We start from the raw sequence: 56,130 nt of genomic DNA, 5'->3' as shown, positions 1-56,130 counted from the left end.
TAAATTGTTAAAGAGCTTTACTTGTTGAGCCTTCCTTTTAGTAAGGAGCCTCTCGAAGTGGACGGCCATTCTAGCGGATTAGATTCCAGTGTCAAACACTTTTTCCAGCTAATTTTTCAAAGCATCTTAAATGCTTATCACCGTCTTGTTACTCAGTTCAAACCGCTTGGTTATCCTTGGCAACGGAGGCGCATTATAGAGAGAATAATCCTTTGTACAAGGCTAAAAACGAAAAAAAGCCGCCACCGGCGACCGTTCGAACACTATTCACACAAAGCGTTTAAAATAGGTACGATTAAGCCTTAATTTCGGCCAATCGTACCTACCGTTCTTACTTCAACTATTGGTGAGCAATAATGCGGTCGTTGTTTACTAATAGCTGCACTTTCTTATCTGGATTAATTTTTCCTGCCAGTATCGCTTTCGCTAACGGGTTCTCGACACTTTGTTGAATCGCTCTTTTCAAAGGTCGTGCACCATATACTGGATCAAAACCAACTTGAGAAATTAACTTGAGTGCTTTATCCGAAACTTCAAGCTCATAACCATTGTCTTCCATTCTCTTCTTAAGGTGCTCAAGCTGAATAGCGGCTATCGACTGAATGTGCTCTTGACCCAATGGATGGAACACCACGCTTTCATCAACTCGGTTCAAAAACTCAGGACGGAAATGTTTACCTACCACTTCCATCACTTCATTCTTTATTCCTTGGTAGTCGAGCGTATTGAAGTTCTCTTGAATTCTCGAAGAGCCAAGGTTGGATGTCATGATCACTACCGTGTTTCTAAAATCGACTGTACGACCTTGTCCATCAGTTAAGCGTCCATCATCAAGCACCTGCAATAAGATATTGAATACATCAGGATGCGCTTTCTCTACTTCATCTAGCAAAATCACTGAATAAGGCTTGCGACGCACTGCTTCTGTTAAGTAACCACCTTCTTCATATCCAACGTAACCCGGAGGAGCACCAACCAAACGAGCAACAGAGTGTTTCTCCATAAACTCAGACATGTCGATACGCACCATTGCATCGTCACTATCAAACATGAAGTTCGCGAGTGTTTTACACAACTCCGTTTTACCAACGCCAGTTGGACCAAGGAATAAGAAAGATCCAATCGGCTTGTTTGGATCAGATAAACCTGCACGGCTACGACGAATCGCATTCGATACCACTTCGACTGCTTCCGCTTGGCCAATAACTCGCTTATGTAGAACACCTTCCATGTTAAGAAGCTTCTCTTTCTCGGCTTCTAGCATTTTAGAAACAGGTATGCCTGTTTGCTTCGATAGCACGTCTGCAATTTCTGCATCAGTGACCTTATTACGCAGCAGCGTCATTTCTTGCATTTCAGCTTGAGTCGCAAGATCTAACTGCTTCTCTAATTCTGGGATTCGACCGTATTGCAATTCAGACATTCGGTTAAGATCACCAGCACGTCTCGCAAAATCCATATCCATACGAGCTTGTTCTAGCTCTGACTTGATGTGTTGCGTGCCAGAAAGCGCGGCTTTCTCTGCATTCCACACTTCTTCAAGCTCTGCGAAATCTCGTTCTTTGTCAGAAAGCTCTTCTTGTAATGTTCGAAGGCGTTTTTCACTGGCTTCATCATTTTCATTGGTAAGAGCTTGCTGCTCGATCTTCAATTGAATGATTTTACGCTCGAGCTTATCTAGCGACTCAGGTTTTGAGTCGATCTGCATACGGATACTCGAAGCCGCTTCATCAATCAGATCAATCGCTTTATCCGGCAGTTGACGATCAGAAACGTATCGATGAGATAGTGTTGCTGCAGCCACGATTGCTGGGTCGGTAATTTCTACATGATGATGAAGTTCATAGCGCTCTTTCAAACCACGAAGAATCGCCACCGTGTCTTCAACCGTTGGTTCATCGACAAGCACTTTTTGGAAGCGGCGCTCTAACGCTGGATCTTTCTCTATGTATTGACGGTATTCATCAAGAGTCGTTGCGCCAACACAGTGGAGTTCACCACGAGCCAACGCTGGTTTTAGCATGTTACCGGCATCCATAGAGCCTTCACCTTTACCAGCGCCGACCATAGTATGAATTTCATCGATGAAGAGAATGATATTGCCCTCTTCTTTAGACAATTCATTGAGGACTGACTTCAAACGCTCTTCAAACTCACCACGATATTTAGCGCCGGCAATTAAAGAGCCCATATCTAACGAAAGTACACGTCGGCCTCTCAAACCTTCAGGTACTTCATTGTTAATAATACGCTGAGCCAAACCTTCGACTATCGCTGTTTTACCGACACCTGGTTCACCGATAATGACAGGGTTGTTCTTGGTGCGGCGTTGAAGTACTTGGATAGTGCGACGGATTTCGTCGTCTCGGCCAATAACAGGATCTAGCTTGCCTTGCTCTGCTCTTTCGGTCAGATCAATGGTGAACTTCTCGAGTGCTTGGCGTCTATCTTCCGCATTCGGGTCATCGACCTTCTGGCCACCGCGGACTTGTTCAATAGCTTGAGATAATTTTTGCTCGGTAAGACCTAGCTCTTTAAGTAGGTTTCCTAAAGGACCTTTGTCTTCAATAGCAGCCAGTAGGAATACTTCTGAAGATATATAACTGTCTTGACGCTTTTGCGCGACCTTATCACACAGGTTAAACAGCGTTCCCATCGCATTCGATAGCTGAACGTCACCACCGATGCCACTTACTTTAGGCACTCGGTCTAATATTTCGCTCAATTTAGAACGCAATTGAACCACATCAATATTCAGCATGGTGAGCAATGGACGAATTGCACTACCATCTTGATTAAGCAAAGACACCATTAGGTGCACAGGCTCTATATATTGGTGATCACGACCTAATGCGAGCGACTGAGCATCAGATATCGCAATTTGGAATTTACTAGTGAATCGATCGAGACGCATGCCAACCTTCCTACTCTTAGATATGTTTATCTTATGGTTAGAAGATGGATACGGTAACGCGGATTTTCAAGGGATAAGAATGAAGAATAGAGCTGTTATAAAAATATAAATGAGCTGGATGACTGGTTGCACTAGTTAAAGGTTACTCTAACCAAATAAAAGTAGCTTGGCGTCCAGTAATACCATCACGACGATAAGAATAGAACGCATCGGCATCAGCGAAGGTACATAGATTAGAGTCTGTCACAGAAGTTACACCAACTTTGTTCAGTCGTTGCGTTGCAAGCTGAGACATATTCGCTAGCCATTTGCCTGGTTCAGCTTTGGCTTCAAATGCGAGCTTAGCTTGAGAGTCAAAACTAACGAAAGCTTCCAACACATCATCGCCTACTTCAAAAGCTTGTTTGCCTATTGCAGGACCAAGCCAAGCAATGATCTTATTCTCTGAACCTAAGTTTGAAAACTTTGCGACGGCATTTTCAAGAATGCCACCAGCAAGACCACGCCAACCAGCATGAACAGCAGCAACTTGAGTGCCTTTGGTATCAGTAAGGATTACAGGTAAGCAATCGGCTGTCATCGCAGAACAAACAACATCTTTAGCTGTGGTAAATGCACCGTCAGCATCAAGAATATCTGCCGTAGGGTGTAAAACCGTAACGACATCTGTTGAGTGAGTTTGATGTAGCCATACCGGAGCGGCAGGCATATTAGCGTGTTGCTTGAGCCAGGCTCTGTTGTTTTCAACAAGCGAAGCATCATCCCCAACATGCGTACCTAGGTTTAATCCTTGATACGCACCAGTAGAAAAACCATCAAAACGTGTCGAAGCAAATGCTTTCACGTTTTTTGGTGCATTCCAGTTAGGGATGATCATCGACATGATTAAATGTCGTCTTCCAAGTTTTCGCGCGCATCAACACGTAACGCTTCAGCCATCACGACCATGTCATTTGGCACAGGAGCGTGGAACTCAACTTCTTCACCTGTAATTGGGTGAACAAATTTAAGCATAACGGCGTGCAGTGCTTGGCGATCAAAAGAACGAATCATTGTTGTTAGTTCTTCAGATGCACCTTTTGGAATACGAGCACGACCACCGTATGCAACGTCACCTAGCAGCGGATGCTGAAGGTATGACATGTGAACACGAATTTGGTGAGTACGACCCGTTTCTAGGCGTAGACGAATACGAGTATGCTCGCGGAAGTGCTCAGCAACACGGTAGTGAGTTACCGCTGGCTTTCCTAATTCATTTACATCCATCAAGGTACGCTTAGTTGCATGACGGCTAATGCCTTTCTCTACCACACCACCAGCGGTCATTTTGCCAATTGCAATTGCTTCATATTCACGAGTAATACGACGCTTAGCAAGAGCACGCACAAGACGAGTTTGAGCTGGAACCGTTTTAGCCACAACCATAAGACCTGTTGTGTCTTTATCAAGACGGTGCACAATACCTGCACGAGGCACTTCTGCAATCTGTGGGTAATGGAAAAGCAATGCGTTTAGTATGGTTCCATCCGGTGTGCCTGCGCCTGGGTGTACAACCAGATCGCGAGGCTTATTGATAACCAATAAGTCATCATCTTCGTAGACAATGTTTAGAGGAATATCTTGTGCTTCCCAGCGCTCTTCATCTGCAAGTTCAGCTTGCAAGATGATCTCTTCACCGCCCAAAACCTTAACGCGCGGCTTTGTAATAACTTCGCCATCCACTTGGATTTTGCCGTCAAGAAGCCACTCTTTAATGCGAGAGCGAGAAAAATCGGTAAATAGTTCAGCGACAGCTTGGTCTAAACGTTGACCTAACTGGCTGCTTTTTACTGTGTCTGTTAATGTGATCTGCTGAGCCATATCGAACTTTTTTAAAAACCGTGAGACTAATACCCATTAGTATGGATAAAATAGAATAATTGCATCATTGTATCTGTTACTGGTTAGAAAGTAACGGAAGCTTACGAAATATTTAATTCAAGGAATCGACGCCTGACATGAAACACCTTACTTTATCGGGTCTATTAGCCGTATCACTCTTGGTTGGTTGTTCAAGTAGTGAAGAGATAGTGCCAGATGTACCACCATCGGTTCTCTACTCTGACGCTCAAGAATCACTGCAGAGCGGTAGCTGGCTTTCAGCAATAGAAAAGCTAGAAGCCCTAGACTCACGTTACCCATTCGGCGCCTATTCTGAGCAAGTACAGCTCGATCTGATTTACGCTTACTACAAAAATGATGACTTGGCACTTGGCCTCGCTACCATTTCACGTTTCCTACGTTTGAACCCAACGCATGAGAAACAAGACTGGGTTCTTTACATGCGCGGCTTAACGCACATGGCGCAAGACCGAAACTTCATGCACGATATTTTTAATATCGACCGTAGTGACCGAGATCCTGAACCAGTGAAACTTGCGTTTGCTGACTTCAAGCGACTACTCGAACGTTTCCCTAGTAGCCCTTATGCTGAAGATGCACAAAAACGCATGTTCGCACTTAAGAACCGCCTAGCAGAGTATGACTTAGCAACCGCTGATTTCTACCTACGCCGCGAAGCTTGGATTGCTGCGATCAACAGAACGCAAGAGCTGCAAAAAACTTACCCAGACACCATTGCTGCGCGTAAGTCTTTAGATATCCAGCTAAAAGCTTATCAACAACTCGGCCTAGATGATGCTGTGTTAAGAACAGAAAAGTTGATTGAGTTAAACCCACTACCTTAATCAAACCTCTTACATCTCAATCCTAAAAGCGCGCTAATTTACTAGCGCGCTTTTTTTCATCTACATATCGCAAACTTGATGGATCGCATAATACACGGTATCTTCAAAAGATAACTTTTAACAAAACATCAACATGGAGTGTGGATGTGAGTAGGTTGTTATTATTTATCTGGATATCGCTATTTAGCCACTTATCCTACGCATTAGAACTGTCTCCATTAAGCAATAAGCCTTACATGGGTGACTTGGATGTGCTCAAAACCAAAGGAACGGTTAGAGTGCTAGTGTCTGCCGATCTTGGTTTCTATTACATCGAGGATGGCAAGCCAAAAGGCATCGTGGCAGAAATGCTCTACCACTTTGAGAAAAGCCTTCGTAAGAAACATCCCTATCTCAATGTTCAAATCATCCCCGTGCAACGAGATGATCTACTTCCCTCTTTAGAGTCTGGCTATGGTGATGTCGCTGTCGCTAACCTAACGATCACCGATAAACGATTACGAACCATCGATTTTTCGGATCCGATGATTAAAGATGGTAAAGAACTCATTATCACAGGGAAAAAGGCCGAACCTATCACCGAAATCAAGCAATTGAGTGGCAAAGAGGTGTGGATACGAGCAAGCTCGAGTTACTTCGAGAGTGTACAAAGAGTTAATAAGGAGCTTAACGAGCTAGGTTTACCACCACTGCATGTCCACTTTATCGAGGAGTCATTACAAGACTACGAGCTGATAGAACTGGTTAACCAAGGTTATATACAAGGCACAATTCTGGATAACCATAAAGCCAAGCTCTGGATCGATGTAATGGAAAACATTCAAGTCCATAACGACTTACCTTTACGAGAAAATGGTCGTATTGCTTGGGCTTTAAGAAAAGACAGCCCTCAACTGAAGAAAGAGATAAACAAATACGTCAAGACCGCACGAACAGGCACCCTGCTTGGGAATGTCATCTACCAGAAATACATCGACAATACTCGCTGGTTAGGCCGAGCACTCAACCCCAATAAAGTAGACCGAGTAGCTAAACTCTCAGATGTCTTTGAAAAGTATTCGAGCAAGTATGAATTTGATCCTTTGATGATGTCAGCTCAAGGTTTCCAAGAATCAGGACTGGATCAGAGCCGGATTTCTCATCGCGGGGCTATTGGTGTGATGCAGGTATTACCGAGTACCGCCAAAGATAAAAACGTCAACATCAAGAACATCCATAAGGTGGATAACAACATCCATGCGGGTGTGAAGTATATGCGCTTTATCAAAGACCGATATTTTGACGACCCGGCAATATCACCCGACAATCAAATCTACTTTACCTTGGCTTCTTACAACGCTGGTCCTGCTAAGATCAGAAAGATGAGGAGCATTGCCAAGCAGAAAGGTTACAACCCAAACATCTGGTTTAAAAACGTAGAAATCATCACTCGCAAATACGTGAGTAAAGAACCCGTAACCTATGTTGCCAACATCAATCGTTACTTCGTAATCTATAAACAATTACAAGCTATCAATGCTATCCGAGAGGACGGCACAGCGAGATTACTGAACACTAACGACTAGGATCGCCTCCATCCCAGAGCTGGGGAGCCAAAGGTATTAGGTAAAGCTAAAAAACACAAAAGCCGCATAAGAATACTTATGCGGCTTTTGTTTATCTAATTCTGAAGAAGCTTATGTAGCGACCTATATTACAAGACCTATATCACAAAACACTATTGAGTAAATTTCAATCAAGTACTTTCCATAGGCTGTAGGACACCCCTAAAAACTGATTTAATTTTTAGCGAAGCCTTGCCTCCAAGTTATCGTTTTTCATAAGGATAACAAGCATTTTTCGCCAAAAAGATACTAAGACTTGCGTAAGATCACATTTGATTTTAATGCTTATCCCACCCAACCAAAACAAGATCTAGATCACATTCTTTATTCCTAAAAGTCGTAATCTGAAGTTAACCCATGAGGGATACAACAGAGGAAAACTTCTATGAAAATGAACATCACTGGTAAAAACATCGACATTACCTCTGCAATCCGTGATCACATAGAAAGCAAATTTAAAAAGCTAGATAAATGGCAAGTAGACATCATTGGCTGCCAAGCGAGCTTTAGCGAAGAACCAAACAAGAAGAAGAAATTTGAAGCGGTACTAACCGTACCAAAAGGCCAACTTGTTGCTTCATCAATCCATGACGACCTCTACGTAGCGATCAACGAAGTAGAACAAAAACTAGAGCGTCAACTCAACAAGCTACGCCATAAACCAGAAGCGCGCCGCGCTGAAAAGCCTGAAATCGAAGAGCTAGAAGCTGAAGTAGAATAAGGAAAGAGAACAGATTAAAAAATAGCGCCTCAGGGCGCTATTTTTTTGCTTGACGCTCGTAGCTCGCTTGCTTATTGTGTTTAAACATTCATAAAACAATCACTTTTTATGCACACTCAATCTTTGTTTATTTTTGACTTCTTTTTTCTTCCGTAAATCGGAGGCTAAGTCGTTTTAGAAAAACAAGTCAAAAACGAACAAGAAGCCTCCCACACTAGGGAGGCTTTTTTATAAGGACACATTTATGACTGACCGCTCAATTTCACTGGATGATATCCGCCTTCGTCTTAATGATTTAGACGACGAACTCCTGAAGTTACTTTCGGAGCGTCGCAAGCTAAGTATCGAAGTCGCTAAAAGCAAAGTAGAGACATCAAAACCAGTTCGTGATGCAGTACGAGAGCAACAACTATTAGTTAAGCTGATCAACAACGGCAAAGATAAATACGAACTTGATGCGCAGTACATTACCAAGCTGTTTCACACCATCATCGAAGATTCCGTTTTACTACAACAGTCATACTTACAAAACCTAGCGAACCCGCAAAGCCGTAAACCATTGGCTCGCGTTGCATTCTTAGGTTCTAAGGGATCGTATTCTCACCTTGCGAGCCGCGAATACTTCAGCCGCAAGAATATGGAATTGATTGAGCTGAACTGTAATCACTTCAAAGAAGTCGCATCAACAGTAGAGTCTGGCCATGCCGACTACGGTGTCCTGCCGATTGAGAACACCAGTTCAGGGTCAATTAACGAGGTCTACGACCTGCTACAACATACGACTCTGTACATTGTTGGCGAACTTTCTCAACCGATTGAGCACTGCCTTGTTGCTAAAAGTGATATCCGTTTAGAAGACATCAAAACACTCTACTCGCACCCACAACCTCATCAACAATGCAGTGAGTTCTTGAGCCGCCTTAAGGGTGTCAGCCTTGAGTCTTGCGCAAGCACCGCTGATGCAATGAAAAAAGTTAAAGAATTAGGTGGTAATGACGTAGCTGCTATTGGTAATGCATCGAGCGGCAAACTTTATGGGCTTCAGCCAATTCAGGGCAACATTGCTAACCAAACAGAGAACCACACTCGTTTCATCGTAGTGGCGCGTAAGCCTGTTGAAGTATCGACTCAAATACCAGCGAAAACGACGCTCATCATGTCGACATCTCAAGAGGCGGGTTCTTTGGTAGAAACACTACTGATCCTGCAACGCTTAGGCATCAACATGACCAAGCTGGAATCTCGTCCTATCATGGGTAACCCTTGGGAAGAGATGTTCTATGTCGATTTAGAGGCGCATCTGGATTCAGATAATATGCAGCAGGCGATAACGGAACTAACAGCCATTACTCGCCACCTTAAGGTGTTGGGTTGCTACCCAAGTGAGAACATCAAAGCGACTCAAGTTAAGTTGTCATAGCTGAAAGTGAGTATCAGCTTTTAGCTAACATAAGTATTTGGCCTACAGCAGGCCAAATACTTAAATCACCCTCTAGTCGAGTACTATTCTCGCTAAGAAAACTCACCCTAGCATGCCTGAAACACAATTCACTTGTTTCGCACATTCGGCACGCTTACTCTCTCCACTACTTGAGCCTTTCTAACAAAAACTCATTAGTGGCTTTTTTTATCAATAAAGACAAAACCTTACCCCCTTCACAGGAAATCATCGAACTACGTATAATTAATAGCGAGTAAGCATTAAGTAACATAAACTTATGCGCTTAATTTATAAATAGTGTTGTCATTAACTATGAAGCTAAGTACTAAAATCTTACTACTAATAGCCCCTGTGATACTGATCAGTACCGCGGCTTCTAGCTATATTATTTATTCGACGCAAAAAAGCAGTTTCATCAAACGCGAAGACAACGCACTTCAACTGAACATGGAAAAACTAGCCGGATACTTTCGCCAATCTCGTTCGTTCCTCAATAGCTACTCTTACACCTTGACCCAGAGTGATATGGTGAAGCGTTATTTTCTCACTGATCAAAATCTATCTCGCGATCTTGAACTGGTCAGTAATCTTCGAGAAGCCATTCATTTCCTGCAAGATGACGATGAAAGCTATACAGGTTTAGCGCTTCTTAATGGTGATCGAAAACTGCGTTATTACGCGGATAATAGCAATGACTCACGCACTCAGATTGACAGTAAGATATTGGAGTATGTTGACCTGCACTATCAAGACACCTTAGCAACATCGAGTACCAACTATATTCAAAACTCCCAAGGCGAAGGGATGTTGGTTCACTATAACAAGGTAGATAGAAAAGCGATTTTCCCAACCGTTAACAATCAACCCGACGATGTGTTCTTTGTTGTTGTCTCTGTCTCTCTCGACAAATTTAATGCGCTGAGAAAACAGATAGAGTTCGACTACCAAACCAGTTTATTCTTCACATCCATAGCGGTTTCTTTGGAAAATGATGTCACCCACTCAGTCAAGCTTGCTCCAGAACTGTACGCCACGGTCGATCCTGCGCAATTCCTATTAGAAAACAAGCTCGATTCAATTTGGAACAAGCTGAGTTTGTCGTTTGCCCTGTCTGCGTTTGTGACTGTCGCTCTTCTACTCATGCTTCTGTCTCGCACTGTGATTACTCCAATAACGCGGCTCGATCGACAGCTACAGCAAGTCGAAAAAAAACAACGTAAGAACATCGAACGCTTGGGCACTCGTGATGAGCTTGGCCGCCTATCACAGCGTTTTTATGACATGTACCAAGAGTTAGATAACACCTACCAACAGACCAAGCTCTTGGCCGAAAATGATCAGTTAACCCAAATAGCCAATAGGCATCAGTTTCAAACCTTCGTTCAGCAATCGTTGCCAAAACCGAGTTCGAATACCGAAACCTGGGTTCTCTATTTTGACTTGGACAACTTCAAGTTTGTGAACGACAAATACGGACATCAAATCGGCGACTCGATTCTGGTCTCTTTTGCTCAGCGTATTTCAGATATTTGTCGTCACTATAAAGAGGAGTTCGACGCTCATTGTATGCCTGCCCGACTTTCTGGAGACGAGTTCGTTGTCTACATTAACGCTCCTAGTCACCGAGGAAATGTCGCGCATCGATTCTCGAATGATTTACTGACTCCACTGCAAAAAGGTTTTGTCACCGAATCAGGCAGCTTTCCGATCACGGTCAGTATTGGTATTGCGACCTACCCTAATGATGGCAACTCAATCGAGAAGCTACTGTCCAACGCGGATACTGCGATGTACCAAGCCAAGCGTGCCGGTAAAAACCAATTTGCTGACTATTCACGGGATTTAGACAAAGCCATTCAGCGCCAAGCAGACATTGAACGTGCGCTTAGAGGTAAGAATTTTGATGATGAATTCAGGCTCGTTTACATGCCCTACATGGATTCTACCGGGACTGATGTTATTGGCGTTGAGGTGTTATTACGTTGGAATTCAAAGCAACTTGGTTTGGTTCCACCGGATGAGTTCATTCCAATAGCCGAACAAACCGGGCTGTTCGAACATGTTGACCGCTGGGTAATACAGAATGCGTTTGCTTCATTCCATCGACTTCAGACTCAATTTGATCACTCGATTCAATTGTCGATCAACTTATCTTCTGCTGGCATTGAAACCACTCACCTTGCGGGTTTCATTAAAGAACACGCGGAGTTAAATCGAATTCCACCAAGCCTAATCGATTTTGAAATCACTGAAACCTTTTACTCAAACTCAGAAGGCTTCCCATTGCTGAATGAGCTGTCATGCATGGGTTATCGACTGGCGATTGATGACTTTGGTTCCGGTTACACCTCTATCACTCAACTGGTGCAGTATCCAACTCAGAAAATTAAATTGGATAAAGCGTTTTTGGATACCTTAATTGAAACCGATAACCAGAACATCGTAAAACCAGTTATCGGGTTGTGTCATGCTCAGGGGAAAAAGGTCACCGCCGAAGGGATTGAAACTCAAGACATGCACCAGTGGTTACAGGATGCACAGTGCGATATGCTGCAAGGCTATTACTTTGGTAAACCCATGCCACTAGAAGAGTTGAGTGACTGGTACCGACAACATCAACTCAATCTAATCGACAACAAAAAGAATCCGACACATGAAATCTGTAATCATCGCATCGCTGAACCCAGCTAAAATAAACGCCGTTAAAAGTGCGTTCTTATCTGCTTTTCCTGATACTGAATTTGATTTCAAAGGCATCAGCGTCCCTAGTGGTGTCGCCGATCAACCGATGAGCAATGATGAAACCTATCAAGGTGCCGTGAATCGAGTTCACAACGCAACTCAAGCTCAGCCTGATGCAGACTTCTATGTTGGTCTAGAAGCGGGAATAGAAACAAACGTCACCTTTGCCTGGATGGTGATCGAAACGAATGGCCAACGTGGCGAGTCTCGTTCAGCAAGTCTGATGCTGCCACCAGCCGTGCTTGAGAAACTAGAGCATGCAAACGAGTTAGGGGATGTGATGGATGAAGTGTTTGGTACCGACAATATCAAACAGAAAGGTGGTGCCATTGGCCTACTGACACATAACCAATTGTCACGCAGTTCGGTCTATCATCAAGCTTTAATTTTGGCTCTGATCCCATTTGTGAATCCTGAACACTTTCCTATTTAGTATTTGAGGCTTCCTTAAACTTCAAAAGATTCCAAGAACAATCTTCAGAAACAAAAAACGCTAACATCCAGTTAGCGTTTTTGATCGAATTCGTATTCATACTATCGCGTGATAGCTTAATTCCATTATTACTTTAGCAATAGGTCGGCGATCACGACTTTCTCTTGCTCAGATTTGGCCTTTAGCTCATTTGAGCCTCTGGTTATCGTCGCGACGCCTACGCCCAGCATTTGACTCACCTGTCGTTGAGACATATCGCCTTTCATCAGCTCACAGAAGATATTAATTCGAGCAACCAGAGCATCTCGCTCGTCTGGTGTCATCATCATAGTCAACAACAGCTCGTGCTGATCTTTTTCGACAGCCGTCTTTACCAAGTCCATCAGTTGTTGCCAATTATCATATTCAGGTTGTGATGCCATATCTCTACACTTACTTTTAAATTCTGACTTTAAAGAGTCGCTTAACGATTGAAAGCGTTTAACACTTTATACCGAAACACTTGATGCGATCCAATGTAAAAAGGCAGTAAGTGGAAATGGTTAGCACTCACTGCCTTTATTCTTACTCAGTTTCGGGCCAAATGCCGAAGGCTTAGTATTTCGTTTTTGCCTCATGGGGCGCTAAAAACGTCCCTTTCTCACCCAAGATATCTCGATAGTAGGTCTCAAACATCAAGATATTCTGAACGTAGCCACGTGTCTCTTTGAATGGGATCATTTCGATAAATGCAAAGGCATCGAGCTTTTCATCGCTGCGTGAACGCCACTGTTTCACACGGCTAGGTCCAGCATTATAAGCCGCAAACGCAAAGATACGGTTGTCATCATATTGAGCGAGTAAACCATCTAAGTAGTGACTGCCAATCTCAATGTTTTTGCCGACATCATAAAGATCATCGCTGCCCTGATACTTAATCTTATGTTTGTTCGCTGTGTATTGCGCCGTCTTGGGCATAATTTGCATAATGCCACGCGCGCCAACTGGAGAGCGAGCTTCTGAATCCATCGCACTCTCTTGTCTTGCTAAAGACATCAAAGTGATTGGATCGAGATCGTGCTTTTCAGCGTAGAAGTTAAACCACCACTTATGAGCAACAGGGAAGCGCAGCGCAATGTTATCCCACATCTTCGCAGAGATACTCGCTGTTACGGTAAAGTGATTCCAACGCTGTGTCGCAGCGTAAGCGGCAAGCATCTCTTTTTGCTCTTTATCTGCATTGGTCAGTAACCAGCGCCATTCACTTTTCGCTGCCGCAATTTTGTCTCGGTCAATCAGTTCACCAATACGCACCAAAGAGGTGTCGAATGGCTTCACTGTTTCAGCATTGTATTTAAGTGTCGATGTTGGATATTGAACTGGCTTACCTAACTGCTTAGCCGCAGCCACACTGTAGAAATTACGCTGACCCAAGATATCTGACAGTCGCTTATTGCCTTTGTCAGTATCGCCCGTCGCGATTTCAGATCTGCCCTGCCAATATTGCCAACGAAGCGAAGCCTGATGTTTATCATCCAAGCGCGCTATCCACTCTTTCAAACCCGTCCAATCGGCATGTTGAATTGCTAAGCGAGCACGTCGTTCCAGCAGAACTTGCTTTGATGAACTCGCGAGCATTTTGTCGCGCCACACCATTAACTCTTCAGAGTCGGTGTTGATCAGACGAAACGTTAGGTAATCAGCGAGCTCTTGAGATTTCTCTTTCGAAAACTTCTGATCCTTGATGACATCATCAAACACCTTTTGAGCACTGCTTGATGATTTCCTTGCTAGCTTCTCGAAAGCAAACTCGGTTTGAGCTTGGTAGAATTCATTCGCTGGATGTTTTTTAGCAAACGCGAGTACATTTTCAGGCTTGTTGTACAACGCCTTCATCTGCTTCGCTTGAGCAATTGACTCATCATGATCCAATTGCTTAATCAGATAGCTCATTAACTTACCGTTACGGCCCTCGAACGCTAGCAGCATTCTATCCAGAATCAGCTCATCAGTTCTTAGCCCAGCTTGATCCCAGCTTTTAAATAAAGGGTCACAAGCGTCATCAACACCACTACCACTCAACCAAAGTTGTTTAGCTCCTTTAAAGGCAAGCTCTTGGTTACCTTGCTCGTAATGCGCTCGATAATAAATACATTGGTATTTTTCACCGACAGGCTCTTTGGTTTGAAACTCAAGGATCGTCTTCCACTGTTTTTGAGAAGCCAATGAGTCCAAATAAGGTGCGCGCATTCGATTGGAGAAAGGCAATGCCTTGTTCTCTTCAATGAAAGCATCGACCTCAGCAGGTGTGCGATCACCTAAGCCAATCAGAAAGGCCCGATAATCGGTGTAAGGTGTTAAAGGGTATGTTTGAATTTTGTTACGCAGCGCGGAGTAAGCTTTTAGATCACGGCTGTCTAAAACCTCTTGCGCTTTGTCATAAACGTCACGCTGCATTTCAAGCTCGGATGCATTGCTAGCCATAGCGACCGGAGCCAGTGAAACCGAAGACAAAATTGCCGATGCAGCCACAGCAATTTTCGTATTACCAATGCGGAAAAACATTCGCTCTTTCCTTAGTGCGTGTATGAATACGTGAAGTCTATTTACGCCCGACATCACATCAAATGTAAAGGATTTGAGTGTAAATATTATTAATATTTAACACTTCGCCTCAGAAGCCCATTAAATATAGTTTTAATGACCAATGTGACAATAATAGGTAAGGATTAGTTCAAGAGTGGCTTTTCTGCCCTAGGAGTAACATCTTTGAGGATATTGGTATAAAATAGCAGACAATTTTGAACAATAATTAGGATCGATCGGCAATGGCTGAATACGTATATACCATGTCTCGGGTGAGCAAAACTGTTCCACCTAAGCGTCAAATTCTTAAAGACATTTCTCTTAGCTTTTTTCCTGGCGCTAAAATCGGTGTTTTGGGTCTAAATGGTTCAGGTAAATCTACCCTACTACGTATCATGGCTGGTATTGATACTGATATTGATGGTGAAGCACGTGCACAACAAGGTCTTAAAGTAGGTTACCTACCGCAAGAACCTGTACTAGACGAATCAAAAACGGTTCGTGAAATCGTAGAAGAAGCGGTTTCTGACGTTGCTGACGCACTTAAGCGTATCGATGCAGTTTACGCAGCTTACGCAGAACCAGATGCAGATTTCGATGCACTTGCTAAAGAGCAAGGCGAACTAGAAGCACTGATTCAAGCAAAAGACGGTCACAACTTAGAGACTGCTCTAGAGCGTGCTGCTGATGCACTTCGTCTTCCTGAGTGGGATGCGAAAATTGAATTCCTATCAGGTGGTGAGCGTCGTCGTGTTGCTATCTGTCGTCTACTTCTTGAAAAGCCAGACATGCTGCTTCTTGATGAACCAACCAACCACTTGGATGCAGAATCAGTAGCATGGCTTGAGCACTTCCTTGTTGATTACAGTGGTACTGTTGTGGCGATTACCCACGACCGTTACTTCCTAGACAACGCAGCTGGCTGGATTCTAGAACTTGACCGTGGTGAAGGTATCCCATGGGAAGGTAACTACACGTCTTGGCTAGAGCAAAAAGACGAGCGTCTTAAGCAAGAAAAAGCGGGCGAAAGCGCACGTCAAAAGACAATCGAGAAAGAACTTGAATGGGTTCGTCAAAACCCTAAAGGCCGTCAAGCTAAGTCTAAAGCTCGTATGGCTCGTTTTGAAGAATTGACAACTGGCCAATACCAGAAGCGTAACGAAACCAACGAACTGTTCATCCCGCCAGGTGAGCGTCTAGGTGATAAAGTTCTTGAAGTGAACAACCTGACTAAATCGTTTGGTGATCGCGTTCTTATCGACGACCTATCGTTCAGCATGCCTAAGGGCGCAATCGTCGGTATCGTTGGTGCCAACGGTGCAGGTAAATCAACACTATTCAAGATGCTAAGCGGTGCAGAACAGCCAGATTCAGGTACAGTTGAACTAGGCGAAACCGTTAAGCTTGCTTCTGTTGATCAGTTCCGTGACAGCATGGACGACACTAAGACAGTATTCCAAGAGATCTCTGAAGGCGCTGATATCATTAAGATCAACAACTTCGAAATCCCTGCGCGTGCTTACTGTTCTCGTTTCAACTTTAAAGGCAACGACCAACAGAAGATCATCGGTGAGCTTTCTGGTGGTGAGCGTAACCGTGTTCACTTAGCGAAACTGCTAAAAGCGGGCGGTAACGTACTGCTACTCGATGAGCCTACCAACGACCTTGACGTTGAAACGCTACGTGCTCTTGAAGAAGCACTGCTTGAATTCCCTGGCTGTGCAATGGTTATCTCGCATGACCGTTGGTTCCTTGACCGTATTGCGACCCATATCTTAGACTACCGTGATGAAGGTCAAGTTAACTTCTACGAAGGTAACTATACTGAGTACACTGAGTGGCTTAAGCAGACTCTAGGCGCACAAGCGGCAGAACCGCACCGTATCAAGTACAAGCGTATAGCTAAGTAAATAAGCTTGTATTTTGAACAAAGGCCGCGATAATAGCGGCCTTTGATATATCTGGCTTACGTGTAATGCATCGATATAGAGAGATTACTTATGGTTGAAAGACGTCAATTTTCACGAGTTATTTATCAAGTCCCTACTGAGATCTCACAAGGACAAGTAAATATATCAGGCTCAGTGCAAGACTTATCACTCCATGGTTTACTCATTCAATGCAATGAATCAAAACAACTTAGCCATGATGTCCCTGTTCAAGTGAGCTTTAAGCTCGAAAACAGTGATATCAATATTCAGTTAGAAGCAACGATAGTCTCTACCATCAATACCTCAATGCGTTTACGCATAGAGCATTTAGATATTGATAGTATCAGCCACCTTAAGCGACTTGTGGAGCTTAATGTTGGCGACGATGAACTGCTTTATAGAGAGATTGAACACCTTACCGACTTAGGTAGTAAGTGACATCTCCATTACCCTTTTTCTATTAGAAGCATTTAGTTAATACAGAACCATGTCTAAAAAACTATCCATTACTATTCCCTCCAGTCAGGGGGAACAGACGTTTTACTTCGGCCGTAAAGCCGTGCTCATTTGCACTACTGCCATTTTTTCAGTACCGCTATTGATTGGCGGAGCGGCGTACATGCACTTCGAGAGTAAACAAGAACTCGCACTGCAAGCGGGTGATGCCCAACAGTTGATTGAAACACTGATTGTTGAAAAAGAACAAACAGAATTTCTTTATGCTGAGCAAGTAGAAACCAACCATTCGCTATCGCAAACACTGACCGAGAAAGAAGGCACGATTCAGCTACTTGGTAAGCGTGTATTCGATGTGGAATCAGTACTGGGTCTTGCTGATGAAGATCTGCTTACCGATGATATTTCTTTAGAAGATCGCATTGATGCGGCTGCAGTCGATTCAGCAGTAAGAGCCACAATGTTCCGCTTGATTCCAAACGACAGTCCGATGGCTTATCAACGTATATCTTCTTCTTATGGTAGCCGCACTAACCCTATTTCAGGGAAACGCCATGTACATACTGGTATCGATCTAACGTGTAAGCGTGGTGAAGATATTGTCGCGCCCGCAGATGGAGTCATTGAAACGGTACGCCCAAGTAAAAAAGGCTTCGGCAACTTTATTACTATGCGTCACTCGTTTGGTTTCATGAGTTCTTATGCGCACCTACAGAAGTTCAAGGTACGTAGCGGTCAGTTTGTGAGTAAAGGCGATGTGATTGCGAGCTGTGGTAACTCAGGTAACTCAACCGGCCCACACTTGCATTATGAAGTACGCTTCCTTGGTCGTTCATTGAACCCTCAATACTTGATGGATTGGACACCGGAAAACTTCAACTACGTGTTCGAGAAAGAGAAAAAGGTTAAGTGGGGCCCACTAGTTCAGCTGATTGATAATGTGGTTCGCTTGCAGATCAACCTGACTAACGTGCCTTACATTAGCTCGACCATCGACACCGTATCGAGTGAAGATAGCAAAAAACCTATCACGACTAACTAGTTGTTAATGGCTAACTAGTTGTTAATAGCTAAGACCTGTTGATTTGGCCTATGATGATCTAATTGCTTTTAGTCTACTGTAGGCAAAATGCTTTCATAGCGTTCAGCACAAACAAAAAGAGCGACCAGATGGTCGCTCTTTTTTATGATTTCAAATCAGTATTAACCACGATGAATCGAGTCATGTGCTTGTTTTAGAAGACTTTGGCTCTCTTGCAAGAATTGTTGTGAGTAGTCACCAAACCAATCACTCACTTGGTTGAAGCTCTCAACAAACTTAGCCTTATCTTTGCCATCTAGAATTTCTAACGCTTCTCCGAAACAGCTATGGAAGCGTCGAATCATCTCAATATTCTCATCCGAAGAAAGAATGATATCGCCGTACAAGTTCGGGTCTTGAGCAAACAGACGACCAACCATCGCAATCTCAAGTCGGTAGATTGGCGAGCTTAGTTTCAGAAGTTGATCAATGTTCGGGTTCTCTTTACTCAGGTGCAAGCCGTAAGCAAAAGAGGTGAAGTGACGAAGTGCTTGAATCAAGGTCATGCCGTGATCGTGTTCAGCTGCATCCATCTGGCAAAGGCTCGCGCCCCAAATACCAAATTGATTCAGTAGCCATTGGTAACTTTCAGAACCACGACCATCACTGTAAACAATCACCTGCTTAGCAAGGCTAGGAACATCAGGACCAAACATTGGGTGCAATCCAACTACTGGGCCTTGATGCATGTTCATCATTGCTTGTAGAGGTTTAGATTTAATTGACGTCAAATCACATAGAATACAATCGCTTGGTAGATTACCTAGCTTCGCAATCACACCTTCCGTTAGGTGAATTGGAACCGTAACAACCACAAGCCCAGCATTATCTAAGATTTCGTCGGCCTGATCCCAATCTTGGCTGCCAAGGATTTTTACTTCGTAGCCAGACAGTTTGAACATACGCCCAAACAAGCCACCAAGTTGACCATTACCACCAACGATAACCACTGAACGTAACTCTGGGTTAAGACACTTAAAGCCAGAATCTTTCTCGCTGGCATAAGACTCACGCATAGTACGACGCAAAATATCTTCGATTAACTGTGGTGGAACCCCTATTTTCTCAGCTTCTTGACGACGAGATGCCAGCATCGCAGCTTCACGCTCTGGTACATAAATAGGTAAACCATGTTCACTTTTTACTTCGCCTACTTTCTCTACTAGAGCAAGGCGTTGAGCCAGTAAATCCAACATTTGTTTATCGACAGCATCGATTTGGTCGCGTAATTCGTTCAGTTCAACGGCCATTTTATTCCTTACTAATCTATAAGCCCGTGCCAATCTATCAGCCCACAATCACGTAGGTTCGCTAGCAACAGATCTTAAAATGCCCCATTAGATGAGGCACTTAAATTTAAAACTCTGACTAACCTTTCAAGCGGTTCTCTAAGAACGGGACTAATTCCGTATGTGCATGTTTCAATAGTGCCTCAGTTGAATCCCAATTGATACACGCGTCGGTAATAGAAACGCCGTATTTCATCTCATTGAGAGGTATATCCGAAGATTGGTTTCCTTCGTTAATATGGCTTTCAATCATAAGGCCGATAATCGATTTGTTGCCTTCACGAATTTGGTGAATCACATCTTCTGCAACTAAAGGTTGGCGACGGAAATCTTTACGAGAGTTCGCGTGGCTACAGTCGACCATTAGCGCGGCCTCTAAGCCAGATTTACCCAGCTCTTGCTCACATTCGTGTACCGATACTGAATCGTAGTTCGTCTGCTTACCGCCACGTAAAATCACGTGACCATTTGGGTTACCTTGCGTTGTTAGTAGTGCAACTTGACCTTCGCGGCTGATACCCATGAAACGGTGGCTAGAAGAAGCCGCCTGCATTGCATTGATTGCAGTGCCTAGGTTGCCATCGGTACCGTTTTTAAAACCGATTGGCATTGAAAGACCACTTGCCATCTCACGGTGAGTTTGAGATTCAGTCGTACGTGCGCCGATAGCTGCCCAGCTGAAGGTATCTGCTAGGTATTGCGGGCTGATTGGATCTAATGCTTCAGTCGCCAATGGAATTTCCATCTCAGCGAGTTCAACAAGTAGCTCACGACCAACATGCAGACCATGCTCAATATCGAAAGTGCCGTCTAGATGCGGGTCATTGATCAAACCTTTCCAACCTACAGTGGTACGAGGTTTCTCAAAGTAAACACGCATAACAATATACAGTTGATCGCTAAGTTGCTCAGATAAGGCTTTAAGGCGTTTCGCGTACTCTTTCGCAGCTTCAATGTCATGGATAGAACATGGGCCACATACAACAAGCATGCGATGATCTTTCTTATGAATGATGTTTGCGATAGTTTGACGAGACTCTTGAATGAAACGACGAGCATTATCACTCAAAGGCAGTTTTGCTTTTAACTCCTCAGGAGTAATCAGTACCTGTTCGTCGATGATATTGACATTGCTTAATTCACTTTTCTGCATAACTCAACCTGTATATTTATTTTTACACCCAACATTTCCGTTTGGGTTAACAATCTTTAAAAACACAATAACAGCTAAAAAAACGATTGCAAGTGTAAACAATAAAAAACATTAAGTGTAAATTTTATTTTACACATTGAATTTGGCTCACTCTAAGAGATAAATAGGTTTAAACCACGGATCACACATACAAAAAAGGCGATATTTATCATATCGCCTTATCTAAAATTATAATGTGTTTATTTATCACTCACTGCCTAGCATTCGCTTAATCGTCTCTGAGGTCTCTTTCCACCTAGCATCCGAGTGAAGTGTCGACAAATCAAAGCTGTGTTTTTTAAGCAATGAGTTGGCTAAAGGCACCTCTTGAATCGCTAAGTGATCCAGAGCTTCAATTTGTGCATCTCGTTTATTACACATCAACACCATGTCACAACCTGCATTCAAGGCCGCTTTCGCTCTGTCGGCTGGTCCGCCCATAATGGCAGCGCCTTCCATCGTTAAATCGTCAGAGAACACCAAGCCTTTAAACCCAAGCTGCTGCTTCAATACTTTCTGTAGCCAATACTGTGAACCACTCGCAGGTTGATCATCATAGTGAGAGAAAACCACGTGAGCTGGCATCATGGCATCCAATATTCCAGCTTCAATTTGCGCCTTGAAGATTGCCATATCGGTTTCGAAGATGTCGTCTCTAGGGTCATATGGCGTCTCTAAGTGTGAGTCAGCAATCACGCCACCATGTCCAGGGAAGTGCTTGCCTGTCGTCGCCATGCCAACCGACTTCATGCCTTTGATGAAAGCGCTGCTATGACGAACAATGGTATCAATATCTTCACCAAACGCTCGGCTACCAATCGCTTTACACTCGTGGCCTTTGTCTAATACTGGCGCAAAGCTCAGATCGATATCATGGGCAATCAATTCTGCCGCCATCAGCCAGCCAGCCTGTTCTGCTAAATGTTCACCGTTATTCTTGGTCGCAAATTCCTGAGCAGCTGGGATAATTGAAAAGCCATCGCGGAAGCGCTGAACTCGGCCACCTTCTTGATCGACACCAATCAAAATAGGACGTTTCGCTACCTTGCGAATTTCTTTGTTTAACGCCGATAACTGTTTGCTATCGTGGTAGTTTCGAGCAAATAAGATGAGACCACCAACAGTTGGGTGCTCTAAAATTTCTTTGTCTTCCGCAGTCAGTTCGTAGCCTGCAACATCAACCCACAACGGTCCCATATTTATCCCTTATTAAACCTAATTTCATAAACTTCCCGAGATTATTCTCTTTAAATTTGCTTTACAATGTTTTTAAACCAATCTGTGGAAGACTTTAAGAATGCAGTGCAAGAGCTTAGAAATGGATCATAAAGAACTGTATATCGGTGTGATGTCAGGGACGAGTATGGACGGTGTTGATACTGCCTTAGTGTCGATTGAAGATACGCGCATCACATTGCTTGCTCATGATGAGTTCCCAATGCCTGACGACCTCAAAGCGCGTCTGCTTGAAGTTTGTATTGGTCAGAAAACCGATTTAATTGCCATTGGAGAACTCGACCACCAGCTTGGCCATCTGTTTGGCGATGCGGTTTTGCAACTTCTCGAAAAGTCAGGCACACCAGCATCTTCTGTAACTGCGATAGGTAATCATGGTCAAACGGTGTTCCACCAGCCAACAGGCGAATTTCCATTTACCATGCAGTTGGGTGATGCCAACATCATTGCCGCTAAAACACAGATTCAAACGGTTGCTGATTTCAGACGTAAAGACATGGCATTAGGCGGACAAGGTGCGCCATTAGTCCCCGCCTTCCACCATACGATTTTCCACCCGCAAGACAGCTCGGTTGTGGTGTTGAATATTGGTGGTATCTCGAATATTTCAGTGCTGCGCCCTAATCAGCCAACGCTTGGTTATGATACAGGTCCGGGCAATATGTTGATGGACGCTTGGGTTGATAAACACACGGGTGAGAAGTTTGACCGTGATGCGCAATTTGCGCTTAAAGGTCAACTCAATCAAGCTTTACTCGAACAGTTGTTAAATGAGTCTTATCTATCTCAAATGCCACCGAAAAGTACTGGTAGAGAACTATTCAACCTACCTTGGCTAGAGCAACAATTAACAGAATTTAAAGATCTTGCAGTAGAAGATGTTCAGCGCACGCTTTGTGAATACACCGCATTGACGATAGCCAATGAAGTGGAGACTTATCGCTTGGGTGACCAGCCTGCACTGTATGTGTGTGGCGGTGGTACACGAAATCCATTGTTGATGAAGAGGCTGTCTGAACTGCTTCCAAGTTGGGAGGTTGACTCAACCACCAGTAAAGGCGTGGACGCCGATTACATGGAAGCGATGGCTTTTGCGTGGCTTGCTCAACGTCATATTCATCAACTGCCAAGCAATTTACCAGAAGTGACTGGCGCAAGCAGAGCGGCCTCTCTAGGCGTTCTCTATCGTGCTGACTAAACAACTTTAGAACCATCATTTTAGAATCACCATTTAAGGATCATTATGAGTAACGACGCTCTCATATCAGCGCTCTCGCACCTCGTTTCGGAGGGGAGAAACCCTGACACTATGGATATTGATCTGCTCACCTCTCTCGAAGTGGTTGAAAAGATTAACCAACAAGACAAGCAAGTCCCGCTGGCGATTGAAGCGGAACTGCCACAGATCGCGAAAGCGGTCGATAAAATTGCTCATGCCTTTCAAAACGGTGGTCGACTGATTTATATGGGCGCAGGCACCAGTGGTCGATTAGGTGTGTTAGACGCCTCAGAATGCCCACCGACTTTCGGTGTTTCGGACAAAATGGTTATCGGCTTAATTGCAGGCGGACCAGAGGCGATTTTAAAAGCCAAAGAAGGTGCAGAAGACTCGCTAACTCTCGGCATTGAAGATCTGAAAGCGATTCAGTTTTCAGAAAATGATATCGTGGTAGGTATTGCTGCGAGCGGTCGCACACCTTACGTGATTGGTGCACTCAACTATGCCAATCAGCTTGGCGCAGTAACGGTTGCATTATCTTGTAACCCTGACTCTCCAATTGCTGAAATGGCTCAAATCGCAATTAGCCCGGTGGTTGGCCCAGAAGCATTGACTGGTTCAACACGACTCAAATCAGGTACAGCACAAAAGCTGGTGCTTAATATGCTGACCACTGCCAGCATGATTCGCATTGGTAAGAGCTACCAAAACCTTATGGTCGACGTAAAAGCGACCAATGAAAAGTTGGTTGCCCGCGCCGCTCGTATCGTTATCCAAGCAACGGAGTGCGATAAAGCACTGGCGGTGTCGACACTTAAAGCGACTGATTACGATGTGAAGTTATCTATTTTGATGATTCTAACAGGGCTAGATTTAGAGTTAGCCAAGGCTCAGCTTGATAAGCAAAATGGCTTCTTGAGAAAAGCCGTCGAGAATAATCAGTAATCTTAATTTGGCTTGTAGCTTCTCATTTAGACAGCTACTTCAACGACATACAAAAAGACCAGCACACACGCGGTACTGGTCTTTTTTTAGTTTTAATTTTTTATGGCTAGCTTGGGCTTAATAGTCGTTTGAGAACTCGTCCCAGCCGCGTTGCCATTCCATACGGAAACGTTGAGCGTCTTCCGTACCAGAACACACGCCTTCATACACCTGACCAGATAAACCAATCTGATAAGCATGGTTCGGATTACAATATTCAGTCACACCTAGGTGATAACCTTCTGTGTAACTCGCTTGATCGACTGCGCCAAGCTCAGTCATCTCTGAATACGAACGCTGAGTGTGGCCTTTGATACCATCACGATAGCCAATCTCTTGCCAATTGCCTTCAGCTGCTAAATCTTGAACATTGGCGCTGCATCCTGCAAGGCTAAATGCCACGGCGAATAGTACGATTATTTTTTTCATTTCAATCCTTTATATTGTTACTTCACCACTTTCTGACGAAGCGCTGCCTTTGTGGTGATTCTCCACTGAACGCCTATCGATGTCCACTTATTGTCTAATGTTCGCCACTTTAGGTTCATTCCGACCACTCAGAATCAATAGTCGCCGTTAAGCCAACTCAAACAACCTCTCTATAGAGCTAATAGGCCTCTCGATAGAAATATCGGCCACTCAGCACAGTGAACAAACCACTAAATCAGTTATAACACCGCTAAATTGGCTATTCGACCACTCACTCTCGTAGCGGAAGTTTCTTCTCATCGACTCCTTTAATATACACCCTGACTTAATTAATACATTCAGGGATAACAAATTATGATGTGGTTTCTTACCTGTGTCGCAGCACTCATTGGTGGCTACTTTATTTACGGTACCTTTATCGAGAAGATTTTCGGTATCAATGAAAAACGCCAAACACCTGCTCACACTAAGCAAGATGGCGTGGACTACGTTCCAATGTCGACACCAAAGGTTTACCTAGTTCAGCTGCTTAACATCGCAGGTGTAGGTCCAATCTTCGGCCCTATCATGGGTGCCCTTTATGGTCCAGCAGCAATGCTTTGGATCGTTCTAGGTTGTATCTTCGCAGGTGCAGTACACGACTACTTCTCAGGTATGTTATCTATCCGTAATGGCGGAGCTTCGGTTCCAACCATCACTGGACGTTACCTAGGCAATGGCGCAAAACACTTTATGAACATCTTTGCCATTGTTCTACTGCTTCTTGTTGGTGTGGTATTCGTATCTGCTCCAGCAGGTATGATCACTAACCTAGTGAACGACCAAACTGATTTCGCGATGTCTGCAACTACGATGGTTGTTATCATCTTTGCTTACTACATCATCGCAACGATTGTCCCTGTCGATAAAATCATTGGTCGCTTCTACCCACTGTTCGGTGCACTGCTTATCTTTATGTCTGTTGGCCTAATCACTGCGATTGGTCTATCTGACGAACACCAAATCATGGGGGGCTTTGAGATCAGCGACATGTTCACCAACATGAACCCGAATGACCTACCACTTTGGCCTGCTCTCTTCATCACTATCGCATGTGGTGCTATCTCTGGCTTCCACGCCACTCAGTCTCCTCTGATGGCGCGTTGTATGGAAAACGAGAAGAACGGTCGCTTCGTATTCTACGGCGCAATGATTGGTGAAGGCATCATCGCTCTAATCTGGTGTGCACTTGCTCTGTCTTTCTTCGGTTCGGTTGAGTCTCTGTCTGACGCAATTGCAAACGGCGGCCCAGGTAACGTGGTATACAGCGCTTCATTTGGTCTACTGGGTGTATTTGGCGGTATCCTTGCTTTCCTTGGCGTGGTTATCCTACCAATCACTTCTGGTGACACAGCGTTCCGTTCAAGCCGTCTTATCCTTGCTGAATACTTCAACATGGAACAGAAAACACTGCGTAACCGTCTACTAATGGCGTTACCACTGTTCGTTATCGGTGGCATCCTGACTCAAGTTGATTTCGGTATCATCTGGCGCTACTTCGGTTTTGCTAACCAATCAACAGCCGTAATGATGCTGTGGACAGCTTCAGCTTACCTACTTCGCCACAACAAACTGCACTGGGTAACAACAGTTCCAGCTATCTTCATGACGTCTGTGTGTATCACATTCATCCTGAACAACAGCCAACTGGGCTTCGGTCTACCAATGCAAATCTCAACCATCATTGGTGTGGTGAGTGCGCTAGGTGTTGCGGCTTACGTTATTAAAATTTCAAAAGGCAAAGGCGATATCGACCTAGCTGATGAAGAAGAGAAAGAAGCAAAAGGCGTCACCAAAACAGCCTAGTTCTTTAAGGCTCTTGGGAACAAGAGACCAATCTTCATAGAAAGAGATAAAAGAACAGCCAAACACAACTTCGCTTGCTCCCGTAATCACTCAGTGATTCGTGGAACCTAAGACTAAAGCCCGTCCACTGTGATGGGCTTTATTGTTTGTAGGCGTTAGTGCTTTCGACTCTGGGAAGCGAATATAGGCTACTAAAACACAAGCAAAGCTACCGTTACCAAGCAATGAGCTTTACACTTAACAAGCGTCTCAATAGGTGAAAATATGGAACTCATTCTCTCTCTGCTGCAACAAACCTGCGTCTACTTAGTGATTGCTTACATGCTGAGTAAAACCCCACTGATTCTCCCTTTGTTGAGCATCTCTTCACGCTTAGGCCATAAGATCAGCTGCTACGTTCTGTTCTCCCTATTCTGTATTATGGGCACCTATTTCGGACTGCAAATCAATGATGCCATCGCCAACACGCGAGCGATGGGCGCGGTAATGGGCGGTTTGTTTGGTGGTCCTGTAGTTGGCTTTGCGGTCGGCTTTACTGGCGGGATTCATCGCTATTCATTGGGTGGATTTACGGACTTAGCTTGTGCTATCTCAACGACAGCAGAAGGCTTGATTGGTGGCCTGCTGCATGTGTACTTAGTCAGAAAGAACAAAGCCAGTCAGCTGTTTAATCCGCTGGTAGTGTTCTCTGTCACCCTATTTGCAGAAATTATTCAAATGTTGATTCTGCTCGCAGTCGCCAAACCATTTGAGCAGTCCTACGCGCTTGTTTCCGATATTGCCGCGCCAATGATCATTGCCAACTCTGTGGGTGCAGCACTGTTCATGAGCATCATCCAAGACAGAAAGACCATCTTCGAGAAATACTCCGCCACCTTCTCACGCCGCGCACTTACTATTGCCGAGCGTTCGGTAGGTATTCTGCATGGCGGCTTCACTTCCGATAACGCACAAAAGATCGTGCGTATCGTTTATGAAGAAACTAATGTTGGTGCCGTGGCGATTACCGACCGAGAAAAAATCCTCGCGTTCGTCGGCATTGGCGATGAGCACCATATTCCAAATACCCCTATTTCATCGCAAAGTACCCTCACCTCGATGGAAAAGAACGACATCATCTACCTTGACGGCAAAGAGAACCCATACCAATGCTCCTTGTCGCAGGATTGTAAATTGGGTTCTGCGTTGATTATTCCATTGCGCGCGGGTAACGAAGTGGTCGGCACCATCAAGCTCTATGAGCCAAAGCTGAAACTATTCTCAACTATCAATATGTCGATGGGTGAAGGTATCGCTCAACTATTATCGAGCCAGATCCTATTTAGCAACTACCAGCAGCAGCAAACGCTACTGACACAAGCAGAAATCAAACTGCTGCACGCTCAAGTGAACCCGCACTTCTTGTTCAATGCGCTTAATACTATCAGCGCAGTAACACGTCGTGACCCAGATAAAGCTCGAGAGTTGATTCAACACCTGTCTCACTTCTTTAGAAGCAACCTAAAGCAGAACATCAACACCGTGAAGCTCAAAGACGAACTGGCACACGTCAACGCTTACCTGACCATAGAGAAAGCACGCTTTACCGATCGACTAGAAGTGGAATGGGATATCGACCCGCAGTTATATGAATCTCAATTGCCGAGCTTTACCCTGCAACCGCTGGTAGAAAACGCCATCAAACATGGGATATCTAATATGTTGGAAGGCGGTAAAGTAAAGATCTCTAGCGAGGCTTTCGAGGGTGGGTTCAAGTTAACCGTTGAAGACAATGCAGGTAATTATCAGAAGCCATCTCAAGATCATGTAGGATTAGGGATGGAAATTGTTGATAAACGACTCACTAATTTCTTTGGACAAGATTCAGCACTAAAAATAGAATCTCAACCACAGCAATTTACTCGAATGAGCTTTATCATACCTATACTCAAATAATGGTATTTTCGGAGACGGATCGCTCCGAGTTGAAACATTTAGAAGCAGACATTTAAAAGATAAGCGTGAACCAAGCAGGGATAGAACCAAGATGAAGATTGTAGGATGTTAAAGGCACTAGTTATCGATGATGAGCTTTTTGCTCGCGAAGAGCTGATTGAGCTGCTGACTGAAACAGGAGAAGTGGAAGTCATTGGCCAAGCGAGTAATGCAATTGAAGGGCTAAAGCAAATCAACCTTCTCAAGCCTGACGTGGTGTATTTGGACATTCAAATGCCTCAGGTTACTGGGATTGAATTGCTGAGCATGCTTGACCCGGAAACCATGCCTTATGTGGTGTTTGTGACCGCCTACGATCAATATGCGATTCAAGCCTTTGAAGACAATGCCTTTGACTACCTACTCAAACCCGTCGAACCTTGTCGATTAAACAAGAGTGTTTGCCGTCTGAATAAGGTCATCAAGCAGAATCAGAAAGCGCCAGCACAAGACATCTCTGCGATTGCTCCCTGCCACTTAGAGCAGATTCCGTGTATTGGTCATAACCGCATTGTGATCATGGCAAGCCAAACGGTTGAATGCGCCTATTCTGATATCAGTGGCGTGCATGTTCGTAGCTCATCACAAACAGCAACCTCGCAACTAACCCTGAAGATCTTGGAAGAAAAGACCGATTTGATCCGCTGCCATCGACAATATTTGATCAACATAAAATCGATCCAAGAGATCAAGTTACTAGAGAATGGATTAGCCGAGATCATTACCCTGACTGGCTTTGAAGTCCCGGTGAGTCGTCGTTATTTAAAGACTTTAAAAGAGCAACTCGGTCTCCAGTAACGCGTTAGAATTAGACGCCTTGTTCCAAAGCACGATCAAAAAAGCCAACGTATCAACGTTGGCTTCCTGCTGTTTACAAATCAATAGTGTTTGCAAATCGATAGTGTTTGCAAATCGATAGTGTTACGCATCGATCTTGTCACCAATCAATAGAGATTAGTCGACTTGCTTAATCTGTAGCTCTTTTGGTACTTCAAAGAACATGTTCTCTTCACGACCTTGAATCTCTTCAACGTCAGTCGCACCTAGCTCACGAATACGATCTAGAATTTGGTTTACCAGCTCTTCAGGAGCAGAAGCACCGGCTGTTACACCGATTTTCTTTTTCCCTTCAACCCACTCGGTTTGAATGTCTTCAGGACAGTCAGTTAGGTAGCCTGGTGTGCCTAGTTTCTCAGCTAGCTCTTTTAGACGAGTTGAATTCGATGAGTTCTTAGAACCAACCACTATCACCACATCAACGTCATTCGCCATCTCACGCACAGCGTCTTGACGGTTTTGAGTCGCGTAACAGATGTCGTCTTTACGTGGGCCTTGAATCTCAGGGAACACTCGACGTAGCTCTTCAATCACATCTGCAGTTTCATCTACTGATAGCGTAGTTTGGCTAACATAGTGCAGGTTACTTGGATCATTCACCACGAGGTTCTGTACGTCCTCTGGTCTTTCAACCAAGTACATACCACCAGTTTGGCTCGCGTACTGACCCATAGTGCCTTCCACTTCAGGGTGACCTGCGTGGCCAATCAGTACCACTTCCATATGTTTGCGGCTCGCACGAGCAACCTCCATATGAACTTTAGTCACCAAAGGACACGTCGCATCAAATACCGTTAACTCACGCTCTTTCGCTTCTTTACGAACCGCTTGAGAAACACCGTGAGCCGAAAAGATCACGATGTTGTCGTCTGGCACCTCACTCAGTTCTTCGACAAAAATAGCACCACGCTGCTTGAGCCCCTCAACAACAAAGCGGTTGTGTACCACTTCATGGCGAACATAGATCGGTGGCTGATACATTTCGAGTGCACGCTCTACGATGCTGATCGCACGATCGACACCGGCACAAAAGCCACGAGGGTTAGCTAACATTATTTTCATTTCATTGCTCATCATTTACCGCGGTACTAAGGTTGCTTCTATAGAGTTCGCCGTCAGCGAGGTTCGCATTCTACAGTGAAGCGTCTAGACAGTGAAGCTCTGGGTGAGATCACAGCTGTAAGGCTATCTTATTCTAGCGTGAAGACAGCTATTCTAACGTTAAGAGAGTTATTCTACCGTTAAGATATTGACGTCAAAGCTAACGTCTTGACCAGCGAGTGGGTGATTAAAATCAACCGTCACTGAATCACCTGCGATCTCAGTAATAATACCTGGAATTTCCATACCGTCAGGACCTGAAAATGCCATGATAGTGCCCACTTCAACTTCAGAGTCGCCAACAAACTTAGCACGATCCATATAGTGAATATGATCTGGGTTTGGCATACCAAACGCGTCTTCCGCCTTCAGTTCGATAGACTTTTCAGTGCCGGCTTCAAGTCCAAGTAAGCACGCTTCAAAGTTCTCACTTAGGCTGCCATCACCCATGACGAACTTCGCTGGTTTGCCCATGTTCTCCGTACTATCGGCAACTGAACCATCCTTCATTTTAATCGTAAAATGTAGAGTTACTGCTGAATCATTTTTAATTGCTGCCACGTTACTTTCCTTAGACTTCTTTATTATTTGAGGATGCGCTGTGCTTTGCTTCCTTGTTGACTGAAGCATAAAAAAAAGCGCCGTCGGAATCAACCGACAGCGCTTAGGGCTATTCTATTCTGTGAGTCATAGACTGACTTTGAAGCAAGCTATTTGCTTTCGTCTTTCTTACGGAAACCATCTAAGATGATCATCGCAGCACCGATACAGATTCCCATATCCGCTAAGTTAAATGCAGGCCAGTGGTAAGTGCCCCAGTAGAAGTCTAAGTAATCGACAACAAAGCCATGTACGACTCGGTCAAACACATTACCTACTGCACCACCAATGATGATCGCATAAGCAATGTTATTCCACTTCTCTGTTGCTGGTAGTTTGCTCATCCAGTACGTCAGCATACCTGTTACCGCAAATGCGATACCCGTAAATAACCAACGCTGCCAACCACTTTGATCACTCAAGAAGCTAAACGCTGCACCGTAGTTATGCACGTACAAAAAGTTAAAGAATGGCAGCACCTCAATACGGTTTGCCCAACCATAACCCATATTGTCCATGACAAAGAGTTTAATGCCGATATCAGCCAAGAAGACCAATAGAGCCAGCCATAACCAACGTACACCAGATTGTTTTAACGAAACTTCACTCATTTCTATTCCTAGTATTTACGAAGTTGGTATTCATTGTTAGTCACTTTAAGTGACCTTGATTACCAACTTGGTTAAACACATTTCCTATAACTAAAAATAACCCCAGTTGATACTGGGGCTATGATTTTTACAAAAAGTTCAGTCTTTCTCTGAGCGGTTATGCGAATTTACGCACTTCGCCTTCACCGTCAATGTTCGACACACAACGACCACAAACTTTCTCGTGACCTTCGATAGTGCCTACATCTGGAGTGTGGTGCCAGCAACGGTCACACTTCTCAGCTTCAGTCGCCGCTACTTCAACGAATAGACCTTCAACGTCTGTCGCTTGAGCCGCATCAGACTTCTCGCTCAGTGGCTTAACAACCGCAGCAGAAGTGATAAGTACGAAACGTAGCTCATCTTCTAGCTTGTTGATCTTAGCCGCTAGTGCGTCGTCAGCGTATAGAGTAACTTCAGCTTGCAATGCACCACCGATTGTTTTCTCTTTACGAGCGTCTTCAAGAAGCTTGTTCACTGCGCCACGAACGGTTTGGATTTCAGCCCAGAACTCGTTGCTTAGCTCTTCGCCTTCAGCAAGACCAAATAGACCTTCGAACCACTCACCAGTGAATACGAACTTGTCACGTTGACCAGGCATCTCGTTCCAGATTTCATCTGCAGTGAACGACATGATAGGTGCCATCCAACGAACTAGAGCTTCTACGATGTAGTAAAGCGCAGTCTGACAGCTACGTTGAGCATGGCTGCCCTGCTTCGCTGTGTACTGACGGTCTTTGATTACGTCTAGGTAGAAAGAACCCATTTCGATAGAACAGAACTGCATTAGACGTTGAGTCACACCGTGAGTGTTGTACTCGCCGTATGCTTTAACAATCTCTTCTTGTGCAGCTTGAGCACGGCCAACAGCCCAGCGATCAAGTGCAACCATCTCTTCAGCAGGAACTAGGTCAGTTTCAGGGTTGAAACCGTTCAAGTTCGCTAGGAAGAAACGAGCCGTGTTACGAATACGACGGTAAGCATCCGCTGAACGCTTCAGGATTTCATCAGAAACCGCAACTTCACCCGTGTAGTCTGTAGAAGCAACCCATAGACGCAGGATATCTGCACCTAGCTTGTTAGTTACGTCTTTAGGAGCAACAACGTTACCGATAGATTTAGACATCTTACGGCCGTTACCATCCACTACGAAACCGTGCGTTAGTACTTGCTTGTACGGTGCTTCGTCTTTCATCGCGATAGATGAAATTAGAGAAGACTGGAACCAGCCACGGTGTTGGTCTGAACCTTCAAGGTAAAGATCAGCACTGTGAGTGCGCTCTTCGTTCGGGAAGTTGTACTCTTCACGAGAATCAACAACAGAGAAGTGCGTAACACCTGAGTCGAACCATACGTCTAGCGTATCCATTACTTTTTCGTACTTATCAGCGTCTTCTGCGCCCATAAGTTCAGCAGCGTCTACATCCCACCAAGCTTGAATGCCTTTCTCTTCAACTAGCTTCGCAACTTTTTCAATAAGCGCTGGGCTTTCTGGGTGAAGTTCTGCTGTTTCTTTATGAACAAACAAAGCAATTGGCACACCCCAAGTACGTTGACGAGAGATACACCACTCAGGACGACCTTCAACCATGCCTTCGATACGGCTTTGACCCCATTCAGGCAACCACTCAACACTCTTGATTGACTCTAGTGCTTTAGCACGTAGGCCAGCTTGATCCATAGAGATGAACCATTGTGGTGTTGCGCGGAAGATGATTGGAGTTTTGTGTCTCCAACAGTGTGGGTAGCTGTGCTCGTAAGCGTGGTGATGCAGAAGTGCACCTTTCTCTTTTAGAACTTCTAAAACAGAGTCGTTCGCTTTGAATACGTGCTGACCAGCAAATAGCTCTGTATCTGGCAGGTAAACGCCGTTAGAACCAACTGGGTTAGCGATTTCTAGGTTGTACTTTTTACCAACCACGAAATCTTCTTGACCGTGACCAGGCGCAGTGTGAACCACACCAGTACCTGAATCTGTTGTTACGTGATCGCCAAGAACTGCAGGAACAGTAAAGTCGTAGAACGGGTGGTTGAACTGAGAAAGCTCAAGATCAGCACCTGTAGCAAAACCAAGGTTGTGGAAGTGCTCGATACCTGCACGATCCATTACGTCTTTTGCTAGTTCAGAAGCAACAACGATACGTTGAGCAGGCTGGTCGCCATTCGCTTCAACTTGGATAAGCACGTATTCAAGATCATCACGTAGACATACTGCGCGGTTAGCAGGCAGAGTCCATGGTGTTGTTGTCCAGATAACGATAGAAATTTCGCCTTGACCCGCATGACCTTCAGCTAGAGTAAATTTCTCTAGAAGCGCCGCTTCGTCAGCTGCTGTAAATTTCACATCGATAGATGGAGAAACTTTATCTTTGTATTCAACTTCAGCTTCAGCCAGAGCAGAACCACAATCAGTACACCAGTGAACGGGTTTGAAACCTTTAAGAAGGTGACCTTTGTCTGCGATTTTGCCAAGAGAACGAATGATGTTCGCTTCTGTGCCAAAATCCATAGTGCGATAAGGTTTGTCCCACTCGCCCATGATGCCAAGACGTTTGAAGCTCTCTTTCTGACCTTCAACTTGACCCGCAGCGTACTTTCGACACTCTTCGCGGAATTCAGCCGCCGAAATCTTCTGACCAGGCTTACCTTTCTTCTTCTCAACCATTAGCTCGATTGGAAGACCGTGACAGTCCCAACCAGGGATGTACGGTGCATCAAAACCAGAAAGGGTCTTAGATTTGATAATAATGTCTTTAAGAATCTTATTCAGCGCGTGGCCAATGTGAATATCGCCGTTCGCGTATGGAGGGCCATCATGCAGTACGAAAGATTTTTTACCTTTCTTTGCCTTACGGATTTCGCCGTAAAGATCTTCTTTGTACCAACGCTTCAGCATTTCTGGCTCACGATTTGCCAGATTGCCGCGCATTGGGAACCCTGTTTCTGGTAAGTTCAGGGTATCTTTATAATCACTCATCGATTCTTAATTCCGTTATATTGGGCGAAGTTAGACATTATGTTAATCGGTGGAATCATCCGATTAATTCTTTAGCTGAAGCAGCCACACCCTTGCGGCTTCAGCATCCAATTCTATTTGATTCTTTAGTGCGTCGAACGATTCAAATTTTATCTCGTCGCGCAGTTTGTGCAAAAGTCGTACTTCTAACTGTTTACCATATAAATTGGCTTTAAAGTCAAAAAAATGCACTTCCAATTGCTGCCTTACCCCATTAACTGTTGGTCGTTGTCCAATATTAGCAACGCCACCGACAGGAACACCGTCGATATCCAAAGCTTCAACAACATACACTCCCGATACAGGAGAAACACAACGCTTTAATGGAATATTAGCGGTAGGGAAACCGATAGTTCTCCCTAGTTTTCGACCATGGGACACTCGACCACTAATACTGTAATCACGTCCTAACATGGTAGCACTTGCAGCCAAGTCATCGACCGCTAATGCATTTCGTATCTCAGTACTGCTTACTCGTAATTGGTTTAAGCAATAGCTTTGGGTGCTGACCACCTCAAAACCGTACTTCTCGCCCGCCTCTTTGAGCATAGCGAAATTACCGGTACGACCTTTACCAAAGCAAAAATCGTCACCAACCACCAAGAACTTCACACCAAGCTTATCAACCAAAAGATCCTTAATGAATGCTTCCGCGGATAAACTTGCAAAATACTGATTAAAATTAACACACAATAAGCGACTGATATCTAGCTTACTCAGTTGCACGTATTTGTCTCGTAAACGAGTTAAACGTGCTGGCGCTCTATCTCGGGCAAACAGCTCCATAGGCTGCGGTTCAAACGTCATAACAACAGAAGGTAGCCCTAATGCTGCAGCTTGTTTAGAAACCTGACTCAAAACCTCTTGATGTCCTAAATGAACACCATCGAAGTTACCTATGGTTAATACACAGCCATGATGCTGCGCTTTAATATTGTGTATACCTCGGATCAGTTCCATTATGATCAGCTAAAACCTGTTATTTGCATCATTTATTGTGTGAAACCGACGGATTATATACTAATCAGTATTAATCTGTCGCTGCTTTTAAATGTTTTACTCGGATACCTAAAATCAGTACCGAAACAATATAAACAAAGCCACCAAGTCCAATCAAGCCAGTTAATGTCAGCGCTCTCTGGCTAAAGCTCCATTCAAGCCAATGTTGCATATTATCCAGCTGCCATAAAATAGCCGCTACCATCACCACACCTGAGATAATTAATTTGGCACTGAACAACAAGGTTGTCTTAGTTAATTGATACACACCCGCAAGGTGCAATCCTCGATATAACAAGGCCATATTCACAAAGGCAGACAGTGCCGTCGCAATCGCCAAACCCACATAGCCATAAAAATAAGCAAAGATCGCGTTAAACACCATATTGGTCACCATAGCGATAATGCCGTACTTAACCGGTGTTTTGGTATCTTGGCGAGAGTAATAGCCCGGAGCTAAAACTTTAATCAGCATGAAATTAAGCAAGCCTGATGCGTAAGCTACCAATGACATCGATGCTTGCTGTACATCGTGTGGAGAGAACTCACCACGCATAAATAGCACCATCAACATGGGTTTAGCTAAAACGATAAGACCTAACATCGCAGGAATACCAAGCAGCAACACCATGCGCACGCCCCAATCCATGGTATGCGCGAACCCTTCCCCTTGAGCATCTACGTGTTTACGAGACAAAGCAGGAAGAATGACAGTCGCAATCGCGATACCGAATAAACCGAGAGGAAATTCAAGCAGTCGGTCTGAGTAGTACAACCAACTGATAGAGCCTGTTGCGAGGAAGCTGGCAATAAAGGTATCAAACAATAAGTTGATTTGGCTGACCGATACACCGAACAGAGCAGGGATCATTAATGTGCGGATCTTAACCACACCCGGGTCTCTCCATCCCCACTTCGGCTTAACCAACACACCCGCTTTGATCAAGAAAGGCATTTGGAAAAGGAATTGGACTAAGCCACCAAGAAACACACCAATAGCCAAACCAATTTCTGGTTGTTCTAAATTAGGTGAGATAAACCATGCAGCGCCTATGATCATCACGTTCAAGAACACAGGAGTAAAAGAAGAGACCGCAAATTTACCTAATGTATTAAGAATGGCACCAGATAAAGCGACGAAGGTGATAAACCATAAATAAGGAAAGGTAATCTTGAGCATAAAGCTCGCTAGCTCAAATTTGGGTGCTGATGGGCCATCATTTAGCCAGTCGATAAACCAACCCGCACCAAACATCGCGGTGATCACGCCAGAGCCCAATACCCCGATGACGGTGACAATAGAAACTAAAACCCCGAGCGTCCCCGACACCTTAGCAATTAAATCTCGTGTCTTATCTTTATCACCTGCGGCGTGATATTCCGTTAATACAGGAACAAACGCTTGAGAAAACGCACCTTCTGCAAAAAGTCGACGTAAGAAATTAGGAATTTTATTAGCGAAGAAAAATACGTCGGCACTCGCTCCTGCCCCCATCAAATTTGCTACTACTACATCACGTACTAGCCCCAATACACGGGAAACAAAAGTCATTGCGCTGACAATCAGGCCTGACTTTAATAGTCGTTTACTCACAGAAACCTCTGACACTGGTTGATTACTTTCAAGCGAGGATAAATACTATCCTGTCCTAAGAAGCATATTTATTAGCATTGGTCTAAAAATGCTGTTAGAATCCCCGCCATCTTAACCGCGATGACCTTTCCATACCAAAGTTTGTTTGGCTACGATTGGTTTTTGCACAAATCATTTGACAATTAAGCGCTAATGAGGGATAGTCCTCGCCCTTAAATTGTCACCGAACTAAGTTTTTGGGAGTTAGACCCTTGGCAAACAGTAAATCTGCTAAGAAGCGCGCTATCCAAGCTGAGAAACGTCGCCAGCACAATGCTAGCCGTCGTTCTATGATGCGCACTTACATGAAAAAGACTATCGCAGCTATCGCAGCTGGTGATAAAGAAGCTGCAACTGCTGCTCTTGTAGAAGTTACACCACTTCTTGACCGTATGGCGACTAAAGGCCTTATTCATAAGAATAAAGCTGCACGTCATAAGTCTCGTTTCGCTGCTGCAATCAAAGCTCTTTAATAGAAATTTGATTACAACGCAAAACGAAAAAAACCGGCCTAGGCCGGTTTTTTTATATCTAAATTTTGAGTAACACAGCGATTTTTCTTGCTGAACATTACTTAGCTTACTTAAAAGCACGTGGTTTGCCGGCAGATACCAACTTACTAAAAGTTACTAAAAGGTATATCGCTTACTAAAGGCATATCGCTGACCGATAGACAACTAAGCATATAAAAAATAGACAACTAGAAAATAAACAGACAAGAAAATAGATAGGTTGGTAAATAGATAGGCACTAACATTCGACATGAAATACTGACACTTCCTTGTGTCATTCTATCACTGATAAGAAATCCCCCTCCCACCAGCAATAAGCTACTTGCAGTAAATACCATGCAGTAGGTTAATCATCGCTTTTACTTCTTCACTACTCAATGTGTAATACACAGTTTGAGCTTCTTTGCGAGTTTCGACCAAACCATCTCTTCTCAACCAAGCAAGATGTTGAGATAAAGCAGACTGACTCAGTTCCAACTTGCCACACAACTCCCCAACCGACAGTTCAGTGCCATGTAATAGGCACAAAATCTGTAAGCGACGCTCGTTAGCCATGGCTTTGAGTAGAATCACAGCTTGTGCTGAGTTCTTCTCCATCTCTTTTAAGTTCATAGTTTGGCTCCCTACAACCTTTACGCCAACTACGGGCTATCAGTATTTCCGGCATATTGCGGAGTTATGATAATCGATATCAATTCATTAACAAACTATCTCACTCGAACAATTTGCTAAAATCTGCGTCACATACGTTTTTTACTGCTGGATGTTGGATCATCCTCTCAGCAAATATGACGTAGTACTCCTCTTTTAACTCTTCAATACCGCCTAATAGTTGCAGTGATGTGTCGTCTTCCACTTCAGACATATAAAGCGTCGGTGCTAAAAATATTACGTCATGATGGTAACGAGCAAAAGCCTTCATCAATGCGGCATCATCAAACTCACCTAAAATATCTGGCTTAAGCCCTTGTCTATCAAACCATTGCAGCACTTTACGACCCATTGAGGTTCGGCTGCCAGGGATCAAAAGCTTTCTTTGCTCCAATACAGCAGGGAAATTAACCCCTTCAACCTGACCTGAACTAAAAAAGCTCATTCCACTCTCACCCAGCTTTTTACTGAACAGGCCCGGGCTTTGACTAGAGTCCACCGGACAGTCAGACAAAATCATATCGAGCTTATGTTGAGAGAGTTGCTCAAGTAGCATTTCATGGGTCGATTCAAAACAGCGCAAGTGAATGCTGTTATCTGGAGGGATGGTCGACATCAGTATCTTACTGACGAGTCTTTTAGAGAGCGCATCCGCGACGCCAACATCAAACAGAATATTGGAGTGCTGGCTGTAATTCACGATGTCCAGCATCTCGTAACTCAGGCCAAACATACGATCGGCATATTTAAAGACCAGTTGCCCAAGCTCTGTAGGCTCAACACTTCGGCCATTACGCTTGGTCAACTTGCCATCCATGCGTTCTTCTAAGGCTTTTATCTGCCCCGTTACCGTTTGTGGTGTTAGGAATAGGGCTTCTGCAGCTTTAGTAACAGAGCCTTGCTTGCAAACCATCCAGAAGTAATACAGATGGTTGTAGTTGAGATGCGACATAGATGTGCCGTAATAAAAGAGTAGATACCCTTTTATATCAAATATGACACCGCCACTCAACAAACTCGGAAAAACCTAACCAAACATAGATTCACCACTTATTTTTTCGAAGTGTCTGATTTCATAATGTAATATTTCATCGATTATTTTCAATTTTTTTCTAACTTTTAAGATCTATATCACCTATAGAATTTCCATTAAAAAACAATTTAAAACAACAACTTAAAACAACCACATTAGCAATTGGAATATTTAAAGAGTAAATCATCACAAAAAAGTCGCACCTAAACCAAAATGTAATATTACTGAAATATTTCCCCTCTAACATCACGCTCAGATTAAACAAACAGACCAAACACAGACTTAAACGGTCCAATGGAGAAAACATTATGAACCAAGCTACTACTGCAGCAGCGCCTATCTCGAGCACTACTCGTTGGCTACGCTGGGCTAACTTGGCATTCATGCTTTACCTACTATTACTTTCAGTTTCAATGGTTGGTACAGGCTTCAAATGGGCAACAGGCGAGCAAGCAAAGGTTCTTTTCGAATTTGCTTCACACCCAGTTGCAGGCTTAATGATTGGTTTAGTAGCAACAGCGCTTATTCAATCATCAAGTACAGTTACTTCAATTATCGTTGGCCTTGTGGCAGGTGGTTTACCTGTTGAGCTAGCAATTCCTATGATCATGGGTGCTAACATTGGTACTACGGTAACCAATACGCTAGTTAGCCTTGGTCACGTTCGTTGTAAAGAAGAGTTCAAACGTGCATTCGCAAGTGCGACAATCCACGACTTCTTTAACCTATTAGCCGTTGCTATCTTCCTACCACTAGAGATGGCGTTTGGAATTCTAGAGAAAATTTCTCACTGGTTAGTATCACCGATGCTAGCAACAGGTGATATGAGCATGGGTGGTCTTAACTTCATCAAGCCAATCACTAAGCCTGTTGTAAGTGCGATTAAAGAACCACTATCAACGTTTGGCGACACTGTTGGCGGCATCATGCTTATCGCTCTAGGTATCGCAACTATCTTCGTAGCTATTACTGTAATGGGTAAGCTGATGAAGAGCCTAATGGTTGGTCGTGCTCGTGAGATTCTAAAGAACGCAATCGGTCGTGGTCCAATCCACGGTATCGCTTCTGGCTCTATCGTGACTATCCTTGTTCAGTCTTCTTCTACGACAACAAGCTTGATGGTTCCACTAGTAGGTTCAGGTGTTCTTAAAGTACGTGACGTTTACCCATTCACTCTGGGTGCAAACATCGGTACATGTATTACGGCTCTACTTGCAGCTACAGCAGTGTCTGGTGAGTTCGCAGTATTCGCACTACAAATTGCTCTAGTACACTTGGTGTTCAACATCATGTCAACGGTATTCATCTTCGGTATCCCGTTCCTACGTGAACTTCCAGTTAAAGCGGCAGACATGATTTCAGACATGGCTGTGAAGAACAAAGCTGTAGTGGCTGGTTACCTTGTTGCGGTATTCCTTGTACTGCCTGGTAGCGTGTTAGCTCTTACCGCTTAATAGCAAAATAAACATCGCTTATAGCAAAGCCCGCTACCTCCTAGGTTGCGGGCTTTTTCTTTTTAAGAGCAGATACGGGATTCGTGTAAGCGAGTATCGAAGAGAAAGAGCCAATGCGCGTTGAGAGTATACGAGTAACATAAAGCATCACACAGCATATGATTTCTCTGCTCTTCGAATCTCGATTACTCGTCACTGTAACTTAGATACAAAAAAGGCTGCACAGAGGCAGCCTTTCAATCAAACAAAGCGAGTGAGATTAAACCGAGAATGGGTACTTAATCGCTTCGTGGCATTCGTAACCTTCAACCCAGAAGTCATCCATCGTTACCCATGTTTCCAAATCTTCTAGAGACTTAATCTGAGGATTGATATGGAATGTTGGGCCAGCTAACGGCTCACGCTTTAACTGGATATCACGCATAGGTGCAAGTTGATCTTCGTAAATATGAGCATTTACTAGCTTATGGTAAGCCACGCCAGCTTTCTTACCCGTGATTTGCGCCATGATAGCTAGGAAGACATACACTTGAACCATGTTGAAGTTCAGGCCTAGGGGTACATCGCAAGAGCGCTGAGTGCTGTTTAGGTACAGAGTATCACCAAGTAGTGAGAAGTGATGGCTGTACATACACGGACGCAAACATCCCATGTGGAACTCACCTGGGTTGTAGAAGTTTAAGATCTCGCCGCGGTCATCAATACCGTTAGTTAGATCATCAACAATCTTCTTCAGTTGGTCGATATGACCGCCGTCAGGTTTTGCCCATGCACGTCCTTGAACGCCATAAACACGGCCCATGTCATCTTCACCCTTGCGGTAAGGGTTATTCAGCCATGCTTCATTCAGGTTAGAATTCGCATCCCAAGTTTTAGTCCCTAGCTTACGAAAATCTTCAGCATTGTCGTAACCACGGATATAGCCAAGCAGCTCAGCAACTGCGGCTTTCCAAAAACTCTTACGCGTTGTTACCAGTGGGAATTGGTTATTACCAACATCATATTCAAGGTCAGCATTGATCACGGTTAGGCAACGCTTGCCCGTGCGTTCATTTTCAATCCAAGTACCGTCATCAACGATACGCTGACAGAGATCTAAATACTGTTTCACACCAATTCCTTACTTCGTTTGTTGTGGTAATTCGTCTTTGTAGTGACCACGCTTGTATGCCCACACCATCATCAGCACACCGATGATAACCATTGGCAGTGACAAAATTTGTCCCATAGAGATAAACCCACCGAACAAACCTAGGTGAGCATCAGGTTCACGTACGTATTCTACTAAGAAGCGGAATGTACCATATCCAGCTAGGAATAACCCTGATACAGAACCAAGAGGACGCGGCTTTTTGATAAACCAGTTCAAGATGAAGAACAGCACGATACCTTCAAGCGCCATCTCGTAAAGTTGAGATGGGTGACGAGGAAGTGGACCACCGTTAGGGAACACAATCGCCCATGGCACATCAGTCACACGGCCCCAAAGCTCGCTGTTCATGAAGTTACCTAGACGGCCCATACCTAAACCAAATGGGACGAGTGGTGCAATCATGTCTGCCACGCCAAAGAAGGTGCGACCATTCTTTTTCGCATACCAGAACATTGCGGTGATAACACCCAGCAAGCCACCGTGGAAAGACATACCGCCAGTCCATACCTTAAATAGGTACAGTGGGTCTGCTAGGAAAAGGTCAAAGTTGTAGAAAAGTACGTAGCCAATACGACCACCCAACACCACACCTAGAAAGCCAGCAAACAGTAAGTCTGATACTTGCTCTCGAGTCCAACCACTACCCGGTTGATCAGCTCGGCGATTTGCTAACCAAAGAGCAAACATAAAACCGACAAGGTACATTAGGCCGTACCAACGAACTGAGATTGGTCCTAGTTCAATAAGAACAGGATCGATATTTGGGAATTCGATAAAACCCTGAGACATACTTGGCTCTCTATCTAAATTGATTAACGGTTAGCTCAATGACTAACAGAAAAGACACTACAGCAGCATTGTGGCTGCTATAAACATTAAAAATACCGCAAAGAATTTCTTCAGCACAGGGGTTGGCAATTGAGTGGCCAGTTTCGCACCCACTCGAGTGGTCAAAACTGAGGTACAAGATATCGCGATCAAAGCCGGTAGATAAACATAACCCAAGCTATACGCAGGAAGATCATCGACAGAAGATCCATGCCAAATGAAACCTAGCATTCCCGAAATCGCGATAACACAACCGCATACCGAAGATGAGCCGACGGCTTTACGCATTTCCACACCGTGATGGTTAAGGAAAGGTACCGATAAAGACCCACCGCCAATGCCCGCTAAGCTTGATACCAAACCAATCCCGCCGCCACACAACACGGTTTTAGCTGAACCCGGCATCGATTTTTGGCTCTTGGAGCGAATCGACAATAGCATTTGCAACGCCAACACCAAAACAATCACACCAAAGACTTTTGGTAAGTATTGAGCTGGAATTACATCGGCCACGAAAGAGCCGAGGAAGCCACCTATCACCACACCTGGCATCAACCATTTAACGACAAACATCTCTACGTTACCCAACTTTAGATGGTTAATCGCAGACGATCCCGACGTAACGATGATGGTTGATAGCGAAGTAGCCAATGCCATTTGCATCGCAAACTCTTGGGGGATACCCGCTTTAGGAAGCAAAAACAGTAAGGCAGGAACAACCAGCAAACCACCACCAATGCCTAGCAAGCCTGCTAAAACACCAACAATAGCACCAAGGCCCGCTAACAAGCCTATCAGTTCATATGACACGTTAAATCCTATTTTTTACCTGCTCGAATGAAGCCTGTAAATTCACGCTCTTCGAAATAGTTCAGCATCATACTATAGATGTCACTACCATACGGTTTTGAAAGTGCCTTATTTGCCAAATCCTGTAATTCAGCCAAGTTCGATTGACGAATCAAATATTTGGTTCTTGCGACATTCGAGGTATTCATACTTAACGTCTCATACCCCAATCCAATCAATAGCAGCGCGCCCATCGGGTCACCGGCTAACTCGCCACAAATACAAACAGGTAATTGATATTGCTTACAAGTATCATGAATTTTTTTTAATGCCATGATCACCGCAGGGTGCATTGATTCATAGACATCGGATACTCGTGAATTGTTCCGATCAACCGCTAATAAATATTGGGTTAAGTCGTTGGTACCGACTGAAACAAAGTCGACCTTATGCGCAATCAGCGGCAGTATGTACAGCATGGATGGCACTTCAATCATGATACCAACGCGAGGCATACGCACTCGGTTATCAAGCTCATGCACTTCATCATACGCTTGTTCAATCAACTGTAGCGCGTCATCCAACTCCTGTGCACCAGAGATCATCGGCAGCAAAATACTCAAGTTATGGCTTTCACAGCTCGCACGTAGCATGGCACGTAACTGAATAATAAAGATGTCAGGATGATCGAGCGTAAACCGAATACCACGCCAACCAAGGAATGGATTGTCCTCTTCGATAGGAAAATACGGTAAGGCCTTATCACCACCGATATCGAGTGTACGCATCACCACTTGTTTCTCTGGGTAGCTTGCCAGTACAGAACGATACTGCTTGAATTGTTCATCCTCTGACGGGAATCTTTGCTGCAACAAGAAAGAAATTTCAGTTCGATACAGCCCTACGCCATCAACGCCTTGGTTGATAGCGATGTTAGTGTCTGCACTTAAACCCGCATTAAGCAGAATCTCGACTTGCTTGTTGTCTTGCGTTTTTGCCGGTAGGTACAGCTCGCGATTGACCATAGAGGAGAGCTCACTCTCTTCTAGAATCAGCCCTCGATACTCTTTGAGCAGGCTTTTAGTCGGCTCAATAAAGATCTCACCGCTATACCCATCAACAATCGCTCGCTTGCCATTAGCTTGAGCTAGGTTGAGGTTTACCCCCATGACGGAAGGTATGCCAAGCGCTCGAGATAAAATCGCTGCGTGCGAGTTCGCCGCCCCTTCCAAGGAAATCACCGCTAAGAGCTTTTCTTTGGGAATAGACGCTAATACCGAAGCGGTTAACTCACGAACCACTAGGATAATCGGCTTATCTAACGTGCGAAGTTCATGTTCAGAGTTGTGGAGGAAATAGAGCAGCCTTTGTCCGAGCTCTCGGATGTCTTGTGCTCTCTCACGAAGATACACGTCCGACATACGAGCAAAGCGATTAGAATAACTCTCTACAACCTGTCTTAGTGCCCAATCGGCTTTATCGCCTTTCTGGATTTGGCTTTTTAGATCCTTACGCAGCATAGGATCGTTGAGTAAGTGAGTAAACAGGTCAAAGATCGCCAACGCATCTTTATTGATTTCGCTATCTAAGCGCTTTCGCATGCGCTTAAAGTCATTGAGGGCGTTTTCAACCGCTACCGCCAACAACTCATGCTCTCTCTCTATATTGAGCGTCGAAGCAGGATAAACATCGGTGAGTTCAGGCTGAGTGTTGTCCCACCATAAGTCACCAATCGCCACGCCCGATGAAGCTGCAATACCTTTAGTAGCCGGTAGCTTCTGTTGCTCTAACAGCCAATGGCCTTGAGTTTGGGCGTGCGCCACAATAACGGCAAGTTGTGCAGAGAGCGTGACAAGGAAGGATTCTTCCATCTCACTAAATAAACGTGGGGTCTTCTGTTGAATGACCAATACACCGAGCACTTGCTTGCGGTGGATAATCGGAGTACCGAGAAAAGAGTGATAGACGTTTTCTCCAAGCTCTGGAAAAAACTTATAAGCAGGGTGAGCAGACGCTTGTGCAAGGTTGATAGGTTCAGCACTTCTTTTAACAAGGCCAACCAGACCTTCGTCAAAACCAATGTGAATGCTATTGCCTTTGAAGATCAGGCCTTGAGTTGCCATCAACTCAAGGCGCTGCATATCATTATTTGCCAAATACACGGTGCAACATTCCGTCTGCATCGCACTGCATGTCTCTTTAACCAAAATATCAAGAGCCGTCGACACATCTTCAACTCTTGATACGTGTTCAACTATTTCCCTTAGTTGACTGAGCATGCTTAACCTCTACGCAATTTGCGCTTTCCTTTTATTTTTCGCTCTTTAAACGGCATTGCTAAAGATGCGAACTCTTTCATCGCTCGACGGTAAACATCTCGCTTGAAAGAAACAACTTGTCGAACTGGGTACCAGTAACTCACCCAACGCCAACCATCAAACTCAGGTGTACTTCCACGCTGCATATTGATATGCGATTCATCGCAATCTAAGCGCAAAAGGAACCACTTCTGTTTTTGTCCAATACAGACAGGTTTAGAATCCCACCGAACCAGTCGTTTGGGTAGCTTGTAGCGTAACCAATGACGACTTGTCGCGACGATCTTTACATCCTTTTTAGTAAGGCCAACCTCTTCATACAACTCGCGGTACATTGCCTGTTCCGGAGTCTCACCTTCATCTATTCCCCCTTGAGGGAATTGCCATGAATGTTGCCCGTATCGTTTAGCCCAGAAGACCTGACCATGGTTGTTACAGATTACAATACCAACATTTAATCGGTAACCATCGCCATCTATCACTGGCCAACCTCTATCTAAATTTTTAATTACTCTGATTTTTCCACATATCCCCAATCGGAGCAAACTTAGTGACGTGATAAGCGCTATATTTATGAATAATAACTAGGAATATGGATAAGTTTTGCTCAAATTCTAGTTACCCACACAATAGTGAGACATAGACCACATTTATTCACCTTTTCTGTGAATAACTATGTGAAGAATTACCCGCAATCGTTTTTTTTAATCCATAGATTCATCAACACCAAAAACAACAAATCAGTCAAAATAATTTTATTATTATATAAATCAGTAAATTAAAATAACATTCTAGTTTTAAAAAACATTAGAAATGTAAAAGATCTTTCAGAAACCTGACATGGTTAAAGATCAACCACTCCGATGTTTATCCACACTACTAAGTGAAAGATTCATTTTGAACCCCATTTGGCAAGCATTTTATCCACCATAAACCCCTGTTTATTTATCCACTAAATTAATATTTCAATTAATTACCTTTATGTCCTGTGGATAACCCTGAGTTTGATCCCTTCTCTCGCAAGGAGATCATTTCTTAACCAGTCGTCATTTGGTGATAACTTCTGATAAAATCATTTTTTTGATCATGCCTTTTATTATGAAACCAGAACCACAAACACAACAAGAGCTGTTAGAGCGCGCGTATGCCATCGCCGGAATGACCTTTAAAGAGCTCGCTGACGAAGCTGAGATGGTGATGCCAAACGACCTTAAGCGTGATAAAGGCTGGGTTGGGCAGCTATTGGAATGGCACTTGGGTGCACCTGCAGGCAGTAAGCCAGAACAAGATTTTGCCAAGCTCGGTATCGAGCTAAAAAGCATTCCGATTAGCTACTCTGGCAAGCCACTCGAAACCACCTTTGTGTGTGTTGCTCCTTTGATGGGTGTGCAAGGCATAACTTGGGAAACCAGCCACGTTCGAAACAAGCTGTCTAAGGTGTTGTGGATCCCTGTCGAGGGAGAAAGAGAGATCCCGCTAGCAGAGAGGCATGTAGGATCCCCATTATTATGGACACCTAGCCAAGCTGAAGACGAACTCTTGAAGCGAGATTGGGAAGAACTGATGGAGTTGATCGTTTTAGGCAATGTTGAACAGATAACAGCAAGACACGGTGAAGCACTGCATTTACGTCCGAAGGCTGCTAACAGTCGTGTGTTAACGGAAGCTTACGGTGCAAGCGGAAAACCTATCAAAACTAAACCACGTGGTTTCTATCTGCGAACTCAATTCACCCATAAATTACTGACAACACATTACGCATAGATCGTTTAATCGAGCCTCGATAGCCAAAACTATCAGTGCGTTAAAAAACAGTCTGGAATTAGAATCAATATCTCGCTACCAACGCCTCTTAATGAGGTTTGAGCGCCAGTTCAATATCACAGTAGCTTTGGCTTGGCTCATTACCAAACTCATCATAGGCGTTGTGTAAGCGAAGATACGCCTTTTCAAAGCCGAGCCGGAGTAACTCCTCTTTCACTTGATCCAAGGATCCAAAGTGAAGCGGCTCGCCGTCTTGCTTTACCGGTTCTAGCTTATGTTTGTACTCCACCGCCAATAGATATTCTGAAATATCAGAACAGCCAATAACGTACACTTTGGGTGTTTGATAAGAGTCTTTGTGCTCTCCATGTAACCACATGTCTAATTGATGCTTTTGCATAGCCGGCCTCCCTTGCTCTATAAAGCTTAGTAGAACTCTTTTCCTTTACTAGATAACGACTTAAAAAAGCACAGATCTCGGCTTAAAAAAGCAAAAAAGAGAAGCAAGCGCTTCTCTTTTTTGGCCAGTTCTAGTTCAAAAGTTTGCACTTTCGACGCCATAACTATCACTGTTAATTATCTTAGGGGTTGAAAGGTGCTATCAACCCCGCAGATTACGTCGGTATTCGCGCACTTAAGACACGACGAAGGTGACGTACTCGACGTTCAATCGTGACGACTTCTGGTTCAGAAAAACCAATCGGTCGACCGTCAGCTTCAAGACCAATATCTCTTAATAAGTGAGTATTGTTCCATGGCAGCTCATATGAACTACGACGAACTTTTCGTTGCCATTCGCGCTCTTCACGACGAAGATCGGCACGGATAAGGACTGTTGCTAATTTTAAATATACTGAGTGACGCATAATAACTCTCCAGTTGTTGAATCAACTGAGGAAAAATAGCGTGTTAGATAGTATGAGGGCTTCTCACTTAGCTGCTATTTTTCCGCAGCCAAATAAGGATACGGATCTATTAGTTAGGTTTATCTTGGGTGTTTCGATCGGCTATGGCTGATGTGAGTGACATATCAGTCACCATGTCAGTACACGGCTCAAACGACGCGCAAATATGCTGTATAAAATCGAAATGTTTCATTTGCGCCTCCAAGCTAACTAAAAAATCCAAAAAAAATGGGGAAGTAAAAGCAGACAAGTCTTTGTTAAATCGTTGCTTTAACGGTTAAAGTCTAACCAAGTGAGTATATTATTCAACCGCTAATTGATTAACATTTTTAAAACAATGCATTCGCCTAAAATATCAGTTGCATATTCATTTACATATAACATATTCACTATGCTTATATAAAATCACAGCATATCTCTCTTAGGGTCTAACTAGAAAACAACGGACTACCCTTCAGAAACAAAAAAGCCACGTAGATACGTGGCCTTTAATTTACGGTGACTGAATAAAGTCATGTAGAGAAGAGTCTAAACAACACCTTCAGAGATTAGGCTGTGTTTATTCAGCAAGCGGTACATCGTCGCTCGTGATACACCGAGCTCCTTAGCCGCCAATGAAACCTGACCACCGTAAGATTCCAATACAATCAGTAACGCATCGCGCTCTGAGCGCTCTCGAATACTCTTCAAGCTTCGGCGTTCATCATTCTGTTTTGGTAAATCCAGTTGGTGATCCTCAATGATCACAGCATCAGACATCAACACAACACGCTTAATCTGATTCATCAGCTCACGCACATTTCCAGGCCAATGGTATCGATTCATCGAACGGATAGCATCGTCTGAGAAGCTCTTCGCTTGAGCATTAAACTCTTTCGAGTACTCACGCAGAAAATGATTCGCCAGTACTGAAATATCGCTCACACGTTCTTTTAAGCTTGGAACATGAATACGCAGAACATTGATATAGTGATAAAGCTCTTCATTGAAGTCGCCCTCGATCAACGCCTTCTCGATATCAGAGGAGTTCGCGGCCAGAATACGCACATCGACAGATTTAGGTCCATTCGCAGTTTCAATCTTACCTTCTTGTAGAAAGCGCAACAGGTTCAGTTGTTGATTGCGTGGCATCGCTAAAACATCATTAAGCAAGATGGTTCCGCCATCGGCTTCTTCCAACATACAAGGCGCAGTCGCTGACTGTGCTGATATGCCAAACACCTCGGCCTCTATTCTCATTTCAGACAAGGCACGACAGTTAACCGTTAAAAATGGTTTCTGTGCTCGCGACGAATTTTGATGAATCGAGCGTGCAATCGTCTCTTTACCAGCCCCACTCTCGCCATAAATCAAGATACTGACATCAGTCGGCCCAATACGCTTTACTTGGTCTCTCAAGCGCTTCACGGCCACAGAATCGCCTAGCAGTCCCATGTTGTTATTGATGCCGTAGTTTGGCCATACCTTCTGCTCAAGCTTAAGCATACCCAGTTGGTGACCAATGGTACTCAGCAATTGAGCATCTGGGATTGGTGCCGTGAAAAAGTCGATACAGAAGTTGACGATAAACTGGCAGATCGTATCAGAGCTTAATTGAGATTCACGGATAAAGGCGAGCCATCTCACCTGCTTGTTATTGCTCACAAGGTTAGCAATACCGTTGAGACTGAACTCATCATGACTAAGATCGACAATACCAATACATGGGCCAATATCAGCAATCAAGGCATCGGCTTTTCGTAAATCTGCACACTGGGTACACTGCCAACCCACTTGTTCTAACACTGATAACCAGGGTTCGTACGCACCACCAACGACGATAAGAGAACCTGGTAAGGAATCCATCTTAAATTGAGTTCCCATCCTTCTTCCTTATTCTATTTTTATTTAAATCAGACTAATACGAGTCACTGCTTCATCGTTCGACAAAATGCCGCGAGAGCGTATTCAGCGCAGAGACGTATAGTAGTGAGACTATCTTAGATTTTATGTCTCAATAGTAAGACTATGTCAGAAATAACGATTTTTCGAATCAAGAGTGCGGTACAGACTAGGTTTTGAAGCCCCAAAACAGAAAAAGCCACTCTTCAGTGGCTTTTTAATTACATAGGCTGTTACGCCCTATAAGCGAGAATTACGCCTGTGGACGCATTGCCGGGAACAAGATCACGTCACGGATTGTGTGCGTGTTTGTAAATAGCATTGCTAGACGGTCGATACCGATACCTTGACCCGCTGTTGGCGGTAGGCCGTGCTCTAGTGCAGTAATGTAGTCTGCATCGTAGTACATCGCTTCGTCATCACCCGCGTCTTTCGCGTTAACTTGCGCTTTGAAACGCTCGTCTTGGTCTTGTGCATCGTTAAGCTCAGAGAAACCATTCGCAACTTCACGGCCACCGATGAAGAACTCAAAACGGTCTGTGAAGAACGGGTTGTCATCGCTACGACGAGCTAGAGGAGAGATGTCCGCTGGGTAGCCAGTGATGAACGTTGGTTGAATTAGCTGAGGCTCAGCCGTTTCACCAAAGATCTCTTCTAGAAGCTGACCACATGTCCAGAACGTTTCTACGTCTACGTGTACAGATTTTGCGATAGCAACCATCTTTTCACGGTCTTGTAGGTCTGCTTCTGTTAGCGCTTGAATCTCAGCGTGCTCAGGGTTGTAGTGTTTGATTGCATCGAACATGCTCATGCGAGCGTAAGTGCCACCGAACTCAACCGTTTCGTCACCGTAAGGCATAGAAGTAGAACCAAGAACGTCCATTGCTGCCGTGCTTAGCATCTCTTCTGTCAGATCCATAAGGTCTTTGTAGTCAGAGTACGCTTGGTAGAATTCCATCATTGTGAATTCTGGGTTGTGACGTGGAGATAGACCTTCGTTACGGAAGTTACGGTTGATCTCGAATACACGGTCAAAACCACCCACCACTAGACGCTTAAGGTAAAGCTCTGGTGCAACACGTAGGTACATGTCGATGTCTAGTGCATTGTGATGAGTGATGAACGGACGTGCAGTTGCGCCACCCGGGATCACGTGCATCATTGGCGTTTCAACTTCTAGGTAGCCTTTCGCGCTCATGAAGTTACGGATTGAAGATACAAGCTTAGAACGCACGATGAATGCATTACGAGAATCTTCGTTCACGATTAGGTCAACGTAACGCTGACGGTAACGCATCTCTTGGTCAGTTAGACCGTGGAACTTCTCTGGTAGAGGACGAAGTGCTTTAGTCAGCAATTCAAACTCTTCCATGTTCACGTAAAGGTCGCCTTTACCTGATTTGTGAAGCGCACCTTTAACACCGATGATGTCACCGATATCTAGGCCTTGGTACTTCTCTTTCAGTACTTTTTGAACGTCTTTCGCTGCGTATGCTTGGATACGACCAGAAGTTTCTTGAATCGCAAGGAATGGACCACGCTTCGCCATAACACGACCAGCGATCGCAACGATGTGGTTAAGCTCTTCTAGCTCTTCCTTAGTCTTCTCACCGAATTCCGCTTGAAGATCGCCAGCTAGGTGCTCACGACGGAAGTCATTTGGGTGACCGTTAGCTTTGCAGTTTTGGCGGATGTGATCCAGCTTGCTGCGGCGCTCAGCGATTAGTTTGTTCTCTTCAGGTGAAGAAGCTTCTTGTGCGTTTTCGTTTTGAACAGCATCAGTCATTAGAGATGTACCCTGCTTTTAAAATTTGGACCGCTATATTTTTGCAAATATAGGCATTTTTACCAATATTATTGGTAAAGCTTAATAGTTGATAAAGCTTACAGACCTGATTTCAGGCTAGCTTCAATAAACTTGTCTAAGTCACCGTCAAGAACCGCTTGAGTATTACGGTTTTCGATGCCGGTGCGTAAATCTTTGATACGAGAATCATCCAGCACGTAAGAGCGGATTTGACTGCCCCAACCGATGTCTGATTTCGTCTCTTCGCTCGCTTGTTTTTCAGCATTTTGTTTTTGAATCTCAAGTTCAAAAAGCTTAGCACGTAGCTGCTTCATCGCTTGATCTTTGTTCTTATGCTGCGAACGGTCATTCTGACACTGAACCACAGTGTTAGTCGGAACGTGAGTAATACGTACCGCTGATTCCGTGGTGTTTACGTGCTGACCACCAGCGCCAGAGGCACGGTATACGTCAATACGTAGGTCAGAAGGATTAATGTCGATCGTAATGTTGTCATCAATCTCAGGATAGATAAACGCAGATGCAAATGAAGTATGACGACGACCACTTGAATCAAATGGTGACTTACGAACTAGACGGTGAACACCAGTCTCTGTGCGTAACCAACCGTAAGCATACTCACCAGAAATACGTACCGTTGCGCCTTTAAGGCCAGCAACATCACCATCCGACACTTCGATAACTTCAGTCTTGAAGCCTTTCGAATCTGCCCAACGTAAGTACATGCGCAACATCATTGAAGTCCAGTCTTGAGCTTCTGTACCGCCCGAACCTGACTGTAAATCGATGTAGCAATCTGATGCATCGTGATCACCAGAGAACATACGACGGAATTCCAGCTTCTCTAGCTTAGCTTCAAGCTCGGCCAGTTCTGGTTCAATTTCATCGAACGTTTCTTGATCTTCTTCTTCAACCGCAAGCTCTAATAGGCCATCAACATCCTCAACACCTTGGTCAAGTTGGTCGATCGTTTCTACTACCGCTTCCAATGCAGAACGTTCTTTACCTAGCGCTTGAGCACGCTCAGGTTCGTTCCATACATCCGGTTGTTCTAATTCTGCGTTTACTTCTTCTAGACGCTCTTTCTTAGCGTCATAGTCAAAGATACCCCCTCAGGATATTTGTGCGCTCAGACACATCCTGCAGACGGTTTTTTATAGGATTGATTTCAAACATTTTAGCTCATCATTTATGAGTAGAATTTAACCGAAGAATTGTACTCAAAAGTGTGACGGAGATACAGAATTTTTTAGAGTGGTGAACCAAGATTCAACAACTTAATGGGATATAAAATTGACAGGCATAAAAAACACGTAAATTTTGTAAGGACAGGAAGGAAAACAAGCCCTGTTTTTGAACAGAGCTTGTTGAATTTGGCACTATATGATGAGCATTATTGAGCCCAAAATCACTATTTGGCTTCGATATGATCAATCATCAGCTGCAACGATTGGTTGCCGCGAAATTCGTTGATATCGAGCTTAAATGCAAGATGAACGGTTTTTACTGATGCATCAGGCCAGCGACGTAGGTCGACGTTAAAGGCAATACCGTCAATCATCACATTGGTTGGGTGGCCTTTGTAGAGCGGCTCAAGCATCAGCTTAAGGTGCTTTTCACCCACCAGCTTTTGGTGCAGCACTTTAAACTCACCATCGAAGATTGGCTCAGGGAAAGCTTGTCCCCACGGGCCACCTGAACGCAGCGTTTCAGCGGTGTGCATCGAGAACTCTTCTGGTAACAGCTCACCATCAGACAAGATAATGCCCTTCAGTGCTGTTTCTCCAAGTTCATTCTTCACCACATCATCGAACAGCTTGCTGAAGCGTTCAAAGTCCTTTTCCATGATGGTTAAACCAGCCGCCATTGCGTGGCCACCAAATTTAAGAATCAAGCCAGGGTTTTGAGTATCAATTCGGTCCAATGCATCACGCATGTGCAGACCCGGAATTGAACGACATGAACCTTTGATACTGCCTTCGCCGCCATCTGCAAACGCAATCACTGGGCGGTGGTATTTGTCTTTGATACGCGAAGCCAAAATACCAATCACACCTTGGTGCCAATCACGTTGGAATAGTGCCAAGCCAGAAGGTAGGTCGTCTTTACCAAATTCAAGGCGCTCACAAAAAGCCATCGCTTCTTGCTTCATACCCTCTTCGATCTCTTTACGTGTTTGGTTCAAGCCATCTAACTCACTCGCCATTCGACGAGCCGCATGGATGTTGTTACTCATTAGCAGCTCAACACCAAAAGACATGTCGTCTAATCGACCAGCTGCATTGATACGAGGACCAAGAGCAAAGCCAAAGTCAGACGCCACCAAACGCTTAGCGTCTCGCTTAGCAATTTCGATCAAGGCTTGAATGCCCGGACGAGCTTTACCCGCACGAATACGTTGCAAACCTTGATGAACTAAAATTCGGTTGTTTTCATCGAGTGGAACCACGTCGGCAACCGTACCCAGCGCCACAAGGTCAATCAGTTCCATCAACTTAGGTTCTGTCATGCCGCGCTCTGCAAACCAACCCAATTTACGCATGTGAACACACAATGCCATCATCAGGTAAAAAGCGACACCAACCCCCGCTAGGGCTTTCGAAGGAAAAGCACAACTTTCAAGGTTTGGGTTAACCATAGCATCGACCATTGGCAGTTCATTGCCCGGCAAGTGATGATCGGTAACCAGAACCTCTAGCCCTTTCTCTTTAGCAAAGCGAACACCTTCAATTGAAGATACACCGTTGTCGACCGTCATGATCACTTCAGCACCAAGCTCGATTGCCTGTTCAACAACCTCAGGGCTCAAGCCATAACCATCTTCAAAACGGTTTGGTACCAGATAGTCGACGTTAGAGCTGCCGAGCATACGTAACGCTAAAACAGACAGCGCCGAGCTGGTCGCGCCATCGGCATCAAAGTCACCAACAATGATGATGCGTTTTTGCTGCTGAATAGCTTTGAACAACAGCTCAACCGCAGCATCAATGCCGCCCAGTTTTTGATAAGAGTGCAAGCCTTTCGCTGCTGTCTCTAGTTGGTCGGCACTGTCGATTCCACGACTCACATAAATGCGCTTTAACAAGTCAGGTAAGTGAGCAGGTAAGACTGAAATGTCGACCTCAGGACGGCGTTGGATCTCTATCATATAAAAATGGGCCCGATATCAATCAGGCCACTCCTTAAATCAAAAACATGGGGGATAAATTGGCAATACAGAAAACGAGATTATTGCTCTAAACGTTGAAGAAGTTGTGCTGGCGGTAAGTAACCACTCACCAACTCACCACTTGCTAGCACGATAGCCGGTGTGCCATTGATGCCAAGCTCACGACCTAATTGGTACTGTTTAGAAATGATCTGCTTTTGCTCTGCTAGATCTTTACCAGACGCTGGCATTTGACGATTTACTTTAGC

The 56,130-nt window shown here is 44.3% G+C and carries 46 protein-coding genes and 1 other annotated feature (1 of these 47 cut by a window edge); of the genes, 17 read left to right on the top strand and 29 right to left on the bottom strand.

Annotated elements, in window-relative coordinates; all coding sequences use genetic code 11:
- Window positions 1-340: 340 nt before the first annotated feature.
- From clpB to rluD, 3 genes are all read right to left on the bottom strand, one after another.
- The gene (clpB, locus tag AB4329_RS13225; RefSeq protein ID WP_102398333.1) at window positions 341-2,914 is read right to left on the bottom strand and encodes an ATP-dependent chaperone ClpB; all 2,574 of its coding nucleotides are present in this window, start codon (window positions 2,912-2,914) and stop codon (window positions 341-343) included.
- A gap of 142 nt (window positions 2,915-3,056) precedes the next feature.
- On the bottom strand, window positions 3,057-3,797 hold the full coding sequence (gene pgeF, locus AB4329_RS13220; protein ID WP_065584732.1) for a peptidoglycan editing factor PgeF: 741 nt from the start codon (window positions 3,795-3,797) through the stop codon (window positions 3,057-3,059).
- Between the two features lie 2 nt (window positions 3,798-3,799).
- Window positions 3,800-4,774, bottom strand: a complete 975-nt coding sequence (gene rluD, locus AB4329_RS13215; RefSeq protein WP_017059364.1) for a 23S rRNA pseudouridine(1911/1915/1917) synthase RluD — start codon at window positions 4,772-4,774, stop codon at window positions 3,800-3,802.
- A gap of 137 nt (window positions 4,775-4,911) precedes the next feature.
- Here rluD and AB4329_RS13210 point away from each other — a divergent pair, with 137 nt between their 5' ends.
- The 6 genes from AB4329_RS13210 to yjjX all read left to right on the top strand — a co-directional run bounded on the left by AB4329_RS13210 (window position 4,912) and on the right by yjjX (window position 12,581).
- Window positions 4,912-5,640 carry an outer membrane protein assembly factor BamD gene (locus AB4329_RS13210; protein ID WP_017059363.1) on the top strand — a complete coding sequence of 243 codons (729 nt, stop codon included), beginning with the start codon at window positions 4,912-4,914 and terminating at the stop codon, window positions 5,638-5,640.
- Between the two features lie 140 nt (window positions 5,641-5,780).
- Window positions 5,781-7,205, top strand: coding sequence for a lytic transglycosylase F (locus AB4329_RS13205; RefSeq protein ID WP_346393666.1), 1,425 nt, complete (start codon window positions 5,781-5,783; stop codon window positions 7,203-7,205).
- A gap of 424 nt (window positions 7,206-7,629) precedes the next feature.
- Entirely contained in the window at window positions 7,630-7,965 is a 336-nt protein-coding gene (hpf, locus tag AB4329_RS13200) for a ribosome hibernation-promoting factor, HPF/YfiA family (protein ID WP_004735034.1), read from the top strand.
- Between the two features lie 110 nt (window positions 7,966-8,075).
- Window positions 8,076-8,197 (top strand) — a sequence feature (Phe leader region).
- Between the two features lie 12 nt (window positions 8,198-8,209).
- Window positions 8,210-9,385 (top strand): prephenate dehydratase, encoded by a 1,176-nt coding sequence (gene pheA, locus AB4329_RS13195; RefSeq protein WP_061019012.1) that lies wholly within the window; start codon window positions 8,210-8,212, stop codon window positions 9,383-9,385.
- Between the two features lie 333 nt (window positions 9,386-9,718).
- Window positions 9,719-12,097: a bifunctional diguanylate cyclase/phosphodiesterase gene (locus tag AB4329_RS13190; protein ID WP_136977516.1), complete on the top strand. Its 2,379-nt coding sequence runs from the start codon at window positions 9,719-9,721 to the stop codon at window positions 12,095-12,097.
- Window positions 12,060-12,581 carry an inosine/xanthosine triphosphatase gene (yjjX, locus tag AB4329_RS13185; RefSeq protein WP_017059359.1) on the top strand — a complete coding sequence of 174 codons (522 nt, stop codon included), beginning with the start codon at window positions 12,060-12,062 and terminating at the stop codon, window positions 12,579-12,581. The genes AB4329_RS13190 and yjjX overlap by 38 nt, the downstream gene beginning before the upstream one ends.
- 128 nt (window positions 12,582-12,709) lie before the next feature.
- On the opposite strand, the gene trpR is transcribed toward yjjX, so the two are convergent.
- Together trpR and sltY are read right to left on the bottom strand one after the other, a co-directional pair.
- Window positions 12,710-13,003, bottom strand: a complete 294-nt coding sequence (trpR, locus tag AB4329_RS13180; RefSeq protein ID WP_017059358.1) for a trp operon repressor — start codon at window positions 13,001-13,003, stop codon at window positions 12,710-12,712.
- Window positions 13,004-13,175: 172 nt separating this feature from the next.
- Window positions 13,176-15,125, bottom strand: coding sequence for a murein transglycosylase (gene sltY / locus AB4329_RS13175; protein WP_372138494.1), 1,950 nt, complete (start codon window positions 15,123-15,125; stop codon window positions 13,176-13,178).
- A 263-nt stretch (window positions 15,126-15,388) separates the two neighbouring features.
- Between sltY and ettA the strand changes: the two genes are divergently transcribed.
- The 3 genes from ettA to AB4329_RS13160 all read left to right on the top strand — a co-directional run bounded on the left by ettA (window position 15,389) and on the right by AB4329_RS13160 (window position 18,575).
- Window positions 15,389-17,056 carry an energy-dependent translational throttle protein EttA gene (ettA, locus tag AB4329_RS13170; protein ID WP_017056147.1) on the top strand — a complete coding sequence of 556 codons (1,668 nt, stop codon included), beginning with the start codon at window positions 15,389-15,391 and terminating at the stop codon, window positions 17,054-17,056.
- Between the two features lie 90 nt (window positions 17,057-17,146).
- Complete coding sequence (locus tag AB4329_RS13165; RefSeq protein ID WP_017062857.1) at window positions 17,147-17,515, top strand: PilZ domain-containing protein; 369 nt, start codon at window positions 17,147-17,149, stop codon at window positions 17,513-17,515.
- Between the two features lie 49 nt (window positions 17,516-17,564).
- Window positions 17,565-18,575, top strand: coding sequence for a M23 family metallopeptidase (locus AB4329_RS13160; protein WP_029235086.1), 1,011 nt, complete (start codon window positions 17,565-17,567; stop codon window positions 18,573-18,575).
- A gap of 161 nt (window positions 18,576-18,736) precedes the next feature.
- On the opposite strand, the gene tyrA is transcribed toward AB4329_RS13160, so the two are convergent.
- The 3 genes from tyrA to nagZ all read right to left on the bottom strand — a co-directional run bounded on the left by tyrA (window position 18,737) and on the right by nagZ (window position 22,292).
- On the bottom strand, window positions 18,737-19,864 hold the full coding sequence (tyrA, locus tag AB4329_RS13155) for a bifunctional chorismate mutase/prephenate dehydrogenase (RefSeq protein WP_372138493.1): 1,128 nt from the start codon (window positions 19,862-19,864) through the stop codon (window positions 18,737-18,739).
- A 118-nt stretch (window positions 19,865-19,982) separates the two neighbouring features.
- Window positions 19,983-21,056: a 3-deoxy-7-phosphoheptulonate synthase gene (locus AB4329_RS13150; protein WP_017059354.1), complete on the bottom strand. Its 1,074-nt coding sequence runs from the start codon at window positions 21,054-21,056 to the stop codon at window positions 19,983-19,985.
- Window positions 21,057-21,302: 246 nt separating this feature from the next.
- Window positions 21,303-22,292: a beta-N-acetylhexosaminidase gene (gene nagZ / locus AB4329_RS13145; RefSeq protein ID WP_372138491.1), complete on the bottom strand. Its 990-nt coding sequence runs from the start codon at window positions 22,290-22,292 to the stop codon at window positions 21,303-21,305.
- A gap of 121 nt (window positions 22,293-22,413) precedes the next feature.
- Here nagZ and AB4329_RS13140 point away from each other — a divergent pair, with 121 nt between their 5' ends.
- Both AB4329_RS13140 and murQ read left to right on the top strand, forming a co-directional pair.
- Window positions 22,414-23,529 (top strand): anhydro-N-acetylmuramic acid kinase, encoded by a 1,116-nt coding sequence (locus AB4329_RS13140; protein ID WP_372138490.1) that lies wholly within the window; start codon window positions 22,414-22,416, stop codon window positions 23,527-23,529.
- Window positions 23,530-23,574: 45 nt separating this feature from the next.
- Window positions 23,575-24,495, top strand: coding sequence for an N-acetylmuramic acid 6-phosphate etherase (gene murQ / locus AB4329_RS13135; protein ID WP_372138489.1), 921 nt, complete (start codon window positions 23,575-23,577; stop codon window positions 24,493-24,495).
- A 117-nt stretch (window positions 24,496-24,612) separates the two neighbouring features.
- On the opposite strand, the gene AB4329_RS13130 is transcribed toward murQ, so the two are convergent.
- Window positions 24,613-24,963 carry a DUF2799 domain-containing protein gene (locus AB4329_RS13130; RefSeq protein WP_017059350.1) on the bottom strand — a complete coding sequence of 117 codons (351 nt, stop codon included), beginning with the start codon at window positions 24,961-24,963 and terminating at the stop codon, window positions 24,613-24,615.
- Between the two features lie 354 nt (window positions 24,964-25,317).
- On the opposite strand from AB4329_RS13130, the gene AB4329_RS13125 reads away from it, so the two are divergent.
- From AB4329_RS13125 to btsR, 3 genes are all read left to right on the top strand, one after another.
- Window positions 25,318-26,808, top strand: coding sequence for a carbon starvation protein A (locus AB4329_RS13125; protein WP_017062863.1), 1,491 nt, complete (start codon window positions 25,318-25,320; stop codon window positions 26,806-26,808).
- A gap of 264 nt (window positions 26,809-27,072) precedes the next feature.
- Window positions 27,073-28,743 carry a sensor histidine kinase gene (locus AB4329_RS13120; protein ID WP_017071388.1) on the top strand — a complete coding sequence of 557 codons (1,671 nt, stop codon included), beginning with the start codon at window positions 27,073-27,075 and terminating at the stop codon, window positions 28,741-28,743.
- A 105-nt stretch (window positions 28,744-28,848) separates the two neighbouring features.
- Window positions 28,849-29,580: a two-component system response regulator BtsR gene (gene btsR / locus AB4329_RS13115; RefSeq protein ID WP_055319044.1), complete on the top strand. Its 732-nt coding sequence runs from the start codon at window positions 28,849-28,851 to the stop codon at window positions 29,578-29,580.
- Window positions 29,581-29,736: 156 nt separating this feature from the next.
- Here btsR and ispH read toward each other — a convergent pair whose 3' ends face one another.
- From ispH to murJ, 6 genes are all read right to left on the bottom strand, one after another.
- Window positions 29,737-30,693 (bottom strand): 4-hydroxy-3-methylbut-2-enyl diphosphate reductase, encoded by a 957-nt coding sequence (gene ispH / locus AB4329_RS13110; RefSeq protein ID WP_029235087.1) that lies wholly within the window; start codon window positions 30,691-30,693, stop codon window positions 29,737-29,739.
- A gap of 156 nt (window positions 30,694-30,849) precedes the next feature.
- On the bottom strand, window positions 30,850-31,281 hold the full coding sequence (gene fkpB, locus AB4329_RS13105; RefSeq protein ID WP_017059345.1) for an FKBP-type peptidyl-prolyl cis-trans isomerase: 432 nt from the start codon (window positions 31,279-31,281) through the stop codon (window positions 30,850-30,852).
- A gap of 149 nt (window positions 31,282-31,430) precedes the next feature.
- The gene (gene lspA / locus AB4329_RS13100) at window positions 31,431-31,931 is read right to left on the bottom strand and encodes a signal peptidase II (protein WP_004739521.1); all 501 of its coding nucleotides are present in this window, start codon (window positions 31,929-31,931) and stop codon (window positions 31,431-31,433) included.
- A gap of 157 nt (window positions 31,932-32,088) precedes the next feature.
- Entirely contained in the window at window positions 32,089-34,947 is a 2,859-nt protein-coding gene (gene ileS, locus AB4329_RS13095) for an isoleucine--tRNA ligase (RefSeq protein WP_372115682.1), read from the bottom strand.
- A gap of 63 nt (window positions 34,948-35,010) precedes the next feature.
- The gene (gene ribF / locus AB4329_RS13090; RefSeq protein WP_017062867.1) at window positions 35,011-35,946 is read right to left on the bottom strand and encodes a bifunctional riboflavin kinase/FAD synthetase; all 936 of its coding nucleotides are present in this window, start codon (window positions 35,944-35,946) and stop codon (window positions 35,011-35,013) included.
- A 70-nt stretch (window positions 35,947-36,016) separates the two neighbouring features.
- Window positions 36,017-37,579, bottom strand: a complete 1,563-nt coding sequence (murJ, locus tag AB4329_RS13085; RefSeq protein ID WP_032545655.1) for a murein biosynthesis integral membrane protein MurJ — start codon at window positions 37,577-37,579, stop codon at window positions 36,017-36,019.
- 251 nt (window positions 37,580-37,830) lie between these two features.
- On the opposite strand from murJ, the gene rpsT reads away from it, so the two are divergent.
- Window positions 37,831-38,091, top strand: coding sequence for a 30S ribosomal protein S20 (gene rpsT / locus AB4329_RS13080; RefSeq protein ID WP_004739529.1), 261 nt, complete (start codon window positions 37,831-37,833; stop codon window positions 38,089-38,091).
- Between the two features lie 357 nt (window positions 38,092-38,448).
- On the opposite strand, the gene AB4329_RS13075 is transcribed toward rpsT, so the two are convergent.
- Window positions 38,449-38,742 carry a metalloregulator ArsR/SmtB family transcription factor gene (locus tag AB4329_RS13075; protein WP_004735028.1) on the bottom strand — a complete coding sequence of 98 codons (294 nt, stop codon included), beginning with the start codon at window positions 38,740-38,742 and terminating at the stop codon, window positions 38,449-38,451.
- Between the two features lie 100 nt (window positions 38,743-38,842).
- Window positions 38,843-39,733 (bottom strand): transcriptional activator NhaR, encoded by an 891-nt coding sequence (gene nhaR / locus AB4329_RS13070; protein ID WP_017070067.1) that lies wholly within the window; start codon window positions 39,731-39,733, stop codon window positions 38,843-38,845.
- A 389-nt stretch (window positions 39,734-40,122) separates the two neighbouring features.
- Here nhaR and AB4329_RS13065 point away from each other — a divergent pair, with 389 nt between their 5' ends.
- Window positions 40,123-41,268, top strand: a complete 1,146-nt coding sequence (locus tag AB4329_RS13065) for a Na/Pi symporter (protein ID WP_017059340.1) — start codon at window positions 40,123-40,125, stop codon at window positions 41,266-41,268.
- A 259-nt stretch (window positions 41,269-41,527) separates the two neighbouring features.
- Here AB4329_RS13065 and AB4329_RS13060 read toward each other — a convergent pair whose 3' ends face one another.
- From AB4329_RS13060 to rppH, 5 genes are read right to left on the bottom strand one after another with little or no spacing between them, the layout of a single operon-like run.
- Window positions 41,528-42,379 (bottom strand): thymidylate synthase, encoded by an 852-nt coding sequence (locus AB4329_RS13060; RefSeq protein WP_017059339.1) that lies wholly within the window; start codon window positions 42,377-42,379, stop codon window positions 41,528-41,530.
- A 9-nt stretch (window positions 42,380-42,388) separates the two neighbouring features.
- Window positions 42,389-43,210 carry a prolipoprotein diacylglyceryl transferase gene (gene lgt, locus AB4329_RS13055; RefSeq protein WP_017059338.1) on the bottom strand — a complete coding sequence of 274 codons (822 nt, stop codon included), beginning with the start codon at window positions 43,208-43,210 and terminating at the stop codon, window positions 42,389-42,391.
- 57 nt (window positions 43,211-43,267) lie between these two features.
- Complete coding sequence (locus AB4329_RS13050; protein WP_017059337.1) at window positions 43,268-44,059, bottom strand: sulfite exporter TauE/SafE family protein; 792 nt, start codon at window positions 44,057-44,059, stop codon at window positions 43,268-43,270.
- Window positions 44,060-44,067: 8 nt separating this feature from the next.
- Window positions 44,068-46,317, bottom strand: a complete 2,250-nt coding sequence (gene ptsP / locus AB4329_RS13045; protein WP_372138488.1) for a phosphoenolpyruvate--protein phosphotransferase — start codon at window positions 46,315-46,317, stop codon at window positions 44,068-44,070.
- 2 nt (window positions 46,318-46,319) lie between these two features.
- On the bottom strand, window positions 46,320-46,838 hold the full coding sequence (rppH, locus tag AB4329_RS13040) for an RNA pyrophosphohydrolase (RefSeq protein WP_017059335.1): 519 nt from the start codon (window positions 46,836-46,838) through the stop codon (window positions 46,320-46,322).
- Between the two features lie 616 nt (window positions 46,839-47,454).
- On the opposite strand from rppH, the gene mutH reads away from it, so the two are divergent.
- The gene (gene mutH / locus AB4329_RS13035) at window positions 47,455-48,120 is read left to right on the top strand and encodes a DNA mismatch repair endonuclease MutH (protein ID WP_032546406.1); all 666 of its coding nucleotides are present in this window, start codon (window positions 47,455-47,457) and stop codon (window positions 48,118-48,120) included.
- 88 nt (window positions 48,121-48,208) lie between these two features.
- On the opposite strand, the gene AB4329_RS13030 is transcribed toward mutH, so the two are convergent.
- The 7 genes from AB4329_RS13030 to AB4329_RS13000 all read right to left on the bottom strand — a co-directional run.
- Window positions 48,209-48,520 carry a DUF6482 family protein gene (locus tag AB4329_RS13030; RefSeq protein WP_004735016.1) on the bottom strand — a complete coding sequence of 104 codons (312 nt, stop codon included), beginning with the start codon at window positions 48,518-48,520 and terminating at the stop codon, window positions 48,209-48,211.
- A gap of 214 nt (window positions 48,521-48,734) precedes the next feature.
- Window positions 48,735-48,986: a hypothetical protein gene (locus AB4329_RS13025; RefSeq protein WP_017059332.1), complete on the bottom strand. Its 252-nt coding sequence runs from the start codon at window positions 48,984-48,986 to the stop codon at window positions 48,735-48,737.
- A gap of 567 nt (window positions 48,987-49,553) precedes the next feature.
- Window positions 49,554-50,888: a cyclic-di-GMP-binding transcriptional regulator VpsR gene (vpsR, locus tag AB4329_RS13020; RefSeq protein WP_017062873.1), complete on the bottom strand. Its 1,335-nt coding sequence runs from the start codon at window positions 50,886-50,888 to the stop codon at window positions 49,554-49,556.
- Between the two features lie 271 nt (window positions 50,889-51,159).
- Window positions 51,160-52,692 carry a lysine--tRNA ligase gene (gene lysS, locus AB4329_RS13015; RefSeq protein ID WP_017059330.1) on the bottom strand — a complete coding sequence of 511 codons (1,533 nt, stop codon included), beginning with the start codon at window positions 52,690-52,692 and terminating at the stop codon, window positions 51,160-51,162.
- A gap of 98 nt (window positions 52,693-52,790) precedes the next feature.
- Window positions 52,791-53,889 (bottom strand): peptide chain release factor 2 gene (gene prfB, locus AB4329_RS13010; protein WP_100208942.1). Its coding sequence is split into 2 segments (ribosomal slippage): window positions 52,791-53,813 and window positions 53,815-53,889, totalling 1,098 coding nucleotides; the frame shifts between segments, so codons are not numbered across the junction.
- Between the two features lie 235 nt (window positions 53,890-54,124).
- On the bottom strand, window positions 54,125-55,861 hold the full coding sequence (recJ, locus tag AB4329_RS13005) for a single-stranded-DNA-specific exonuclease RecJ (protein ID WP_372056408.1): 1,737 nt from the start codon (window positions 55,859-55,861) through the stop codon (window positions 54,125-54,127).
- Window positions 55,862-55,941: 80 nt separating this feature from the next.
- Window positions 55,942-56,130 carry the end of a thioredoxin fold domain-containing protein gene (locus AB4329_RS13000; protein ID WP_017067617.1) on the bottom strand. It continues 591 nt past the right edge of the window, so the window shows 189 of its 780 coding nt (coding positions 592-780); its start codon lies beyond the right edge, outside the window; the stop codon is at window positions 55,942-55,944.

Source organism: Vibrio sp. 10N.261.54.A5 (assembly GCF_041471145.1).
Taxonomy (GTDB): Bacteria; Pseudomonadota; Gammaproteobacteria; order Enterobacterales; family Vibrionaceae; genus Vibrio; species Vibrio crassostreae_C.
Note: the sequence above shows the minus strand (reverse complement) of the source record. Positions and strands in the feature narration are given on the sequence as shown.

Excerpts from the sequence above, each read along its gene's own strand:
- recJ (WP_372056408.1), bottom strand. The coding sequence starts at position 55,861 with ATGATAGAGATCCAACGCCGTCCTGAGGTCGACATTTCAGTCTTACCT.
- vpsR (WP_017062873.1), bottom strand. The coding sequence starts at position 50,888 with ATGGGAACTCAATTTAAGATGGATTCCTTACCAGGTTCTCTTATCGTC.
- lspA (WP_004739521.1), bottom strand. The coding sequence starts at position 31,931 with ATGAGTGAAGTTTCGTTAAAACAATCTGGTGTACGTTGGTTATGGCTG.
- AB4329_RS13160 (WP_029235086.1), top strand. The coding sequence starts at position 17,565 with ATGTCTAAAAAACTATCCATTACTATTCCCTCCAGTCAGGGGGAACAG.
- yjjX (WP_017059359.1), top strand. The coding sequence starts at position 12,060 with ATGAAATCTGTAATCATCGCATCGCTGAACCCAGCTAAAATAAACGCC.
- trpR (WP_017059358.1), bottom strand. The coding sequence starts at position 13,003 with ATGGCATCACAACCTGAATATGATAATTGGCAACAACTGATGGACTTG.
- AB4329_RS13210 (WP_017059363.1), top strand. The coding sequence starts at position 4,912 with ATGAAACACCTTACTTTATCGGGTCTATTAGCCGTATCACTCTTGGTT.
- ettA (WP_017056147.1), top strand. The coding sequence starts at position 15,389 with ATGGCTGAATACGTATATACCATGTCTCGGGTGAGCAAAACTGTTCCA.
- sltY (WP_372138494.1), bottom strand. The coding sequence starts at position 15,125 with ATGTTTTTCCGCATTGGTAATACGAAAATTGCTGTGGCTGCATCGGCA.
- nagZ (WP_372138491.1), bottom strand. The coding sequence starts at position 22,292 with ATGGGACCGTTGTGGGTTGATGTTGCAGGCTACGAACTGACTGCGGAA.
- rluD (WP_017059364.1), bottom strand. The coding sequence starts at position 4,774 with ATGGCTCAGCAGATCACATTAACAGACACAGTAAAAAGCAGCCAGTTA.
- btsR (WP_055319044.1), top strand. The coding sequence starts at position 28,849 with ATGTTAAAGGCACTAGTTATCGATGATGAGCTTTTTGCTCGCGAAGAG.
- clpB (WP_102398333.1), bottom strand. The coding sequence starts at position 2,914 with ATGCGTCTCGATCGATTCACTAGTAAATTCCAAATTGCGATATCTGAT.
- ileS (WP_372115682.1), bottom strand. The coding sequence starts at position 34,947 with ATGAGTGATTATAAAGATACCCTGAACTTACCAGAAACAGGGTTCCCA.
- ispH (WP_029235087.1), bottom strand. The coding sequence starts at position 30,693 with ATGAGCAATGAAATGAAAATAATGTTAGCTAACCCTCGTGGCTTTTGT.
- hpf (WP_004735034.1), top strand. The coding sequence starts at position 7,630 with ATGAAAATGAACATCACTGGTAAAAACATCGACATTACCTCTGCAATC.
- murQ (WP_372138489.1), top strand. The coding sequence starts at position 23,575 with ATGAGTAACGACGCTCTCATATCAGCGCTCTCGCACCTCGTTTCGGAG.
- AB4329_RS13140 (WP_372138490.1), top strand. The coding sequence starts at position 22,414 with ATGGATCATAAAGAACTGTATATCGGTGTGATGTCAGGGACGAGTATG.
- nhaR (WP_017070067.1), bottom strand. The coding sequence starts at position 39,733 with ATGTCGCATCTCAACTACAACCATCTGTATTACTTCTGGATGGTTTGC.
- lysS (WP_017059330.1), bottom strand. The coding sequence starts at position 52,692 with ATGACTGATGCTGTTCAAAACGAAAACGCACAAGAAGCTTCTTCACCT.
- pheA (WP_061019012.1), top strand. The coding sequence starts at position 8,210 with ATGACTGACCGCTCAATTTCACTGGATGATATCCGCCTTCGTCTTAAT.
- mutH (WP_032546406.1), top strand. The coding sequence starts at position 47,455 with ATGAAACCAGAACCACAAACACAACAAGAGCTGTTAGAGCGCGCGTAT.
- AB4329_RS13075 (WP_004735028.1), bottom strand. The coding sequence starts at position 38,742 with ATGAACTTAAAAGAGATGGAGAAGAACTCAGCACAAGCTGTGATTCTA.
- tyrA (WP_372138493.1), bottom strand. The coding sequence starts at position 19,864 with ATGGCCGTTGAACTGAACGAATTACGCGACCAAATCGATGCTGTCGAT.
- AB4329_RS13130 (WP_017059350.1), bottom strand. The coding sequence starts at position 24,963 with ATGAAAAAAATAATCGTACTATTCGCCGTGGCATTTAGCCTTGCAGGA.
- AB4329_RS13125 (WP_017062863.1), top strand. The coding sequence starts at position 25,318 with ATGATGTGGTTTCTTACCTGTGTCGCAGCACTCATTGGTGGCTACTTT.
- AB4329_RS13025 (WP_017059332.1), bottom strand. The coding sequence starts at position 48,986 with ATGCGTCACTCAGTATATTTAAAATTAGCAACAGTCCTTATCCGTGCC.
- AB4329_RS13150 (WP_017059354.1), bottom strand. The coding sequence starts at position 21,056 with ATGCAGAAAAGTGAATTAAGCAATGTCAATATCATCGACGAACAGGTA.
- AB4329_RS13065 (WP_017059340.1), top strand. The coding sequence starts at position 40,123 with ATGAACCAAGCTACTACTGCAGCAGCGCCTATCTCGAGCACTACTCGT.
- AB4329_RS13120 (WP_017071388.1), top strand. The coding sequence starts at position 27,073 with ATGGAACTCATTCTCTCTCTGCTGCAACAAACCTGCGTCTACTTAGTG.
- ptsP (WP_372138488.1), bottom strand. The coding sequence starts at position 46,317 with ATGCTCAGTCAACTAAGGGAAATAGTTGAACACGTATCAAGAGTTGAA.
- ribF (WP_017062867.1), bottom strand. The coding sequence starts at position 35,946 with ATGGAACTGATCCGAGGTATACACAATATTAAAGCGCAGCATCATGGC.
- lgt (WP_017059338.1), bottom strand. The coding sequence starts at position 43,210 with ATGTCTCAGGGTTTTATCGAATTCCCAAATATCGATCCTGTTCTTATT.
- AB4329_RS13030 (WP_004735016.1), bottom strand. The coding sequence starts at position 48,520 with ATGCAAAAGCATCAATTAGACATGTGGTTACATGGAGAGCACAAAGAC.
- AB4329_RS13190 (WP_136977516.1), top strand. The coding sequence starts at position 9,719 with ATGAAGCTAAGTACTAAAATCTTACTACTAATAGCCCCTGTGATACTG.
- AB4329_RS13165 (WP_017062857.1), top strand. The coding sequence starts at position 17,147 with ATGGTTGAAAGACGTCAATTTTCACGAGTTATTTATCAAGTCCCTACT.
- pgeF (WP_065584732.1), bottom strand. The coding sequence starts at position 3,797 with ATGTCGATGATCATCCCTAACTGGAATGCACCAAAAAACGTGAAAGCA.